The sequence below is a fragment of the Paenibacillus sp. TCA20 genome, assembly GCF_000732325.1.
GTDB classification, from domain to species: Bacteria; Bacillota; Bacilli; order Paenibacillales; family Paenibacillaceae; genus Paenibacillus; species Paenibacillus urinalis.
This window is the reverse complement of record NZ_BBIW01000010.1, coordinates 54,818-112,488: the sequence shown is the minus strand read 5'-3', so window position 1 is coordinate 112,488 and position 57,671 is coordinate 54,818. Positions and strand designations below refer to the sequence as shown.

Sequence of the window (57,671 nt, the reverse complement as noted above, 5' to 3'; positions counted from 1 at the left end):
AAACTTTTCCATGACACTTGCGCTGTTTTCGCTCTTAAAGATCTGAATCCGTGCCTGAGTCCCTTCTTGATTCACTGAAAGATTGTACTGAAGCCCATGCATCCCCATTTTGTCCGCTGCCGTTTTGTAGCTTTCCAGAATGTGATTGATAGCCGAATAGTTGTTGCTTCTCAGTCCAGATGCATGCTCTACACCATCAAGCCGTGAAAAGACGTTGATTGCACTCTCGTCCATTTTCACCCGCTGGTTTGCAATCCCTTGCTGTAGAATAAAACCCTGAACTCCATTGGTCTTCTTGATAGCAGACTGAATCATTTCTTGGTTAACAGCTGCGCTTACTTGCTGCATCTCAGCTCTACGACCTACGGATTTAATTTTGAGATTCTGCTGCATGATATCATGGTTATCCATCAGATCTTGGACCATCATATTAATGCTGTCATTAATAGCGAAGCTTCGATTAAATTCGTGGAACTTGTTGGCCACTTTTCTATTGATAACGTTACTCTCTTGAAGTGAAGTAATCAGATTTCCAAGACGTTCTTTTCTGAGATCAATACCATCTTCCGGTTTCCCGATCTGGCGATAGATTGCATTACGAGCACTTGCAACCGTTTCGAAGTTTAGGTATCTCTGCTCTTTTCTAGCTGTGCTTCGATCCGTATAATGTATGCCTCTTTGCTCAAAGGGCTGTGTTGCACGTTCGGTAGTATCTCCACCAATTCTTCCATTCACTTCTTGGTTATATAACCTCCAAGCAATATCCCGCTGTTGCCTGGTTCGCTTTACTTCTTTATCACTCATGTCTGGATTGATTGGGAATTGCTCCTCGATCGCTTCAATGGCTTTACTGTAATGAGGAAGCTCATCCACAAGCCGTGGAGCCATTCGGAAGAATAGGCGCTGCTCTGCCTCATTTAATTTACCTCCCGGCAAACTATTGAAGTCCATGCGATCCATCATCTCTTCGTGAGTAATCCGGCTATCCATCAAGCGCTGGCGAACTTCATCGGCATCATCCTCAATGCTATCTATTACATTTTGGATATGTCCGCCCTTGCCTTCTAAGCGCTCGCGGTAAACTGATGCATTACCATACATACGCTTTGCAGCTTCAAATCCTCGAGTGGTTGAGTTTCCACCGGCACCCGAAAGAGATGTTAAACTTTCGTATCTTCGTCTAGCCAAGTCCCTTTCCTTCTGGATACGAATCTCACGTTGCATGCCTTTTGTAAGGCCATTCCAGTAGTAGAATTTTTGTTGGACAAAATTTTCGATTTGCTGAATGGCATCATCACCCTCACGAATGATAAATGAGGTGGCCTTCGTATCTGGATTATATAAGTCGAGCGCTAATCGATTTGTCTTTAAAGTACCGTCTTCATTATAATCTGAGATATTCCGCAATCCCTGCACTTCATAGAAGGACTTACTGTTGACGGCCATACGATTAAAGTCGGGCTCATCTGCCACAAAGGATCCGTCTTCCAATCTTGCTTGAAAATCAAACTCGCCATTGCCGTAAGCCATTGCTCCGCCAACTGAAAATAGGCGATCCCCTCTTCTAAGCTGCCGATCACTCCAACTGAGCTGAGTGGGATGATAATTGAACCCAAAAGTGTCGATGCCCGGCAGTGTTTTTGCATTTTCTATTGTTTGATTGACGCCGTTAAACATTTTGGAGAAAACTCCGCCTAGACCTTCTTCACCAATATCATGAGCGGCATTATGGGCGGCGCCCTGATCAAACCCAAAAGTTCTACGCAGTTCTTGTAGTGTGCCTAGACCTCCCATTGCTGGTTTAGACTCGAATGATCTGCCGAAGCTTGTATGCAGCCCCTTCATATTCGGATAGGATGATTGAATGACTCTCAAGAAGTCGATATGCTTCTTCGGTCCCAATATGGGCTCTCCTATCTTTTTACTCCATTGCTCCAATGCAGGTATATCAAAATTGGTACCATTGTGAGATAAAAAGTACTTGTAACGATTGTCGTGAAGGAATTTATTATACCGGTTAATAACTCCTAGATGATCTTTCTCTCCGTTAGCCTGTAGATCGTTAAATCCTTGATTGATATGACGAAGATAAAATTCAAAATTCTGAATAAACTTCAAGTCATCAATTGTTCCGTCTGTGCGAAGAATCTGATTCACGACTTGGTTGTGACTGATATTTGTTATTCCTCGGTTTGTCTGCAGGATGGCACCCGAAACACCGCCCTCGTTTGAAGTAGAATACCGCATCAAGTCGATAACGGAGCGCTGCTCAGAAGAAGTCATTTTTCGGAAACTGTATGGATCTGTTTTAATCTTCTTTATCAGACCTTTCATTTCTGTTGCTGACTTATTATCTAGGGCAAGCAACGCATTAAAAACGCTCTTTGAGTTGGATTTATAAGTCCCGTCTGCCTGCCTACTAAAGCTTTGAGCTGCAATCTCAGTTACTCCAAATCCTGATCCATTGTTTTTAGATCGATCACCCATGGTCTCAATATCGAAAGCAATATAGGAATTATGTTTACTGCTTGGGTCCTTAGCTCTTTGTGCAAACTCCTGAAATACATCGATGGCGCTTCGAGCTTGATTATTATTGGCAGTGTAAAGCTCTGGCATTACTTTGTACCGCCCCTGACCAATGATTGATCTTGCCGATAGCTGTGATCCATTAATCTTTTCTAACAGTTCATTTACTTTCCCTTGCCGACTATCTCTTTTTGCATAGTTTGGGCTTGTAACAGGATTAAATGCGGTGACTGGAACCCAGGTGCCGCGGCTGTTTGGAGCAACCGCCTGGAACCCTTCGGCCATCAATATCTCTTCAATTCCCGACATTGGTTCACTTCCTTACATCAGAGAATCCATATTCTCTTTGAAATAGTTATTGATCTCATGACTTCGATCCTCTTCGTATCTGAAGTTCACGTTGGTTTCATTTCCTCCGCTAGGAGCTATACGAATATCTACATCGGTAAGGCCTTGCCCCTCTAATACAGCACGGATGTTATTCTGCATTTCTTGATAGCCTGAAAATTGAGGTCCATTCAGATAGACATCATTGCCTTCAGGTGAAATATCAGGCAGATAGCTGGATGAGACAACATCATCTGTCCAGAAGTTAAAGTCACTCATATCAAGGCCGGCTTCTTGAACTGCCTTCACCTTCATATCTTCAAGGTCAACCTTTGGATTCCATCCGATCCATCCGGGGTCTGGCAGGACGAACTTGGAGAATACCTCTTCTAAAGGAGCTGGTCCTTCATTTTCGATCCCCCATAATGCTTTATAGATACGCCTTTGGTTCTCCGGAATAACCTCTAGGATACGTTGACGATCCCTTTCAGGAGCTTCAACAAAATCATCGAAGAACCATTTATCCTTGTACGGGAGTGCGCTAGCCAGCTTCATTCGGTCGCTATATGGATCAGCGCCGTAAACCGTGCGTTCATACATGTCTTTGTAATGCATGGCCATAAGCACTTCTTGCGGCAGCTGTATTTCATTGAATCCTTGACCCATTAGCTCGATCTCTTTATTGATGGCCTTGCGCTGATCTTCCCATCCTTCAGGTTGATCAATGAACAGTCTGATCTTCTGGTCTTCCAGCTCGCGCTTCCGCTGCCTATTTATTTCCTGCCGGGCTTCTTCATCCCCAAGGATGGTATCGACATCATAGCCAGCTTCAGCAGCATCAATCTTCGCTTGCTCATATAGACCGCGAAACTTCATGTATTTCAGAACATCGAAGTATTCGTTGATGTCATTCTCTATCCTTCTTCGCTCAGGAATCCACGCTTCGCCTGTCTCTTTCTCGTAATGCTGTCTATACAGGTTGCCGATCCCGGCTCCTAAAGCACCGACAATACCACTGCGCAGAATATTCTTTTTACCAGCTCCGAAGATATTTAGGAACCCACCTACAAGTGCACCGGCAACGGCCCCACGCATCATCGATTCATCCAAATCATGACGAATGATGGACTGGAAACCAGGGATGAGATAATCATCAATCAAGAAGTTTTCCCATGTTGCCCAATCCTTACCGTACACCTGATCTCTCTCGTATTCCTCAAGTGCTGTACGCACTTGCAGGAACTTCGTATTTAGTGGTGACTCATAGTGAGCAATCCGCTCCCACTTTGCGCCTTTGCTAATCTCAGAGTCTGAGAATCTTGAGAATACACCTGCAGCAGAGAAATCGGCAAGATTCTCTTTCATTAACCCGCGAGCAAGGATATCTCGGTTGATATTTCCGATGTCCTTGTTATAAACAACAACGCGTGCTGTCTTATACGTATCATTCGAAATCTGTTTACTTTCATCACCATTAAGACCGATTGTGACTTGATCGCCAACATTAACATACGACCGAAGAACGCCTTCCGCCTTCCCTCTTAAATCGACACCAGCCAGCCTGAAAACTTGATCGCCAAATTCTTCTGTCACAAAACTGTAGTCATCCAAGAATTTGCGTACCGTAGCCTGTTGATATTCAAGCTCAGCGCCTTCAAACCGATAAGGAGTAAATTCATACTTCTGCTTCCTCTGAGACACCTGCCGCTTGATATCAGCCGCTTGTTTTCTAAGTTCAGTATCTGTATTCGTTTCTACGACATAATCACGCCAGAATTTATATTCGTCACTCCATGGCGCTACGTCAGCTAGTATCTTGAATTTATCGAAAGCACCATAAGCACCTGTCTCATCTGGATGAAGCTGATTAAGCTTTTCATAGGTCTCTCCCGGCAGTCGGTATTCTCCATTCTCTATTTTCTGATAGGGATCACCGCTTTGAAAATCAATGAAATAATCTGAGCCAGGTAGCCAATCTGGCATCGTGTTGCGGATCGGATTAAATTTATCCAGTTGTCCATCATCGCGCCGTATGAACCGCCGCCCAATCTCAGAGAGTTGACCACCGAGGGAACCTGCATTCAGCGATTGGAAAGCATTTGATAGATTGTAAGCTGCATCGGCTTTTTCAATAACTGTCTTACCTTCATAAGGATTATATCCGAAGAGCTCATCCTGAAGAATCCATTTGTATACCCCTAGAGGCTCTGACCAGTTTTCCCACGCTTCCTGCATAAGCCATCCAGCTTGTGTTGGATCTTGAAGGTCTTCTAGTTTACGATTCTCAAGCTCTTGTTTGTAGGCGAATCCATCATCAAACATTGCACGAGGCTTCGTCTTAATCAGGGTTTCATCGTCCGTCTTCTCAGCAATATTGAATAGCTCTTCAATGGTGTAATCTTTATTGGCCACATTTGCTGGCACGTAGATGGCTTGTCCTGTATTGATCTCTTGAGCAACATAAGCTCCTGTTTGATTTCCCTCTGCATCCTTCTGATGAATTTGGATATAGCGCGGTGCAGAAGTATCAGTGTCCCTTGTATATTGGTTAGCTCCATAGTCCTCAGAGTCTGCATACACGATATTCTCCGTTCGACCGCCTGGAGAAAACCGTGTCACGATTGGCGAGTTAGGACGATTACCGAACTCCGCTGTCTGTTCCTGCATTAAGATAGGGTCGCCCCAGTATTCGGGATGCATCTTCTCTGTCGGCTTAATAAGCTGACCAATCGTAGCATTTCCGATATCTCCGAAGAAAGGTGTATTCGGGTTGAATAGTGATCCGGTAATCAGGTAAGGTCGATCATAGAAATGTTTTCTTTCCCAATAGTACGGATCCTTCAACCCAAAGGCGTAAGCCAATCCCCCTAAAGGATTTCGGAAAGTCGGCAATATATTTGTCTCAGACCATTGTTCTTCATTAGTCAGGTTTGTATCACTATCTTCTGCGTCCGACAAAGCTAGTCGGTAGCTATTAGGACGGTGTTCAGTAACACGATCGCCTCTATAAGCCGACTTGGAGCCAAACAACCACCATCTACTCTTGCGTACTTCATCTTCGCCATACTGCAGGTATTCTTCATACTCTTCAGCAGAGTATGCTTCCCTTTCATCAATTGGAGTTCCGCCATATCCAAGAGCAGCTGCAGCAATATAGCCTGGACCTACAGGGCCAATGCCCGGAAGATAAATGCTAGGCATAGCGGCAAAGTGATCAATCCCAGGCGTGAGCATCCTTGCTCTTTTCTCTTCCTCTGTCTTTCCGCTCTGATCATCAGCCCAAGCTTCAATGAGGTTCGTTCTAGCTTTATAGTTTTCCCACCGGTCAGATACACTCTGTCCTGTGGACTGCTCCACTTCCCAATCTAAATACTGAGCGTATTGTGTGCCAAGATAGATCGGCAGGAATCTCTTAAGCATTAGAGAGGACATCATCTTCAGTGGACTTGTCATAGAATCATCTGAGAATCCAAGCCCGAGATCACCTAGTGCGTCCTGCAAACGGTAAATCGGATAATTGGCCCCGAAGATCGACAGGTTTGTGAAGTCCTCCATGTTTCTTCGACCAGTCCGAAGTCCCATCTGCTTTGCTTTATCCCCGAAGTCCGTGAAGAACTCAAGAAATCTTCCAGAGGCAGTCGTTGATTCAAATGCCTTATTCACCGCAATATATTCATCGTTTATGCGGTTGATCGGTCTTGTTCCAGAGAACTTTTGGAATAGAGGATTTGTTACATGGAGATTAGCTTTCACATTATCCTGGAATTTCAAAGCTTCTGGTGTCTTGCCAGTCATCAGATTATTAATATCCTGAATTGCCCCTGAAGGATTCGAGTTGATTCCAATCTCTGATTTCTTGTATTGTGCATGACTGAATAGGAACTGTGTATCCTGCCACTCTTGTTTTGTCAGTTTACCTGCATCAAAGAGATCGTCCGTATACTGTCTGAAATCAAAAGGGCTCATCGTGTTCATTTGCTTCCGGTGAATAAGCTGATTAATCAGATCGATACTAAGCTGCTGATGAATACGATCGAACCCTGTTTGAATATTTGTGTATTCTCCAAGCCAAGAAGAGTCTCCTACAGGTCTTTTAGAATGTAGGAAAGCATCCGGATCACGCTCATACTTTTGCCAGAGTGATTTTAACTCGCCACTTGCCATTCGCTTTCCATCGCCTTCGCCCATGAAACGGAATACTTTCATGAAGTCATCTTGCGTACTGAAGGTAATGTCATTCGCCTGAACAAACTCTCTCAAGCTGGCTGGCATATCATCAATCATATTGTTAAGGGATCGGGCGGACAGCCCTTTGCTGTACTTCTCAAAATAAGCCCTAACAGCATAAGAGCTCTCTTGATCGATGCCGCCTTGCAGGGCTTTATTAATGACATTGCGTTCCCAGTCTGGATTAAAGAATTTATTTACTCTTCCTAGCGCTCCATGAATGGCAGCATCTTTATCCTGTCTTCCTAAATCAAAGATGCCCGCAAAGAAGTTCCTCTGACCACCCTCTTCGGTCATCATGCCGGACACTTGCCGTGTTACTTTTCCGATCGTTCCGAATCTTGATGAGGTAAGAAACATATCGCGCTGCTTATTCAGTACTTCCATACCTGCATCTGTGTTGACTGCATTTTCGTCAAAGAGACGAACAAACTTACCGTTGACATAGATTAGTGGTTCATGGGCTCTCTCCTTGACGTCTAAGCCACGCTGAGCGTTAAGCCCTGGCTGAACTACATCTCGATTAAAGATACGGAAGCTGGCAATCTCACGAGCCTCTTGTATATTGATGCTATCCCGCATGTGCATGAGCCCGCCCGGCAATGTTTTGGCAGCCCATTCTTTAACACCTCTGCGCATATCATCATATGTTTTGTAATCGGTCCAATCGATGATCTTTCCGTTTCTCTCTCTAATGTATACATTCTCGTCAAATACAGATTGGCCAAACTTTTTGTTGTACTGCATGATCTCTTCCATATGAGCAACAAGCTTAGGGTCTACCTGCATGACCCCTTTCTTATTCATGGCTAGAATGTCTTCTACAGTAGCTTGCCTATGACCATTCAGTACCCCTTTGTATCGAGCTTCTTTTCGGGTTAGGCTATCCATTTGCTCGGCAGTAAACTTACGCATCTTGGTCTGAATGCCTTCGATCCATGCGCGGGCTTCCTCTGAATCAGCTCGATAATTCTTATTCCGATAGGCATCTTGGATACGAGCAAATTGATCAATCGCATCCCGATCAGTAACACCGTGTTTGCGTAGGTGGGATGCCACCTGCTCTGACGGGAGTGATCTCAGAAATCCAGGGTCTCCACTTTCCATTGCACTTTGAATGGACTTAGCATGCTTAGGCATGCGGGCTTCCACTTCTTTAAGAACGTCCCGGTACCGTAATCCTTCTTGGATATGGAACGGTACTTGCTCCGTAATCATCTGCTCCCTCTGACGGATGTAACGCTGCATATCGTATTCTTCTGCACCGCCGCGCCGACTAAACTCTCTCATCTGCTCAGTCTGACGCTTCACCAATTCACTTCTTCGTTCATTGAATCTCCGGATTGATCCGGGCAAATCCCTTGTCATAGTTCTTGAAGGGCGCTGCTCTTGCATGATTTCTCTGGCTGCCTGATAGGAACCTTTAACTTGGGTATCAAAAAAGCGTGTGATTTGTCGGGTAGCTCCGGTACGATGCATCAAAGCTCTTGCTGCAATAACGCCCCCTACTGCGATACCTGCCTTTGCGAAGAAAGATATTTCATCATCCTCTTCATTTGATTGCAAAAAGCGCGTCATCGGACGGCTATCATTATCTAAATAGGGAGCGAACTTATTCTCATCGTATTGTTCTCGTTCCAAGCTATCACCTCATTTCATATACGTATTTCTCATACCATCTTTCAAGATAGAGCCCCCAGCAGGTCTGAATCATCCACTGCCCGTCCCCATATTTCTTATTCACTCTGGGATCGTAGTAAACTTGATTCACTATTTCCCATACTTTAAACATCGAACTCACCTCTAAGGTCGTCCTGAGCTTTAAATAAAGCTAGTTCCGGAAAAGATTGATTGGCCATATTTTTACTAAGGTCAACTTTCTGGCTTGAGACTTGAGACATCATAGCTTCTAGCTCTTGCTGTGTCAGTTCCTTTCGGCTCACATCGCCTTTTTGTCTAGGCTCTGGCGGTTTCTCTGGATTCGCTAAAGGGGATGCCTCCGCTCTTTGTTGTGGAGACATAGCCATAGGCATTGGAGCAGGAGCTGCTTGTTCCTGTTGTATAGTCATTAATTCTTCTTGAGAATAGACTTGTAAAGGCACTCCTCGTAGATTTTGCAGTATCCATTCAGCTCGAGCCAAGTAATACATCGTTTTCGGCACCGGCCAGCTGGCTATTTCTTCTAACGTATATTTAGGAAACGCCTCTTGAATCACACAATCAACTTGAAAGCTGTAATCCGTCATATCTTCCCGATGATAGTTTAGCAGCTGTTCTGCTTGATCTGTATTGCCTAGCATCGAACTGTCTAAGATATATGAGCAAAGGGAAGTCGCATATCCATCTGTTGTACGGAAGTTAAAGCCTTCAGGATAGATCGTTGCAATCTCACAAAAGATTTCCTCAGCTTCGCTAGGGGATACATCTCCCATTGCCATGACAAAGTTGTACTCATTCCGTCCAAGCATTCGATACACGAATTTTTTCTCATTAATGGTGCATGCAAATATATCCCCGTACTGTTCTTTCCATAGATCAATCTCTTTTTGTGTATACATATTTATCACCTGATAAAAAATGAAGCAGAGCGAATGGCCCTGCTTACAATTGGATTGGCGCCGACTGGGCGACGAATGCACTTTTTGACATAATCATTTCGGACAATACACTTGGTCTTCCTGCGGAATCCGACCTAACTTCTTCGAGCGTCATTTTAGGATACAGAAGACAAGTGCTAGTCATATGATCTTCACGATCCATGGTGTTCAGAGCTTTATCTTCAATAATATTTCGATACTCTGGACGAGTTAAAATTCGCCAGATATATACCCCATCTGGGAAAGGAGTAAAGTAAATTGTCTTATGCTTTTTCTTCCATTCTTCAACGGTTCTCCGAGTTGGTCCTCCTTCAAAAACCGGACTATTCAACTCTTCTTCTGTATATCCTTGCTGCACTGCTTCTTTCGTTTCTTCTTCAGCTTTTACACCTGTATCTTGATCTACAGGGAGATTTTCTTTTTCCTTTGTATCCTCATCCATATCAAAAAGCGTTGGCTCTTCCATCTGCAATCCCTCTCTTGAATCATATTGTAACGCATTACATTTTTATTATACTTGCTTTTACCTTACATATAAAGGACCATTTATATCTCTGGCGATGAAATTGTAAACTTCTGTGATGGGCTGCCCTTCAAAGGCAGTGCCGATGCCGACTTTGGACAAGCCATTAAGCTGCACTCCGTTCACTGTCTCAACTGTCACATTTGCAGGAGTCCTAAAACTTCCTGCAGTTGTAAAGAACTGTGTCCCTGGATTTAGGGACTCACTGACTGCACCATAGTTAATCTTGATATCAAAGCCGTATGGATCAGCAGGGAAAAACGTCGTATAGGGATTAGTCAACATAGACTCATCCTCAGATGTGCCCCATAAAGCCGCTTCATACTCCTCAGCGATCTGTTCAAAGCTCTCCTTGCCATACATCGTTAGAATCTCATCCAGCTTATACTTCTTGAAATCCTCTTTCTTAATAACACCTTCCTGTTGTGCCTGACTGACCGCATAATTAATTGCTGTTGCATTCTTCAGCACTTCTTTCAGATATCCTACGCCTTTGAAGTTGATGCTGAACTGTCCTTGAACCATTCTCTGTCCGCGGGCAACCGTATCCATCGTATAGGAATGATATCCGTAAACAGGTAGCACCTGCTCACTCAGCGCAAACTGAATAGATGTCGCTTCGTCCACCCAAATATCTCCGAAGAATAAGTTGACGTCTGCTCCTGAAAAATAATCTTCATTAAAGATCTGATACTCTACTCGATTGTCGGGGCGTTTATAAATATTCCCTTGAGGGGATGGTTTTCTCCTTGAACTATAAATGGCCATTATTTAATCACCCTTCTCATTGGATCAATATCGAGAGCATAAAACTCATAGACGGATTCGGTTAGCAAGCTGTTAATACTTAAAGACATGCCTTCTGTATAAGTTGTAACACCATAAATCGTCAGTGCACTTTTTGCTCCAAACTCATTTGCCATTGAAATGGTGATATCGAACATAGGCATCTCATCCATAAGCATGTTGTATCCTAGCTTTTTCACTTCTTCCATTGCTTGAAGAACAATGCTTTCATCGAACATCGTAAAACTCATCACGCCAGTGATCGTGCGCATCCCCCTAGTGAATCCTTTCATACTGCTTCTTCCTAGTGCTCGAACCGGAAACTTCTCTCTGAATATAGAATATGAAATAGTGGATAGTTCACCGAATACTTGCGGCCCTTTTCCGGGCATATTAATAGTGGCTACAATATCTGAACCGGAGTAACTGGTGAACGTATGCATATAGCCGTTGTTCGCTCTTTTCATGGTGGCACCTCTTTCCTATAAGTATGTAAAAAAGGGCAGCCCTTTTGGAGCTGCCCTTTGTCCATTAGAGTACCGTTCTGAACAAATCGCCTACAGTGGAAATCATACCGTCAGAGCCTTCATTGCGAAGGTTGTCTTTCGGACGAACACCTTTCAGCTTGCGGGCCACGAACGTATACGCCTTAGCAGTAATAACATCATCTACAGAGAATCCAGAACCTTCATTCAAGACCTGAATACCGTAGATTTCCATACCCATGCGCTGTCCGTACTCATTGGCACCAGTGATTGTGATATTGAATGGCATCAATTGGTCAGCGTATTCTGGAACATAGAAGCCAGTCAGGTTAGAATCATCGAATGTGTTGGCTCCTGTCTTCGCATAACCAAGACGAGTCATTTCATCATCCCATGCACTAATGCCATAACCGCGTTCTGTGTTTTTCAGACCGAAGATCAAGTCATCATCCATGTTTGCTTTGTATTGCTGGAAGGTTTGCATTGCCGGTGCGCCGGAATACGTTTTTTCCATTTCGCTAAGCAGAGCATCACGGTCGAACTGAGTAAATACCAACGATCCGCTGATTCCGCGCTTACCACGGGAGAACGAGCGGGCATCTGGCGACCCCATCGTGTAGATCGGTGCGACCTCACGAGTAACGGAGTAAGTAATCGCCTGGAGTTCACCAATGAGTCGTCCATTGAATGTTGCGACGATTATCTGAACCAGCGAAGGAGCTAAACGAGCGTGTGTAGTTCTCCATGCTAGTGCCTGCGTTAATAGCCATTAAATTTCACTCCTTTATATTAGTCCTGGGGTAATTAAACCCCAGGAGTTTGGTTTGGTGTGTTGTACTATACCAAACCAGATGATTATGAAGCTTTCAAAACTACAGAAGCATTGAAGTTTCTCAGTTCGAACTGCGGAACAAGATCTAGCGTAATAAACGCATTGCCAAGGACTTGATCGGCAGCGCTGGAGAAGATAACGAAGTTAAAGCGTTGAAGAACTCCATTTTCTTTCAGTGCATCGAGCCCTGCTTGAATCTCAGCAGACAATGCATTTCGCTGAGCCAGACCATTTGGTAATCCGATATATGGTTCAGCCTTTCTGCGAACCAGCTGTACCGACAGGTGAGTGATTCGGATGGTAGAAAGACGACCATAGTCAGAGTTTGGACGAGCAGCTGTTACCCCGTCTTTTACTGAAACCGCGCGATTCGTACCTGTAGTCGAGAAAGCTTTCGTATCGAACGTTACATAACGTCCGCCAATCAGTTGGTTATGCTGTCCTTCGGAAAGGCGATAGCGAAGACCGTATACAGAAGGCAATTGCTTATTAGTCGTTGCAACTTCAGCATTCAGTGTAGTGATCAAGGAACCGTACACAATAGCACCCGGCGCAACATAGTTGCCAACTTGGTCGCTTGTAAGCCCTACTTCTGGACCAAACACAACACTCACATATCGACCAACATCAATGGTCTCACCCTTCTCGTTGAGCACATATTCATGCGTAGCTTCGTTAAACATGCTGTGCATGTTCACATAGTCCAAACGGATACCCGCATTTTCATATGTCTTCTTCCGCTCATCTGTGATCAGAGTCTCTACACCAGTAGAGATGTCTACATATTCCTGTACAGCCAGAAGAGTAGATTCGAGAGCAGGGGCCATACTAATAACACCGATGGTTTCATAAGTCTTCGCAGTAACAACCGCACAGTGCTGCGCCAGCTGTGTTGCAAAGTTCTTCTCAGGTGCCAGTGGATCGATAATGCTGTTTGCATAAGCATCTACCAGTACGATAACGTCAACAGCATAGTTTTCCAGTCGGTTGTAAATACCTTGGCTTGTCAGCTTGATATTTCCGAAACCGTCTGACTCATAAGTGCCGCCGAGCTTTTCATAAAGTTTAGCCATATCTGCTGGCTTCGTAGGATCAAAGAGCCCGTTTTGTCCGAGCCATGGGAAACGATCTGGAGAATCAATGGCTTGAGTTGGGTCTTCTTTAATTACGCCTGGGCTTTCTTCACCGAGGTACGTTGGAGCTGTTTCAAGCAATCCTTGAACTCTTACGCTACCAAACTCATTCGGGCAGAAGAGTCGAACAACGTTATTGTTTGGATCAGTGTTGACATATTGAACCAGTTGGCGAAGCGTGCGTACTGCTGTCAGCGCCTTTGTTTTATATCTCAACGCGTTATCCTGAGAGGTAAGCTTTTTCTCAGTCGGCTTGTGGAAGATAATGACCTTCTCTACGCCAGCTGGATCTTCTGGGTCAACTTGAACTTCAACTCGAACACCTCGAAGAGTCGTTGGATCGTATGGATCCGTCAGGCTTCCGTAAACTTCTCCATCGTATTTGCCGTAAACGAACAACTTAGGATCGCTTGCTGTATTGCTGGATGTCTTGTATCCTGCATACAATTGAACGCCTACTGGAACAGCGCCTGCAAAGATGGTCACTTGCTTATCGGAGATATCCAAACCGTATCCTGCTGGATCAACAACAACCTTGTTTTGACCTTCCATATAGAAGATAGAGAACTGATCACTCATTGGAGTGTAGTTCAGGTTGTAAGGAGTATCCTGTCCAGGAACAGTTGCAGTCACTTCTGTTTTATTCGCAAAGGAAGAGTACCAAGCATACTCAACAGTAACAGTTACGTTGCCTGTGATATCTGGATATACTCCTTTCGCTACTTCAGCATCATAAGCTGCTGTGAAGAAGATACCGCCATCTTTGTAATCACTAGCGGATACCGGATCGGTAAGTGGATTTGCCGTGTTAAATCCTTTACCTACACGGTAGATCAATTCTCCTGTAGGAGTCGTGGAAGAAATCGTTGCAACCACGCCAGTAGTATTGTCTTTTACAACAACAACTGGAACGTGTCCACTTTCAAGCTTGTCTGACCAGTTTCTGCGGGAAGAGTAGAAATAGTGGTTTTCCTGTACATCACGATTCAATGTGTAATCTGGATCAGTGTAATCAGGCACTCCACCTTCGTCCGCTTTAGGAACCATAGTGTATACATAATTCTCGTAATCAAATGACATCTTAACTGTATTACCAGGACGCATTTTATCAGCATAGAAGTATGCTATTTCTTGGCCAGCGATAGAAGTATCGACATTGCGAATTGCATTTGCAATTACTTTAGACACGCCAGTATCTTTATCAATCTCAGACACTGTGACCTCACCAACAAAACGTCCATTTTCAGGGATCTTCAGATTAGCAGAGAATGCAGTATTTCCTTTTGCATAATCAAGGAACTGCTCTGTAGCGCGGGCAAGGTCTTTCGCATTCAAAACTGTTTGAGCGGATTTACCGTCTACACGAATCAAGCGAATGTCATCGTTACCAGCTAGAATAGATTCGTACATGCCTCGAACCAGAGAGGAACCATTCGGTTCTTTTGTAGTGCGATCAAGCATGCCACCAAATAGCTTGTCCACTTCTTTGATGCCGAGTTCACGGACAGATACTGGCTCGCCAGTTGGACCATCCACTGCACTGCCGATAATCAGTTTGGACTGAGTAGTTGCAGTTTGCTGAGAGCTGCCGGTAAACAATTGACCGTCTTCATAGGTTACTTTAACACCAGGCAGATTTTCGTACTTTTCAGTAGTTGCCATTTTTATTCATCCTCCTTAAAGGGTTGCTGACTTGTTTTCTGAGCGTCAAGGTCATTTGTTCTGACCGCGATCTGCTCGATGCGATTAAGGAATTTTGGAGTTATCTTCTCGAATCGCATAATATATTGAATCGGACGTATGGGCACATTGACCCTTGTGTCCGAACTCACCTGATCTTCAAGCTGCTGTAAGAACGTTAGTTCATGAACACCGTTCTGTTTGAAATATCCTTTGTACATAAAGATGAAATCTTCTAACTCTCCTGCTAATTCATCTGCTTCCTCAGCAGTCAGAGCATGCACATCGAACTGAATAGTGAATAGAAACACTTGACCCCATAGCTCCACTATTTCACCCGGAACATATGGATGATGAATTTGCGCTCGTAGACGAGGCTTGCGATCTTTGTAGTCAGGATCGATTACTCGGCTGATCAGCCGAAATGTAATGAGAGGAACTTCAGCCTCGTCTTTCACTGGAAAGTGTCTTTTAATTGACCCTTTCTTCTCCGCCCTTTTCCAGAGCTTATTCATTTCATCAATGAATCCTAGAAAGGTAATGGGTTTATCTGCGCGGAGACGATTATCCAAGTACGGATCTTTCTTTGGATCATAGCCAGTTGGGTAATTCAGATTCATGTTCTCACCCTTACCTGAGAAGTCTGTGTCATTGTATAGACTGAGAAAATAGGAACGATCTCGATTTCAATGTTGATGACTCCCCTCAGCCTATCCGGTTCCAGCGTGTAATCGTATCGCTTGATTCGCTGAGCATCCATATAGCTTTCTGCAATCGATTGTATGATTGCTTCGGCTTCGGTAATGATATACTCAATGCCGATCCTGCCTACGTATTCTTGAAGACGATCAGCAATTTCTTGAATAAGAAACTGTGCAATTCGAAGATTGGAAATATGCTTGCTTGCACTACTGGATGTAGCGACCGCACAACTTGAGGAGGAACAGACGACTCCTTTTTTTAAGCTATCTTTAAAACAGACGATTCCAGCAGCACTTAGCTCCTGCATATCTTCCTTTGATAGCTCCTGCTTTAATTCCACATTTAGTGTCTTATTAACAGGGCTCTTTTCTGGATTCAATGAAGCTACAAGCCCGGCGTATACCGCTGCCGCATGATGATCTTTCATTTGATCAAACACGACTGAAAAGTATTTACCAAGCTCCTCATCACCGTTCTCAGTTGTCTGCGTAAGAGACTTAATATCTGAATAGATGGTTCGGATGCTTTCCATTGAATCCAGGTCTTTAACGTCGAAGAATCCATGTATTAGCTGACCTTGATACTCTTTATCCTGGGCAAATTGAATAAATTTTTGGATGGCCTCCGGATGAGTATCAAAGTATACTCCGTCAATGTATATGAGATCGAAGGGGAATTTAAGGAGTGTACTAAGCGATGTTTGTAACGCATTACGTTCAACTCTCATTAAATAGGCTCCCACTTGACCACCTAGATATAAATCTTTGAAGCGCTCTATTAATGGTCCTTCGCCAAAGACTTTCTTTGCTAAAGTTACACTGGTAACTGCAATGGGATCATAAAGTGATCCTTTGGTAGATTCCCCAAGAACGATGATTCGTTTACCTATCGCCAGGTTTACACTGGAATAGATATGAGGAAGTTGAAAATAATCAATATTTGGTGAGGGCTGCATTGTCTCCCGCCTCCCCCATTGAATGCTTCAGATAAGTCACCCAGAACTCCACTCGACCGCCTTTGCCGTAAAGTGGCTCAGCTACACTTATACTGTGCTTTTGCATAATGCGAACCGGCATGCCCTTGTCCCATTGGACTTCTAGAATAAGATCATTCTCTTTCGGATTGATATCGTGTTCTAAGTAGTAGACATACTGCTTAGGCACCATGCTACCAAATGCAGCGGATCTATTCGTATTTGGCAGTGACTCCGGAACAGAACTAAGTGTTCTTCTGGTTCTCACTTTCTCCATTGATACGACATAGGAAGTCCCGAAGCATTTAGGACAATTGCTGGTTGGCTCACCGCTTCGTTCAGAATAGCAAGCGCATCGGAATCGTGGATCACGACGAACATAAACGACATTGTGAGCATATTTATCGAAAAATTTCGCTAGATCTTCTCTAAGGTCTCTCATTATTCAAGACCTCTGTCGTCTGGTGTCGCGCCGTTATTTACTTTCATCGAAGCGCTAACTGGCGTTGCGTATCCGCGCTTATTGCGTCCCATCATAGCGTCCATCCAGAACTTATGATCTCCAGACAAGGTTTCAAGTGTCTGCTTGATCAGGTTGATCGGAACAGTTGCACTTGAGTTACCGCTTGAAGTGGTAGAAGAAGATCCTCCCGGAACAATTCGGAAATCGCCCAGCTGAACCTCGTCTCCCCCATTAACACTAATGGTCTCATTTGGGTTCCCGATGTTTTGCTGATCCATGACAGTAACAAGCAAAGAGGATAATAGATTAATCGCTGCTTCATACACGACAAACTTCTGAGTAGGGTAATAAGAAGTATCACGCTCTTCTAGTAAGTCATATCTATTGTTGTTCGCATCGATAATCATATCTTGAAGCTGATGAGCTTTTTGGCCGGCATCTCGCAGGGCAACGTATAATTCGTATACGGTGAAATAACTCATCAACTGACGAAGCAATGGTCTTAGCTCTACCGGCTTAGCATACAATGGGCTGAACTCTGTACTGATTACGGAGACACTAGGCTCTTCTAAAGCGTCACCATCTGCATTCTTAACCCCGTCCACCACAACAGTGTAGTTGTGATTCAGGAGTATAGAATCTACTGGTTTAACTACAAGCTTTCGAATCCCTCGACCCGCCGATTTCGCATCTTCAAGCGTAATCTCCGTTCCGTCATCCAGAATGACAAAGAAATTTACATTCATTCCGAACATACTAGGAGGAATATAGTCTTTGTATCCAATGTCCATCATTTCACCACCTTTTCTAAAGTTCGCAGCAGCGTCCCGTTCGGATGTATAAATTCGAACTGATAGGACCCCGGATACAATGATGTATGCCAGTGACCTTGCGCATCTGTCGATATCGTATCGATCAGCGTCTTTTTATCCTGACTCCATATGCGAACGACTGCGAGCTTCACAGGCCCGCCCGCCATCACGACCGTTGTCGGAAGTCCTGAAGGAGTAAGAATAGTAAGATCAGATACTGCTACTTTTTGGGTAGGTGTAGACGATGAATCATTACTGGAGCCAATGACTCTAAATCGCTCTAAGACTGTATATAATTCTCCATCAATTGTTGCTTCGTAAGTGATTACATAATGCCCGGTAGTAAAGCTTTCAGGCACAGTAAAACTCTTCATATATAAGCCATTTTTTGCTTCTTCAAGTGTAACATGGGCCACTTGAGTAAGACCATTTGAGCTATAATACTCAACGATTGCAGTGGGAAAGAAATCGGCAGGAATGGGCATGCTTTCTTCATCATAGGTCAATAATTCTAAGATAATCTCTTGGTTCTTCGCATATTCTCCAATGTGCTTCATGGCGATGCCTTCCTTCACTCATTTTTATGTATATCCCCTCATAATCGAGGGGAAATTGTGCTACTCTACGTTGTTGACTTGATACTTGATTGTTACCAAGTCGCCTGTAATAAGAGTCGTTCCGTCGCCAACATCGAAGTTGATCGACAAGCCGCCAGCAACTTCTGCATAGTTGAGCCCTTCATGCTGCAAGCCACCGTTGATATAAACGTCAAGCGTCATGTCTCCGACTTGATAAGGAGGCAGATCCTCTACGTTGAAGTCAGCAAGCTGTACAACAGATTCTCCGCCGTTTGCGACATAAACTGCTTTAGGGTGACGGTGAATATCTTTACCTGCCTTAAGCGTTCCATCTTCATTCAGAGCGCGATCCAGGCGAGCATCGATGGTTTCTGCGGTACCGCGTGCTGCTGTGACTTCTGTTTCCAGATCAGTCGCACGCCCAGCGAGTGCTTCTTCGGCCGCCTCAGCTCTTTCCTTCTCATCTGCTACTTGCTTAGCAAGAGCAGCAGCGTCAGCTTCAAGACGATCATTCAGTGCCTCATGTTCGCCAGTAAGCGTGGATACCCGAGCAGCATCTACTTCAACTTGAGTTGTAGTTCCGCCGTTTGAGATTCCAGTAAGAGCCTCAAAGATTTCAGCTAGTACTGCTTCAACCGTAGCGCCTGCGAAGTGTCCAGCTTCATCCTGTACGCCAATGGTGCTTGCACCTTTGCCAGCTTCATTACTTGCGAAGTCAGTACGGATTGCCTGATCAGCAGCAATACGAGCTTGAATCTCATCTGCGATTTGCTGAACAATTGCTTTAGGCAAGTTGCCGTTACCATCGCGATCCAGAGAGAACCCTGCGCCGTAAAGGTCTTGTGCCAGCTGGTTGATGTTCAGGTGAGCTGTTGCATCAGCCGTACCTTCAGCAAACTTCTCGTTCGCTGCGAACATCTCCGAAACCGTCTGAAGGTTGAAGCGTTTCAGGTATTGCCAGTCGATCTTCTGTCCTTCAGGCATTGTGAATGGAACTTCACCTGCGCCGTCAGGAGAGTAGAATTTCAGAACGAAGACGCCGCCTTCGAAAGTCATTCGACCGAATACTTCTTGGTCTTTATCATCCAGAACCGGTTCGCCGGTTACAACGTCACGGAGGATTACTTTATTCTTTGGCGCATCAACGATAACGCCTTCACCGGAAAGTGGGTCAGACAACACGTTTGGCACGGTTGCCGGAATGATTTCAGAGACATCCAGATTGGCTACGCCGGATACATCTGTCGCAATGACTTGAATGTAGTCGGCAACTTTCTTGCCTTCTAGTGCCGTCTGATAATGCTCTTCCCAGTTAACCGCCAGTTTCGACTCAGCAATGGCTGCATCATCGGCAATATGGCTGTTTTTCAATACGGCATCTCTAATTTGTTCACCACGAAAACGAGTAATTGCCATGTGTGTTTCACTCCTTAAAGGATTAATATATAGTCACAAATCACAGCATCCTCTGATTCCAATGGAAAGTTAAACCTGAACTTCTGACTACTCAGCTCTATATAATCGTTGTCTTCGCCCTCATGCATTCTCATGCCGTTTAGACTGACGAATAGTGTCCCTGAGACAAAAGCATTCTTTGTGAGAAAGGTCTGGCTGTCCACGGAATCCGGAATAGGTGATTCATTTCTAACTGATGTCATTTGGTTCGTCACCCGAACCGGCATTGCATTTCCGCCCTTCTTTCTGATCTCAGCCATCTCACTCAACCTCTCTTAGTTTTTTTCAGAAACGACATAGACCGTTTCTTCATCAATACTCTTCGGATCAACCTCTTGGCTAAACTCAATGATGATACTAGATAAGTCTGTGACCATCAAGGAGCCGTTCTTTGGCTTAACTGAGCTTACGGCCAATACTGGCGCTAACTCTTCAAGCTGAGCTGCGAAGTAATCTCTTAGGGTATCGATCTCAGATGCTGGCGTGGTTTCCCTGCCCACGAGTACATCCTGTTTTACAGCGTTGGCAATTCTGAACTCTATTGCATCCTCAGCTTGCAACGGCTCTACAAACATCATGAAATATTGATCTACTTCACGGTAGTCTCCATCCGTCACTGTTGGTCCTGAGCAAGGCTGCAATTTCATGCCATTCAGGTAGACACTTAGCTGCCCGATGCCTGGTGTGTATGGCTTATCCATGCGGAACAGCACTTCTCCACCCTCGGCCTGCAGCGTTTTAACATGGTCAATGTTAATCGTCTCTTTTTCAGGAGGTGGCTCGGTCTCATCAATCCCATCATAGTGATAGCGAATCGGATTCGAATAAGCGCTTTTCACCCCTTGAATATTGACCGCTCTAATTCGGGCATAGTAGGTAATCCCTTTTTGATAATCAATATCAGGCACTACCTGTGTATCAAAGATCAAGCCCGTATTCTGGTGTGGCCAAACCAATACATCGAATGTATTGCTCTTGGATATCTCCAGCTCGTAGTGGTCTGCTCTGTCTACCGGCAGCCAGGTGAATTTAGCATCACCTGTGATTTCGGATAGATCTGTAGGCGATGTGATTAGAGGACGTGCCATTCGAGTCTCATTGCCGGTTACAAATTCAAACTTGTAACTTTGTAGAAGCGGACGCTCGGTAATATCCCGAATACCGCCTTCTACCCCGCCAACCAGCTCCACTTGATAATGTGTTAGTGGTTCGAGTCTTCTGGCTGGCAGGATTTTAAGCAGTTTGTCTTTATATACAACGCTGATCTCTTCGCCCTTCTGTGTCTTCAGGTTCAAGAGCATGACGTTATTTGTATTAATGGATTCCTTAAAGATATCGAATAGAAAAGTGACCTCAATATCGCTATCGAGATCAACCTTCTGACTTAGATGCACCGGAAACGTTCGAAGGACCAGACTCATGATGTCGCCACCTGCAATTTATAATCTACAAGGATTGTGGAGTTTTTAGGCGGCGGCTCAGTGAAAGTAATCTCCTTGCCGTTAACAACATAGTCGTAATCCGCTCCGCGTCTAAGCCTCATCCCATCCCGAAAGACCTTGTAAGAGTTCTTAATAGGGTTATTCGCTAAAACGAATATCTTATTAACTCCATCTACTACGCCAAAGGGCTGCTCGCCATCTACGTCGTTTTCGCCGCTGAAATCCGGCATTGTTCCGACTTTCATGCGATACTTAGGGTGAGTAGGGTGCTTGGTTACATGAGCCATGTTCTTTCCTCCTTTACTTCCACATTAGACAGTAATCATATACAGCTGGTCTTACTGTTCCGGTGTATTTGCAGTCAATTCGAATTTGTACAAACTTCGTGGGTGTACTTAGGTAAACAGCAACATCTGTTGTCATCTTCTGCCACGGTGAACTTGTATTCACACGATAGTAGTAATCGACAGATGCACCATTCGCTACGTCCACCTCTTGATTCGCAAGCAAATATAACTCATCTGTTGTTGCTGGTAGCTCATGGAGCACAGAGATCCATGAGTCTGCTTTAATGGAGTTCGTTAGAGTATCCAGAATTGCAGTACTCGATGGATCTTTGTACACCTCATCCACAAACGGCTCTGCAAAGTAGAGCTTATATGGAGAGCACAGCAACAGCATGTCATATCGCTCGTACATGGTTTTCAGCTTAATCGCTTCCGAAATGTTTTTCTGCATCGTATTCAAGTGAAAGTCGTGCAGTACTTGTCCATCCAGAAAGGCGATCCGCTTCATGTAGTTAGGTGTAGCCATGCTGTCACCGTCCTATCTTAGATTGTCATTGACCAGGTTACTCTCATGCCTGTGCTTGCGTCTTTAGTAACAGGACCAATACCGGAGATGTTAGACATCTTTCCTTCTTCCTGCTCTGCAAACATACCTACTTGATAGATTACGTGTGTAGTTTCGCTGTACTGATACACCACATTCACGCTATCTGTATCTTGAAGAGAGACTTTGAATGTGATTTGCTTCCCGTCAGCGGACACATCATAACCAGTGCCTTCAACCTGAGCTACGCCGTTCAACGTTACAGCAAGGATGAATTTGCCCTCAGCATCTTTAGTAGCAGCCTTATTGAGAGTGTAAGTCGTTACAGCAGAAGATACGTTCAGTGTTTCTGTTTTCTCCACGTTCATTGGACCTGGAACTCCTTTAGGGAAGTCGGCTACAAATTGAACGGTCGTACCACTGTTCACTCGATATTCGAATGTCAACAGCCCTGGAGTTTCTACGACTGGAGGTTTCTTCGCAGGATCAAGAGCATCTACTCCTTGCGGTGCGAGGCTGAATTGAATAATGCCTTTGCCAGAGTTAACGATCCACACATCACCTTTGCCGATGCTAAGGCCTTTGTCTACAATCTTGTACTCTTTAACGGTGTTATCCAACGCTTGATGCTTAACGGATACAAGCTCCATGATTGGTGCATCTGCCATTTCAAAAGTCAGATGACTATTGTCCAGCTGATCTTGGAAACGAACGACTACCTTCACTCCCTCCGCTGGCGCTTCAGCAAACACGACATTCGATCCTTCCAATGTAACCGTTACGTCTGTTGCATCAGTTTCCAGTTTAGCGCTTAGAATTTTAAGCACTTTATTTTCTGGATTCAGCGGGAACGATGTTGCTGCTCCATCACCCGTCACCGTAATGACTTTCTCTGAGAAAGTAATCGGCTTAGTCGGGAAGACTTCCACTTCCGGATCGCCCATACTTATTAGCGAAGGATACTGAATCAATTGACGAGCTCCATCGTATTCCCCATCCATTTTGATGCGAAGCTTATCAGATTCAGCGAACTCAACCGGTTTATTTTCTGGATGCCCTTCTGGCTTTCCGCCGAGCCCCATAAAGCCCAAGGAGTAGAACAGCTTGAATTGATAATCTGCTTTGACGTTCGTCTTAGCTGCAGCAAAGTAAACCTTACCAAGCTTGTAATCAATAGCGTACTGTTTGTTCTCTTCCGATGGAACATCTGCAAGCACATATGCTTCTCCGCCCACAGTAATCGCCTCTGAACCCGCTACGACCTCAGCATACTCGGACGCTACTTTCCGGAACTTCACTGTAACTGTATTTTTTGGTGCAGCCGTAAATTTTAATGTTGCAGAGTCTGGGTCTTTAATGGATACGTCTTTATTTAACACAAGGGCTTGGCCATCAGCCTCTACAGAAATGACGCTCAAGAGCCGTGTGATATCCGGAATAACAAGATCTGTGCTTGTATTAGCGGAACCTACATCAGTCGTGTAGGTTCCTTCGGATTCACAGGCAATTGAGAGATCAAATTCGTAAACGCCTTTTGCATTTGGTGCAAGCGCCGTTTCACCCTTGTCTGTTTGCTTCGCACGAGTCTTGCCAGCCGGATCAGCCATCATTTGTGCAATGATATTATTCAGACTATGAACGGCAATGTTTTTCTTCTCTTTTGTGAAGAAAACACCCTCATGATCGTTATACATTTCAAGTTTAACGCGGCCCTTAGCGTTTAGGTTAGTTTCATCTCTAAACATTGTCTGTTATCCCCCTATTCTTAGAATCCGCCTTTAAAAGCGTCCCCGTTTTTATTCAGTAGCTTAATTGTCCAAGTGACACGGATTCCTGTGGTAACATCTTTCACGGTATCGCCAACACGTACTAAGGAGTAAGCATCGACTGGGAATCCAGTAAATCCCTCAATTGCATCATCCTTACGTGGCCCGTTAAACAATCCCATTTCACGAATCGTCACGTTGTATGCCGGTACTTGCTCAGGGAACTCAGCGATGAAGCTTACTGTTCCTTTATCAAGCTGATACCAAGGATAAGCTGTTCCCGCTTTTGGCTTCTCGATGACAGCTCGTGCATAACCTGTCTCGAATCCTGGAATCTCCTCAGAAGTATAGTAAATATCGTAGTTCACGATAGCGGTGCCTTCTGCATCCAAAGTGCTAATGACGATCGATTTCTTATCTTCCGAAAGTTTGAACTTTCCAGTGTTAAATTCATCGTCTGTTGCTACCAGTGCTAGCTCTTTGCCTGTATTAGCATCAAATACAGTTGCTTCTTTCAAGACAACTGGTGCATTGTACACCTTACCAACAGTAGTATAGCGGTAGTCAGCTGTAATGACTGTGTCTACTGCAGGAGCGTTTGAGAAGGTAATCACGCCTTTGCTGTGACCGAATCCAGTTGTAACGACCTCGCCGTTAACTTTAAGAACAAGCGATGAGCTTACTACATTCGTATTAGCAAGGTTAAACACCGACACCGTGCCGTCGCCTGTACCTACAGCTTCACCGGTTACATTGGAAGTTACGGTTTGATTCGTCAACGCTGCGGCTGCTTTCAAATCGTATCTTTCGCCGGTGATATCATAAGTGACGTGCAATCCGCTCAGCGTTTTATTAAATTCAAGCGTTCCTTTTTTCTCATCAAGGAAGTACTTGCCATCTGCAAGATCAGCTCGATCTTCAACTCGCTCGAAAGTTTCATCTTCATAAGAAACCTCAAGACTCTCAGGAACAACAGGGAAATGCTCCAGCTGCGCTACATAAGGAGGGTTTGTTGAAGTGCTGTATGACGTAATGGTTTGGAACGATTTTGTGAAGTTCTCAAACTCATGCGCCAAGCCGTTCATTGCTTCAGTAAGACCATCTGAACGAAGTCCAGTAATCACTACATTTGCTCCCTCAGTAATCGAAGGATCTTTTCCTGTAAAGCGAAGTTCAACTTCATGAGAAGTTTCGCGGTCAAGATCTGCAAATACTTTTTCAGCAGAAACCGGTTCTGCAAGGGAAGAATCGTAAGTCTCAATGGTCTCTTTCAAAGTGCCATCAACATAAACCCCGATTTGTCCACCCGTATTGGATTTTTCGTATTTCACAACAAGGCGTCCTAGCTTCTCAGTGAGCTTCAATGAAGCATTCTCTGTAGTCGCTACTGCCTTGCCTTCAGCCACCTCAAATCCGCCAGTAATTTCGATACGCGCATCTTCGAAATCAATTGCACGATCTTTCCCGTCACCCAATCCAATGAACATATTGGTTTGAGCACTATAAATCTCAGATGTAATAGGAATCGCACCAGAAGAAGATTTTGTAGAAATGCTGAATGCTTTCTTGCCTACCTGCTCAGATACTTCTTCTTTCAGATATACCGTTTTTGGACGGTAACTGTAAGTGATATTAAACTGACTGTCGTCTACTGCTTTCCAGAAAACATTCGGAGCAAAATTGAGTTGATCTACCCCATCCACTGCACTGGAAATGTTATCAGTCAAGCCAATATGGAATTTCTGTGTGACACCATTCGTTGCTTTTGGTGTGCGGTTTTTGTAAAGAGTACGATCCGGATCGCCAGAGAACGCACGGAGCATAATTTCTTCGGCACCATCGACAACCAAGTTTGGTTGATCCGCAAGCACGCCTAAGCTGTTGCCAGCCTCGTCGATTCTTTCGATCATGATATGACCCTTCGTTTCAAATTCGAAAGTGTCATTCAATCCTCCATTGGCTTTTGGAGAAGTTGCGGACTGAAATCTTTTCATGAAAGATTCTTTCTTAGGTCCATCTGGAAGCTTGCTCAGCAATGCATTGATTGCTTTTAAATTCATTATGAGTCCACTCCTTTTAGGGTATTGACGCCAAGTATAAATTCCCCGATTGGCCATCCTTCATCAAATCCGTTGCCTAGTGCGTACTGCACTTTCTCCTTGCCGCTAATCTTAAAGAAGTCAGCTGGCTGTGGATGAATGAACGGCATTACATTATCAGAAGCAAGACGTTTTCGTTGGTCGCTTATATTTGGCATATAGACCGGATAGACGCTGTCGTTAGAATCAAAGCTAATTGCCTCATTCGTTGATCCAGCGAGGTCTTTCCGGATTTGTATATCATCTTGAATCAAAACATCGTAGTATTCACTTAACCGCTTTTGATAATCTGCGATGATTTGATAAGTGGAGCTTATGCTTAATTGTGCTTGATCGATTAGATTGGCAGAATGCCCACGAGTCACATTTAGCCTTTCATCCAAAGCAATGTTCGTGGTTTCATTAGCTTTATGGCGTGCAGTCTCGATCCATTTGAAGGATTCATGCAGATTCATATCTACATTATCTTTAAAGGAAATCTGAGGCTCATAATGAGCTTCTAAGCCTTCCAGCATTTCGACCACCCAATCCTCTGAGTAGGTCGCTTTAATTGCCATATAGCCCTGCTGCAGACGTTCCCCGATGCCTGCAAAATTGTCGAATGCCTCAACAATTTCATAGTCCACTAGAACGTGAGCTTTTTCTTGTATGCGGCCTATGAGCTTATCTACCAGATGAACAAAATAGTCATCGATATGAGGCAGGAGGTCTCCGCTTATCAGTTCCTTAACAAGATCCTTAACAATCATGTATTGCATTACATCATCGTCATGATAGATGTCATATCTGACTATGCCATGAGACTTCTTCTTAGACAGATCCGCTTCATCCTCGACTTCCAGATAGAGACTAGCCGCTAACTGATCAAGCGCTAGATAAGGGAACAAGGCATCAGTAATAAAGAGCTTCATAAGCATTAGCAGCTCTTCTTCAGGTTCCGCTATCAGAGCCTCAAGGATCTCATTCTTAAAGTAGTTGAGCTCTGTTTTTGTAGATTCCAAATGAACATAGTCCATCTGTTCTTGCAGCGCAGGCTCTAGTATTAATTGTACTGTACCATTAGCTTTTAGAACAAAGTCGTCAGAAGGCATCAGATCATGTGCTGACTTCAATACTTCACGCTTTATATCGAAATCAGTGCTATCACCTAAATAAATCGCTTGATTTTCGCCGTTTTCTAAGAAGACTTCAATCCTGGACTTTTTAATGATTTTATCAATCGCATCTTCAAGGAAAACTTCAAGAACAAACGTCACGATATCATCTGTCCGATTCTTGATCTGGTCGGACACGCGGTGCAGTCTCATAAGCTCTGAGAACTCTTTATGTGAGGACATGAAACTTTCTTTGAACTCATGTCCTAGCTCCTTGCCGATCAGCTGAAATACTTCCTGAAGCGCAGCTTCCATCTGCTCATGTACACTTTCCATACTGCTAGCTCGAACAATAAATTGTTCGGATGTGCCTGTCGTCATTTCATCCTCATGATTCATAAGGAAGTCATGTCTGGTTCGATCCTTGCGGAGCGTAGATTGAAGCGCGTCGTCCACTATGAGACTAACAAGACTCTCGACTTCTCCCTCTCGAACCATTGTTAGGATATCAAGAAGATCGTAAAGCATTTCATAAACTAAAAGCTCATTTTGATCGTCCTTGAGTTCTGAATAGATCCAATCACTTCTGTACCCGACATCCGAAACACCACGGATTCGATACTGATTGAGCCTTTTCACTTCACCCGGCTGCGGATTTAACCCAAGTGTTAGCCAATAGGATTCCGAAACACTATCGATCGGTGAATCCAGAACGGCTTTAACACGGAATATAGCGCCTTCTACGCTGTCTGCTTCAAGGCCGGTATCAACGCGCTTTTGTGTCACTATTGATGCGCTATCGCCTTCGGCTTGAACTACACGAAGACGATAGACACCTTCACTACCCGGAAAAGAAACTTGCCTGAATAGCCGCTCTTTCATCGGATTTCCTGCATCAATAGTGAAAGGCATGACGCTCATTTCTTCATTCATGATGGTCCCTGCCTTTCACGCTATATTATTCTTGAGTTTTTGCTGCAGCTCTAGCGGTGCGTTTAGCTGTTGTTTTTGGCGCTTCTTCCTTGACCTCTTCCTTGACTTCTTCAGGAGCTTCAGCAGTTGCTGCCGCAGCTGCCATTGCGTTCACTTGAACGATCTCAGGCTCTCCTGCTTCTTTAGCATTAGGAAGATCAGCGTTGCCAGCCAAGAGCTGATCTGCGCGATCAACAGCCATTGAAGGATCTGGATGAACAAGTTTTCCATCCAAAGTCTTACGAACTTCTTTTGTATTTGTTTTAAATACATCAGTAAACTTTGCTTTCCAGTTCTCGATTACAGAGGCCGGAAGCTCCCCCTCATATAACACCAAAGCTGGCATCTTACACAACACAGCGTGGACAATGTTTTTCATCGTCTCAGGCTTGGTCTCGTCATATGTCAATGACCGTGTAGGATTAGCCAGCGTAAGATAAGTGTTAGTGAGGGGATCAAAGTAGCTAGTTTTGCGCGGCGCTAAACCGAACGTCACTTGTACAGCCATATTTGATCCCTCCATTTAAGTTTAGTTTAGTTTAGTTTGCTATACCTTACCAAACAAGCAGATTAAGAGACAACTCGTACTGTTTGAGGATTTGGATAGCTGCGTTCGAAAGCAAGGTTACGAGCTGTCGCTACTGCTTTACCTTCGTTCAATACGCCGATACCATAGCGTTCTTTAACTTTGATCGTTTGGATATCACGCATTGGATCATCGAATTGCTCTGTAGACAGTGGGTCTTTAACGAGCACGATACCGATATTGGATTTGTCCACAACATACATATCGAATTTCTTCTGTTCGTAGTTGAATGGAGCAAACGGCGTAAAGTTGATGTTGATGCTGAATGGAATACGTCCTTGCACGCTGTCTGGGTTAATTTGAAGGTTCGTAATTTGAGAACCGCCCAGTGCTGCATGAGACAGGGATTGCATCAGATCATTTTTGAAGAATACACTCCAAGTCAGTGGATGCATGATGATATCTGTAGGATTGAATCCGTTGGCCATAACCGCTACGAACATATCAATCATATCTTCTGTGCTCAGTGTATTATTAAAGTTGCCATCGATATCACGGCCAGTTGTACCTGCTTCCGTATATTTTTGACGAATGTCGTTATCATATACGATGTGACCATGCTTAGAGAACTGGTTGAAGATTTTTTCTTCTTTAAGACGAGCCATTGCTTCGCCCGCTTTACGAACCAAGATCCCGATTACGTCCCATTGGGAGTCGTTGATCATTTCGTCCGTCACGCGGACCACCATACCGGATTTACCAACTTTGACTTCTTGAGTGCGGTGCATTTGGAAGTCAACAGTTTCTTCCAGGTACGATTGGCTTTCCCCGATATCATGTGCACGCATTGCGCCAATGGACGGGAACTCGATAGAACGTCCTTCTGTTAGACGCACTGTCTGCATCAGAGTGGAACCGAGATACATAGGCTCAGCCGCTTCACGCATCATACCAGTAATAACGCGAGGGATAAGAATGGAAGCATCTTGAGTAGTTAGTGCTTCTTTTACGCCGACAAGTTCACCTTTCGGAATTTGCGTCCAATCCTCTTCAAGGTTGAGCTGACGCTGCATTCTCTCGTAGACTTTCACAGCCTCCGGAGACAATTGCATTTCATTTAAGTTCATCATAAGTGGCTAGGCCCCTTTCTGTGATTACGAATTATTTATGAAGCAGGATACGAACCGCACCGATCGAACCTTTGAAGTCCCAACCTGTTGGGATACCAGGGATTTGACCTGTTGCTTTGTACGTTGCCGTTACATTTTTAGGAGTAGTGCCAGCAGTGTTATCAACCGTTACAACAACCAAGCCTAGATCAGCATTAACATAATCAGGTTGGATGACTTGTCCATCGAATTTAACTTCGATTGTTCCGGCTACAGCTGGAAGGTGTTCCAGACGGAAATCATGACGTCCTGATTGTCCTGGCTGAATTGTGCCGATAACTTCATCTTCGTATGGCACTTCGATGTTAGAACCGTTCGTGAGACCAGGAATACCTTGCGGCTTGTACTGTCCTTTATCCCAGTTCGCATAAGTTTTTTCGTAAGGGTAGCCAGGGAAACCATCTTGTGCGCCGATATCTTCAGGGCGGAATCCGGAGTTATTGATGTGTCTGTCATCAGAGCGTTGATCTTCTTCGCTCCATCCAACCCATTTCAACCAGCCTTGTGGAGGCATGTTAGTTTCAACAGACCAGATCTGACCGATTGCTTGATCACGCATGATACTTTCTTTTTCCATCAAGGCTTTCAACTCATCAATGGTAGTCGCTGCTTTGATTTGTTCACGAATCTGATCGAAGTCGGCTACAATCAAGCGTCCGTTTTCATCAGACATTACATAGTCGCCGTTTTTCGCAGGACGCGCTGGATTCACATCGTAGAAAGAACCCCAATGAATTTCCTCAGCATCTGCTTTTACTGGAATGTATGGAAGCTCAATGTAGATCGTATTTTCAATTGTCGGCTGCATGCCGTTGAAACCATCTACAAACTCTTCATACAAGTTACCGTAAGCTACGCCAATCGCTTTATTAGCTGCACGAGTGTAAGTGGAACCGTCTGTTTTATGAACGTCCGTTACATCTTTACCGCCGTTTGCCAATGTAAGAACTGGAAGTAATGTGCCACTGTCGAAGTCTTTAATTACGCCATCTTGTCTTTCGCCAAAGTTATCAGCTGCTGGCGCAACTGCACGACCTTTTGGAATTACAACCCAGCCATCGCCACCGAAATGATAGCGGAAAAGACGTTTCAGACGAGGGTCAATCGCAAACTTCTCACCGGGACTATCATGAGTACCTGCTTGAAGCTTGGTATTTGTACGATTGTACTGATCTGGTGTGTCTCTAAGAGGACCTGTATTGCCAGAGAATAATGCCATTGAATAGTCAACTCCTTAAATTGGTATACATGTTTTAGTGTTTTTTGCTTTTAAACATGCCACTAAATAGATTTACAGCATCTTGTCCAGTCATCGTTTTCGGCTTATCGGACTCATCTGTATGAACACCAGGGTTTGTTACGCTACCTGGAACCGGCTTAAGAGTTTTAGATTCTGCAAGAAGATCAGTTCTTGTATTTTCCAAGGACTCTTTACTACGTGCTGCATGTGCATCTACTGCTTCTTGGTGATCGACACCTACAACATCAGGTTTGTTTAGCTGACGTTTTAACTGAACAACGCTTTCTGCAAGAGATCGATGAGCTGCCTCATTCAATGTTGCATTTTCTTGTGTCAGTCGAGAAACTTCTGCTTGTGCTTCAGACAGCTTCGCTCCAATGCGTTGGTTCTCCATTACGAGATTTGTAATGGTCTGCTGCATTTCCGTCACATTAACTGTCGGAGTTGGAGGAGTTGCAGGAGCAGGCGGGTTGCTTTCCGTTGTTTGTGCAACTGGGTCAGCATTAGCCGGTGCAGGAGGTGTTTGCTCTCCTTCTTTAGTGCCAGCCACTGGGGTTGTTTCTGGCTCAGTTGGAGGCGTCTGCTCTCCTTCTTTTGTTCCTGTAACTGTAGTTTCTGGATTTTCCTCATTTGGATTAGGCATTGTTGTACTCCCTTCTTCAAATCTAAGCAAGTTTTCGAAGGCTTTCTTTTGTCCTTCATTTAACTGCTCATATAGGTTAGTACCTGGGCTATCTACATGCTGCAGTAACCCTTCGGCTAGTTGAAAGATATTCATTTGAACGGATTCTTGAGAAGACCCGTTTGAATTGCTTCCATCGTCCTCATAAACTGCAGTAACACCTGTGTTTCCGGCATATTCGTCAGCAGGGACATTTACATATGAAACTTCACGTCCATATGTTGTTCCAATAATGAAATGAGCTGTCTGATCCTCGTACTCTTGGCCGGGATAGTGCTCACACCACTCTTGAGTGCGGTCTGATCCGCAAATGTTACAAGTAACCTTGTCTGTACTCGCCCCGATAGATACTGTTTGGTATCGACCATCAAGCACCTTCTCAATTGCGACCGGATCGGTGCTCTCTACGGTAAACATAAGCCCTGGCTTACCCGACATCGTCACATCATGGTACTCTGCCTTGATGATCCGTCCGATTGGCTCACCGTCAACATCATTGTGGTGAGTCAGTACCGGCTTCGGCCGTGGTGACGTCCAGCTTTCAAGACCTGCAGACAATCCTTCTTTGGTGTAATACGTATAGTTACGAGTACGACCAACGTGGATTGCTTCAATGGTAACAATCAGCTTTTTGGGTTTTCCTTTGGCTGATTCATTCAACACTTGGACTGATTCTCGTTTGATCTTTCCGATGGTCCCTAAATTCTCGTTAAAGGCTTTAGGCACCAGTGTTTTTTGTTCATGTTCTGTAAGCGTGTATACATTCCTCACTTAGCTTCACCCCCTTCGTCATGGATTGTTAGATCACATTCGCAGTTCGTGTGAAACGGGGGAATGCGATAGAATATAGCCATCTCATCGTAGGACGATAACTCTACTAGTGAGATAATCTCCTGCGATTTCTCATAGCAGGTTGAACAGCTTCCAGGCTCATGAAGAGCTTTTACGCTAGAGACTCCACTTCTGCCCAGCGCCAGAACATATCCGTAATGGTATGTCTTAATCACTGTCGTTTTGGCAATAGCCTTAATGCGATGCCTTACAGATTCAAACACGCTACGCGTGATTAGAATTGCTTTGTTTTCATCATCTACACCTTTGAGCTTTTCATTTAATACGTGATGTATTGTTTCTTCCATCAAATCAAAAGAATCTTGTGTAAATTCAGATACCAGTCGAAGCGATTGTGATAAGTTAATACCAGGCGCTTTAGATAGCTTTAATTGAGTAGCAGCTTTCTTTGCTCCTTCAAGGAGTACGCTTCTTGCTTCTTTCTGAATAACTTGATCCATTTTGTCTTTGCTGAAATGAATCGCAGAAAGGGCTTCAGATGGCGAAGTCATTGGGAATCTGTTACGGGTATTCGTCCGCTGAATCTCACCAATCACATCCTCCTCCATTGCAGAGAAGACTTTACTCATCTCTTTATGAAGGGATTGCACAGTCTCAATAGGAAGTTCAAATTCCGATTGAATCTGGTCGTATTGGTCTTTTTCTTTCAGCGAAATTCCAATCACTTTGTCGTACATTTCCTTCAAGGATTCTGTACTGCTTTTTGGTCCGGATCGTGTTCCATTTTGATTGGTTGGCTGTTGCTTATTGTTTGTCTCCGCACTGCCGGATGCCGCGGCTGCTGCTTGATCAAGAGTCGCTTGATGCTCTGCTTGCTGCATCCCAATCATTTGGAAGTGTAATCGACCTTCATCGGTTACAGGGTCCATTCCAATATTCTTGCGGGTTTCATCCCACGTCTGAACGTTATGCTCAAATTTAAAGATCTCATGTGTTTCGACCTTGATACGCATTTCTTGCTCAATTTCATTAAAGACGAAGTTAACTTTAAAATCAGGGTTGGCCATAGGATCGTAGCCGCCCTCAACCAAAAGCTCTTCGATAATGAATTGATCAATGTACATTTGGATCGTTTTCTGCCAACCTTTCACTCGGTCAGCTTTATTTCCACCCATAGCGTCCGCTGTATTTCGATTGGCTGTATCTCCCCGACCGAAATCGACTTGAGACATACCAAGCCCCGAGAACACTCGGTTTTCGAAATAATCCAGGTAAGGACGACCATCAATGGCTGTTATACTAACAGCTTCTACTTTATGGCGTTCTGGAAGGACGATCGCACCATCTGTCGGTAAATCTTCGATAACAGATCGAATAGCTTCAAGCTCTTCATCCGTTGCCTCATATCCCGGCTGTGCAACACCTACCGTATAAGCCAGAAGCGGAAAGATGTGTCGATACAGCAGGAGTGCTGCATTCTCTTCTACCTTTCTCAAAAGCCTTACATCATCTATAACAGGAGCGAGAAACGGAATACCAAATGCTTCGCCTGCTGGACGATTCACAGGAATGTGAATCATATCCTGCACCTGAAAATCTACTGTGTCTCCGCCTGATCCAGAATCCTGCGTATAGCTGGTTACATTACCTTGATCATCCCGCGTAATCGAGATCGTCGCGGGTGGAAGTCTAAAATATCCGGCTACGGGGTCTTTGGCTGGAAGGACTGCTGTTGCGGGAAGACCCGGAGGTAGACCCACGCCATTTTTAGCCCTGGCTTTGACAACGAAAGAGTTGTGAAATCTTACAATATCATCTGCGATTCCATGAAATAGCTCGTCTGTAGGCACTTGTGTAGCAATCGCCATCATATCCAACCTTGTCTTGAGATACTGCAAAGCTTCATCACTGCGACTCTTAAATGCATAGCCGCCTTTCATAATCAGCTCACTATATTTCAGGACTGTCTGTGTTAGATAGCTATCACGCTCTATGGCGGTTGCAATAGCTGCAAAGTCCGATTTCGGAGTTTCAGCGTCACTACCACCTGAGCTGTTTTTGACTGCATATCCTACTCGCTTGACTTGAGTCGCTTTTGGATCACGATTGACAGTGATGCCGCTACTGGAGCTGCCGCCCGTTGGAGTCGTTGCGTTCTTTAGGCCAATACGTGATAAGACATTCATAAAAAGCTTAGCCAAGAAACACATCTCCTTTCCGAGCAAGTCACTTTATCTTAAATAATTATATATTAAAAATGTAAGGCGTTACACTTGTGCTAGACTACGTATCCATTAGTCTCCAAATAACTAATTGCCCATTCTTCATCGATATTGCTTGCCTCTTGCAAATCCTCTAATATCCTCAAGAATCTTCTGATTTCCTCTTTTTTCTGAATAAGCTGGTATTGTTGACTATAGAAAATTGCCTCTTGCTGATAGAAACGAGTCATATCTGTAATGGATGAGTCGTACTGGTTTTTACTCTGCGATAAGGAGCCGACAATGATTTCAGCCAGTGCATTCATGGATTCATTTGTATCCGATTGATTATAGAGCCAGCTCTTAACTCCGACACCGGATTTGGATTCCAGTTGCTGATAGAACCACTGTTGCTTTGAAACAAAGGATTCTTTCTGATCGTCAATCAGCGCATACTGCCCTTTCAATGCAGTCAGCTTGTCTTTTATGTTGCGGAAGGACAGCAGGACATAAGCAGCAACAGAAGACTTATCAGCAAGGGGTGCCACCTGTAGAATCATCCCTTTAAGATCATCCTTCATGACAACTGCTGGATTCGTTATAAGAAACTGCATCTGATCAAGTAATTGAGAATACATCACATATCGGTTTCGGTGTACATATGAAGTATCCGATAGAGATACATGCAATGCTTCCATCTGTTGACGAGTTAAGTCTTGGTCATAAATCTGCCGTTCCAGTGAAGAGATTGTCGAGTTCGCTATATCTTCCTCATGGCTCTCTTCATCCGAATACGCAGACTGAATCTCATCTGTGAGCTGATTGAAGACTTGCTCTGCTTCAATCCATTGATTAATCATATTGACTTCTGATTCTTCGACAGCACTAACCTCTGCGTTATCTGTAATCTGAGTACGGTAGTGTCCGTCCACAAATTCGAACTGCATCGAGCAGGATGCCTTCATTCGGTATAGGATCGTGTAAATTTCAGCATCACCAGAAGCCCGCGGACCGCACAATATATCTTCTTGCTCAATAATGCTGCTCTGATCTCCTGATTCGAGGATTGTCTTATACGTAGAGAAGCTAGGGGTTTGATTTCGATCTTCGATCATCTTCATTAAGACATTCATTCGCTCAACTAATTCTGAATAGCCCTTTAGAACGCTAGTAATCGTAAAATCCTCTGAACGAATAATCTTTTGCACAGTTGCCGGATTAATTCGATAGAACCTATCTTTCTTCGGCATCTTCAGATCCGGCCGATAGTTAACCTGATTCCGCTCATAGGATGTATCTATACCACGCTGCCCAAAGATATCTTCTGACATATTAATGACCTCCATAAAATATGTAAGGCGCAGAGATTAGTCTGCGCCCCAGGGAAAGAGAGTTTGATGAGCCTAGCCAGAAAGGATACAGGGGATTTTTGCCTTCCACCAGGCGGCCCAATGGCCGCAAGGGACAACGCATTACTTCAGGCATTCCAGAGGATTCAAAACTTAGCTCTTGTCGGACGATTCTTCGCATTTCCGCGACCCCATATATTCGATCCGCCTCTACTTCTTTTTCCACCATATCCAAGTTGAACTTTCTCCCAGTGCCAGTTCGGGTTGTCCCTCGCTTCACGCTCTGGTTTTTTGTTTTGGATATTGAATATATCACGTTGACCGCCAAATACTTGCTCTGCGATCTTCTCTTCTGATGTGTTATGCGATACGAAAGCACGAGTGGCTACATTGAACTTTTCCAAGACCTTTGCGATCTCAGGAAACTCTAATGTAAATCCAAGGATCGTCAGCATGAATGCATCCAGTGCATGCTCATTTTCTGACGTATAGATCGGCTTTCCGTTTTGAGAGATACGGATAACTTGGTAATCCATCATTTGCTTCCACACCATATCATCGAATGGTGAAAGAACGAGTCGATCCCGCTCCAATAGGATAGCTGTTTGGTTAACCATGAAGTTTTTCGCATCTTTCTTATCGACTTCACGAGTCGCTGGATCACGCACCTCGATGGTTTGTGCGAACTGAATCCGTTTTACCTTTTTATCTAGCTGTGTATATGGATTCTCCCGACCGTGAAGACGAAGCGCTTCGATTTGATATTCCCCGCTCCCTGCGTCTACATAGACAAAGGCAGGGTTATATATATCATTCAGCTCAATAATTCGTTTTACCGCATTATCGAACGTAAAATCGCTCCGAGGTATTTCTGATCTCAGGCAGACTCTGAATTTCTTCAGTTGCTCATCGAACTCCGTAACGATAATCTGAGTCGCTGCTCCGTATTTATCCCAGTCCACTCCGATGACCCGGAGAGCCTTCGGCGCTGGGTTATTTATAGTATAAGGCCCGTAATAAACAATGTCATCTAGGTTGATGCCTTGCTTCTGATACTGCTCACGCTCATACGTATTCAGAGAACGATAACTATAATGATATTGGCTTTTTGCTCGCTCTACCGCGTCTTTATTAAATACTCCGACGGTTTCTTCTCCGAACTCTGCCTCAACCTCATGAATATAACCTTGCTGAGTCATGGTAGCACGCATTTCGCCTTCCATTCGTTCATCAAAGTCAGGGTTGACGTGAGACGGGAAATGATACGAAATATATCCCGTATCCGGATTTGTACAGATATCATAGAAGAAGTCCCGCTTACCTGTAGGTGTGGAACTTACCCAAATACCGATACGCTTTGGGTCTTCAAGCGCAATGGCTGTTACCGCATCGATACCGTCACGAGACATGTAATCGACCTCATCAAGGAACAACCAGTCTGCCCGCTGACCACGGACGGACGCACCGGCTTGACTGCCGGCATTCGCACCAGCTGTAAATCCCATAATCTTGGAACCATTTCCGAAGGAAGCGATAAACGGATTCTTGGTTATGGTGACTGAAGCACTTAGCTCTTCACAGTCACGGACTAACTCCTGCAGACGCATGAAAATCAATCGCACCTGATGTTCATATGGCGTTGCAATAAGTAGACGGCTATTCTTATGATGAAACGCGTACCAAAGACAGAATACAACCATCGTCTCCGTCTTACCAACCCGGCGTCCCATTCGAGCAGCAACACGCCGGTCGCCTTTCATAATCCCCCGGATCATTTCTCGTTGATACCAGCGGGCTTTCCATGCATTACCTTTCGGATCTTTTAGCTTCCAGTACGCCCACTTGATCGGATCAGAGCGAATCTCACGCTCCATTTCAAATAATTGTCTTTCGTCAACAGTATCCATAATATCACCCTAATTCGCTCGATAGAGGTTGCTTAGGGTGTGGTATCCCTTTTGCGAGAGATTGACTTCATACCCTCTCTCTTTTTTCCTCATATGAAGCAATCCTGCATCAGCTGCTTTAGGCCAATCCATCTGGTCGTGAAGCCCATGAGTTTGCAAATGTTTCAGAGGAACCCATTGATCATTCTTTCGGCCATGAAGCAAGATCCTATTTAATGATTGGTTAGATTTTAAAAACATCCTAATTCAGCACCCCTTCACTATTCATGAAGTTTGCATGAGTGCACCTCCTAGGCAGGATGTCTTTAGTTCATTCCGTCAGCAATACCGCCAATCGCAGCTCCACCAAGTGCGCCAACGCCATAAGATAGGAGTTTGTTTCTTCCTCCTCCAAATGCCATTTTCCGCGCTCCTCGGATTCCATTACCTAAATGCTTTGCTCCAGAGGCAGCTACACCTTGAGCGGTTGCCATTTTAGGAATGCCTCCATCAATCGCTCTTGCAGCTGCGTTTCTGCTTAGCACTGGGTTTGCCATGTTTCGCAATCCTCGCGCAGCCTGAGTTCCCCCGAACTGCAAGCCAGCCATCGATGCACCGCCTACAACTGCTCCGGCTACGAGTCCAGAACCGATTCCTTCATCTACCCGATTATATGGGTTGTTTGATTGCATCATCGTTATTCACCTCAATCAGTCATATAGTCAATTCCTGCTCCAATTCCTCCACCGAGCAGAGCAGCACCAGCATAATATCCTGCCTTCTTCCAGCCACCACCAAACACCTTGCCGTAACCTCGTTCTACTTTTCCGCCGACTCCGACTGCTTTAGCAGTCCGTTTGGTGGATCCATACTCCGGCAATAGAGGGGTGGAATCTTTTCTTGCTGACCTAGCTGCACTTATAAGTGAGGCCCCTTTTGCTCCTGCATGAGCCACACCCATGCTTGCCGCACCGGCCAAAGCCCCATAAGCTGCGCCGTTATAAACGGGGTCATGATTTCTGACTCTTTGATAGGGCTCATTGCTTCTCATCATCTTTACTCACCTCCCTCTCAGTAGGCTTTAGATGCCCCGCGCGCGTGCCGTGACATAATAGCGGAAGCTGTGTTTCTCGCATTCGAGGCATTCTGCATACCCGTCTGCTGCATGTACATCTGCCCCTCATTCTGCGTGAATCCGCCTCCAAACATAGAAGACTTCTGTCGTATGCCAGCCTTGGCTGCATCGGTCATCCGGATGATCTCAGGCGTCATAGATACCCCTGCCATAACCCCCATTGTAAGGAAGCCACCAGGCATAAGGTTCCACGCGGCATTCGTCAGGGCAGCCTTACCGATAGCAACAGCCGCATTCTCCCCGTCTTTAATTCGAGAAAAGGCATCGACCGCAACCATTCCTGCCCCAAAAGTCCGAGCGATCTTTCCTTCTTTTCTAAACTGCTTGACGCCTCCATCTCCAGATGCTGGCGGCAACGCTTGTGTTGTCATATTGGCCACTTATCTAACCCCCATGCCTTAAATTGTGTAGGGCAAATACAAGGTCACCTCTGGCAGCCAAATCCTGATTACCGGCAGGATCGCCTAGATATCCCATACCATCCGATCTTGTCCCAGGAAGCGACATAATCCCTCGATCATCCATAGCATCCATCGCATTTCGATTTCCGGCTTCGGATTGCCCAGTTACAACCTGATATCCGCCGTAAGCTCCCATTCCTGTAAGAGCTACTGCCTTTCCTTTTCTGGATAGACCTAATCCTGTGTACAGATTGTTAATGCTCCGTTGAGTATTCCTCTCAAACATCGAAGGGACTTGTTTCCCTATATATTTGCCCACGTTCACAGCGCCTCTGACATACATGTTCTCACCTCCTATTCAATCGGCTCGACTTCAATTGGCGTAATGTCGATTGGCTCGCTTGCGCCCCTCATCTTCTCGTAGTATCTGCGCTGTGCTTCATCCTCGTGTTCCATATGAGCATCCATATCGTCATTCACCTTAACCATTTGTGAAGCTCTCGAAGCCGGATCAAGTTCAACTGTAACCTTCGTCCCTTGCTTATCACGGCGCGTACTGTTCAAGAGCTGCAGTGTCTTGTTCTTGCTGTTTCTCAGCTTCTCTTTATACTCGACTACGGGATGCAATTCTTTCTTCACTAGCGCATCTCCGTCTTCTGTCATACCCACCACGTTCTCTATGATGAAGTCCGCATCGATCGCCATCTTGTTATCACATCTGAGAAGTGACACATCAATATCAACGAGTTCTTTAACCATGATGAGATCGACCGTATTTTTCGGATCCTCTCGATCAATCTTGAGGTCTGTGCAGTATCGGTCAAAGAGATCTTCAATCGCAGCAATCTCAATAGGACACTTCTCGCCAAAGGGTGCCATTTGCATTTGCATGAGAGGGCAAGACTCACGATAAGGGCAGGATTCTGCTTTACAGATGATTGGCACGGATGCATATAGCCCATGCTTTGTACTGCGAAGCCTGCGGGCGACATCTATCGCCTGTATAGCGGCAGGATTCTGTGTCCAAGCCGTAGGATTCAGGTTTTGAGAGACGACCATCTTCCCGGCTTCGGTTCGAGGTCCAGTATTAGACATAGGTCACTCTCCTTCTGGAATGACGCCACAAGTCTTCATGACATTCTTCCATTTTTCTTCTGTGCTATGCCCATCCCAATTAGGTTTAATCTCTGGCAGGGTGCCAACATCAAAGCTGTCTGGAATATGGAATGTAATCGCTCCACTGTTGATGGAAATGACGCGAAGCCATCCTTCCCAGTTATTATCCGTATCGTAATACCAACCGCATGTCGTGTTGGCCATTAGCCCCCACATTTCCTGATTGGATGTATTTATATAGTTAGCCAGCAATAGCGCCAGCATATTCCTTTCCCAATAGGCTCCGTCTTTTGTTTCCTCCAGACTCATACCTTCTTTCCAGACATATGGCTTCATAAATTCTCCTCCTTGTAAGTACGAAAAAAGGGGTAGATCTAATGACCCCTTGACCCCGATCGGTACTGTTTGGGCAGTCTATCCCCTTAGCTTAATTGTACAGGCTCTGGTATTTTCAGGACATTTGCACCTATGAATGCACAAAAAAATAGAGCCCCATGTAGGGACTCTATCTTAAGTGATTCTATTTCATTTCATTTAATTCCGCTGGAAAGCGTTATTTTCCTGCGTTTTACTCCGACTCAATAGCTTTCGACAATAGTCGTCTGGCCTCTGTTGCCCAATCACCTGGCTTAATCTTTTCGAAATGTTCTTTAATATCTGTATCGACATCCCGAATGATGACTTGGATTTTAGGCACCTTCTGTGGTTTTGTCTCTCTTTCTTCAGCCATTACGCTGCCTCGCTTTCGAATATATCTTTGATGAATCTTTCGTATACCTGCTCGAAGTTCAGAGATCCATCTTCCATCTCTTTGACTTGGTTCATGGCTGCTCGGATGTAGAATCCATATACGTTAGCCATTTGAGGATCTTCCACTACAGAGAAGGCTTGTACCTTACGCTTCGCAAACTCTTCTCTCAGGAAGTCTTGGAAGATATGAGCACCGCCGCCTGTAAGCAAGATGATCTTCACGCGGTTCGCATGTTGACCCCAAGACGTAATGACCTCGTTCGCAATGACTGCCGAGATTTCCTTCGCGGCTTCTTCTACAAGATGATACAACTTATGAGAAGCACCATTGAACTCGATATCTTCTCCACGAACAACTGAATCCAGTTCATCATCCGTTGGACTGTAAGCAACTCCAAACTCATTATCAAAGTGAATAGCCATGCTCACTTTGAGTCGCTTGTACAGCTCAGCAGTCGCAAGTGTCGATCCGTAAGTTCCTTCTTCCTCTACATATACGCCTTCGGAGAATAATGCATAGTCTGTAGTCAGGTGGCCAATATCAACAACAGCAGTCAAAGCTCTGTAGAGAGTAGTCGTCAGAAGGCCTTCTCTTGTAAAGGCAAATTGTGTAGATGTCACACTTCCCTCTGGCTGTCTCAGAACTTCATATCCAATAATGTTAATTTTCTTAGTGATTTTCTTTCCATAACCAAGGTAGATTACAACTTCAAAACTTTGGTTTATGTACTCCTCCAACCGTGTGCGAATACCTTTATCGAAATCCTCATTCGGCAAGCCGGTTGTTAAGTAGACATCATATTCTCCATCTTCATGAGGAACACATAGTGCAAGATTGGTTTCAAACATAACTCTGAATGAAGGATCGGACGCACGGTCATGATTGGTTGTCCGACTTGTGACCAGAAGCTTATTACTCTTCATTGCTTGTTCACCTACGTGGTAGAAACCGTCAGCAGTCTTCACCATCAAGCGCGACTCATCAACTTCTGTGTGTTTGAAGGAATTTGCGAATTTTTCATTTGTAGGCATAACAGTACTTGGTATAACACCGAACATACCTAAGCTTGACATACGCTTGCTTCCATTAAAACCAATATCAATTGCTGCAAGATCAAAATCAAATAAGTCCTCTAGCTTCAACTTCAAATCTTTCACTTTTTTCACCGCCATGATTGTTTTCCTCCTAATTCGACATGTTATATCATATTATAACATGTTCTGATGTATTCTCTCGTAAACGATCATAACATATTTAGGAGATGGCAAGCAACCCTTATTTTGGGCAACAAAAAAAGCAGCAGGTGTGCCGCCCGCCGCTTTTCGAACAAGTGAAGCTGTATGAGGTTGGAGATCTCACGTATCCTTCGCTGAGTTATATTTTAAGCCATTTGGCAAAAAATATCAAGAACATATGTTCTTATTTTGTGATTTCTTTTCACAGAAAAGGCTTCAAGAGCGATGCCAACGCTATATTCAACACTGGAGGTGTAATTTAACAGGTAGGGTGGCAGTCCTTGATCTGTGGCTATTTACTTGAAGCCCTTTTCTCTAAAAAGAGTATAGGCATACTCCGGACTATTTTTTTGTAGGAGGTGCCGTGAGCCCATGCTAAGCTACACGATTCATCCGGAGTAAACCATACTGTGTCCAGTCAGCTATTCTGAGGAGAGCTGCTGCAGTCATCTGCCAAGTCGGGTCTGTGTTCTCGACTTGAGTTTATTCTATACGATAATGTAACGCATTACAATATGATAATGGCTTATTTCACGCGTTTTCTCTCTTTTTTTCTTTGACGCTTTTGATTTTGTTCTATGATATACGTTTCCTCTTGATGTGTTGCCTTTTTATCCGTTATCACTTGCGGTGCCGTTGCCGATGTCACTAGCAGTAACATTATCGCTAGGGAGCACTTGTCTTGTCTCTTCAGTCGTTTGAAAACTCGCATTTAATCTCCGTCCTCTTCCGTGTCTTATTCCATTGAATTTCCGTGCCCTTGCTAGGTCACATTCGATCTGTAAGGCAATTTGCTCTGCATCCATAAATAACTCTCCATAACTAGATGGAGCTCTTGGAGAAGGCATGATAAAGGCCAGGACTTCATGATCTCCGATCCGTGGCTTTATTCGATTACTAAGAAACTTCTTAAACGTGTTATCCAACAATGCTGTATATGTGGACACCATAATAACATCAGCATAGATCATGACTTGCTCCAACCAACTTGAATGGATCATCATAGAGTCTGCTTCATCAAATATGACCAAGCAATCATTTAGTTCTTGTGGTGCATACTCTCCGATCTTCATCTCTAAAGATATGGTCCTGCCATTTCCCAAGGAGAACCCATTAGACGTATAATCATACTGAATACCATCCTGAATAAGGCGTGATCTTATCATATCCCTATGAGCCTGTGATGAAGCAACATACCGATCAAATATAACAACGTTCTTGTTTGACTTGATTGCCTTTTCACTTATGGCCGTGGTCTTCCCTGCTCTCCTGTGAGCAACGACCGCAATATGGCCATTATCGCACTCTTGGAACAGTCTCCAGCGCTCATAGTAGTCAGACTCTCGGACGACGATAGGTTCTCCCTTTGCCTTTGATACCCTTTGCAAATAGTCCATCAATAGCTCCAAGTGTTGATCCTCCCTTCTCAAGCTCTCTGAAACGAGGAACAACCTCACCTTCATGCTCAATAGGATTGTGCCATTCTAAAATCGGTCGGTAGTATTTCTGATCAGGCTCATCCTCACGGTAGTACCAGATTGCTTTCCCATCCTCATGACGACTTGCATCAATACCTATGTCAGATATGACATATAGTCCACCTTTGTAGTGCTGCCACCTCGATCCGATCTTCGGGGTTCTCATTAGCTTTCACCTACTAGATCAGACACGTCCACCTTAACGTCAATGGCTATATACTCCATGGGCTGCGCCTTTATAATATCTAGCTGCCAAGCTCCTGATTCACAATACATGATAACCCTGTCGCCTTCTGCAACAATAGACTCTAAGCCAGGGAAGCTTTCGTCTAAAGCCTTTAGGACTTGATTTGCTATATTCATAACTGTAGATCCTCCCTGACCAACTGCCAATCTCTAGCAAGCAAGTCTGCGTCTGTAAGGGTGTAATTTTTCCACCTCTGACCCTCTTCCTTCCGCTTCAACCTATCACTCCATATATACTTTACTCCAAGCTCGCTGCTTCTTTTAAGCCTATATCCGTTCGTAAGCATCCTTATGGCAATACTCGTATCGAATGATTCCATGTACTGAATGTCCACTTCTTCTGGAATAACCATAAGCGGTCTACCTTGACCGAATCTATTTTTCCATTTATCCGCCATTTCTTTTGCTTGTTTAAACGGCATCGAGCTTGGTATTTGCATAATATAGATGCCATTAAGAGAGTAAACATTATCAATGTATTTCTGCATAAGCTCCAATATCTCGCACCCCCCTTATCTTGTATGAGGCACTATAGAAGTCTGGATTAGGCAGCATCATCTTTTGGAATGCCGTCATAATGCTTCCCTTGCTAAATTCCAGTCTCTTTCCATGTCTTCGCCCCTTGTCCATGAAGTAATAGGATAAGTGCCCATTGATAGAATCTGTACAACTCACGCTGAATTGGCGATCTTCTGATTCGGCAACCTCCCCAGGCTGGATATAGTAGACAACGTCTGCAAGATTAAGCCAATTGCTCCTTGACTTTTCCTCTTTCAATTTTTCTGAATAGACCTTCATCAATTCCACTAGGCTCCCGCCTTCCTCTTAGCCCTCATCTTCTGTTTCAAGCGGCAGGAATCACATGCCCTCTTTGTGCTATTGTTCTCTTTCCCACATACCGTACACCGTCCGTCCGCCAAGCGGTTTATTCGCCTTGCTCTGGAGTAGTGCACAACGCAAAGTCCTTTTGCAATAGGCTTCTTATCGCACCCTTCTTCGATGCACTCTGTATGCTCGTACATAGGCTTCCCTGTTCCTGCTAACACAATGGTGGGATCATTATGCCGCTTGATTCTTCTGTAATGCTTCCAGCAGTGCCCTTTTGCGATAACTTCTTTTCCACAACGAGGAAATTCGCATATGGCTTTCATTTCATTACGTCTTCCTGCTGATAGACTATAGATTGTTGCGCTTCTCCCACCGTCTGCAAGCTATCTCCTTGAACATAGACCGCATACGTATTTCGATCTATTGAATCCATCTCAATCCCAATGATTGAGATTCCCTCCTTAAGATGAAGCGCTTGCTCGAGCACTTCTTTCGTCACAACAATCTTTCCTTGCTTTTTCATTATTTGCTTGCCTCCAATTTATGTTCGTCTTCTTCTGCGCGCTTTTTAAGATAATGCCTCCTGCATAGCTTTCTTGCTAGAGCTGGTTTGCTGCACCCCTCTTCAATACATTCGCAATCGTTATTGGACTTGCCACCGATCATGTATTGATTACATCCCATTTCTTTTCTTCGATTCTTTGCATAGCAATTAGGGCAGAGGCCGAGCGCTTTCACTTTGTTAATACCACATGCTGAGCAAGACTTTGGTCTATCATAATCTTGCTTCTCGTATGTTGGGTCTCCGTATAGCCATTTCCTCCGATAGTGTTTTGCACAAAGCCCTGTTGATCTAACATGCTCGTTGCATCCTTCAATCGCGCATTCTTTTGACATTACATAGCTCTCCTCAGTACATGCGTGTTTGTATTATTTTTTGTTTACGAATCCCGTTGCTACGTTTAAACCTATTAGCATATCAGGGTTCACGCCTTCATCAAATACAACAGGAGTATCTTGGTCAAACCCTTTCACACTTGCATCGAAAACCGACATAATGCGATCATATTTTGATTGTTCTTTTAATGCCTCTGCAATACTTCTGTGTCTTACAACAACGATACCTTCGATATCTTTAGCAAACTCAATCAAAGCAGTTGTTTTTCCGACTTGTCTGAGATATTCATCGACATAAATATAATTATGATTTTCGGCAGCGTGAAGTAATTTATTCTTGATCGTCATGAGCATCATGGGCCTCAAAGCTTCTCGCAGATCGTCCGACTTCTTCTCTTCTTTTTTAATTAAATCAAATGACTTTTCAATCGTGCCGCTATCTCCTTCGTGTTTTTCAATAGCTAACATAATCTGCCCATTTGTAGGATACTGTTCGAATGGTCCTTCTGTTTTGATATAACCGCCGTCTTTTGATATGTGTATTAAGAATGTTTCTTTTAACATGGATAATCATTCCTTTTTTATTTTTTTATTTTCTATACTCAAATTGTAATGCGTTACATTTTATTTGACAACAATTAAATTTTCTATAGGGGGCAATTTTCTATAAAAAAATTTTTGCGTGGGGTACCTAGTTGTTTATTGTTGGTTGATGGTGACGTTCGACGCCCCACCCCCTCCAACAATAAGCAAACACATTAGGGTTGGCAGTGAACCCGTAAAACTGCAACAACGAAAGGAGTCTATCATGACTAACACAATTCAAGGTTCTATCAACACTTACATGCAATTCAAGAAAGATCTCGAAGCAAAGCGTAAGCCTATCATCATTGATGTTCCTGCTGATGCTAGTGAAGCTAAGACATCTAAGATTGCTAAGTATGCTGGTATTGTATGGGATGCAACTAAGAAGGTAGTAGGCTTCATCTACAATGGACTTAAGAAAGACATAGCCTTTGTAGGCAATGCTATTCGTAAGCATAAGTGGGAGACTGCCACTGTAGTAGGCTCTGCTGTAGTAGGTGGCGTGGCTACCACATCCCTAGTAGGTGCAGGGTGGATAGCTGCTGCTGTAGCCATGGTAGCCATACTCACTATCCACTTCCTTATTGCTAAGCGTAAGAAGCAGGCTATGGACTGGCGCAGAGCTATCCTATCCGCTATGGTATCCAGCCTTATAGCTGGCTTCCTGCCTGTGATCGCCCTATATGCTACATACTGGGCATGCATTGGTCTTGACTATGTATGGGTAGCATCTGCATATGCATACCTCAATACAGCTGCTTTGTTCGTGATCTAATAGGTCATGGACATGGCATGGTGTAGATGCATAGGGAGTACACGATAACGGTGGATGATCCCCTATGTAGGCTATACCCTCTACCCTACCTTATATGGTGGCATGGGTAGCAGTACTATGGTTAGCCATATTGTGCCTATGTATATGGGCATATGGGTGTGTAGGTGCACTCTATCATATACAGCCCCTGTGTAGTACGCATGGTTCGGGTCAGCCGCCCCCATGTGTAGTATGCAGGGGTCTTTTTATTTATTTACACATAGCTCCCTGTATAGGTGGCCTATATAGACCCCCCTCTATATGAACCCCCCCCTATATAGGGAGCTGTATGTAAGTACAGCACATATAACCCCAAGGAGGAATCACTCTATGTCAACTGATTCAAAGAAAGCTATGTCGTCCGTCCCTATGTCCAACAAACAAACTAAAACAAACAAAAAGGAGCAATCTACAATGACTAACAACAAACAAGCACAAATCAACAAACAACTGGCTGAGGTAAACCGTCTTTTCAACAAAGCTATCAAAGGTAACAAACTAGAGGCGCAAATGTCTGATTACAAGTCTACTTCTGTAGTATTGGATGCTATTGCTGAGTTCCCAGGATTGGGCGTTAAAACAAAGAATTATGAGGCTATCACAGCTGCTATCGCTAGTGGTAAGGATATCCGTACTGTTATGGAGAACCCGGAGCTTACTGGTGTTCCTAAGAATCAATATCGCTTCTTCCGTGCATTCATGGAAGAGAAAGGTGCAGAGATTCCTGCTATGGTGATTGCACCTACTCGTAAGCGTGTACGTACTGTATCTGTCGATCTATTGAAGCATTCCCGCAACGAAGCTGGTGAAGTGGTGCTCAACGCGGAGGTCAGCTATCAATCTCAATCTCAGCTTGCTGATGCATTCGGTAAATTGATGCCAGCTACAGATAGCAACGATCTACACTTGGATGCGACTCACATTGTTTATATCGACTTGAATATCGCTGATCAAGAGAATCAAGAAATGAAAGACTTGCAAATCGAGATCGTCCGCAATGGATTCCATTACTCAGTGGATGGCGTTACACACAAAGCAAACTTCTTTATTCAAACAGGTTCTCAAGCTCGTCAATTGCAAGGTATCTATATTGCAGAAGACTTCATGACGATTCCACAAGCATTCCGTAAGCTTGGTCATAGCTTCCTGTCTTATTGCAAACTGGATAAGGCTACGGGTATCTATACACTGGATATCACGAAGTATCTGAAACGTCCAGGCCTGTCTGGTACAAGCTCTGTGCCATCTAAGGTTGTAACCTTCCCTAATGCTCATATCGACCAGCTGCCTAACATGAGAGCAGGAGAATACTTGGTTAACTCTGATCGTCACTCTATGGCAGTAATCGATGATCGCTTTGCTAAGATCAAGAATGGTAAGTTCAAAGCATTCTATAACAACCGTGTAGTCACTGTATCTGCGGTTGATGGTACATTCACAGCTACATGGAAAGAAGGACGCATGACTAAAGAAGAAGTCCTGCCTATGAACTATCTGAAGCTTGGCGTAGGCGATGGCTTGGTTCTAGCTTCCGAGTCGATCTACTGGGCATTGAAGGCTGAGTTTGGCAATGATTCCGATGCATGGCAAGTACGTATCACCCCATTCGTTAAAGGCTTGATGGTATTCGTGCCAGGCTTGCGTCAATACTATGATGCAGATATCGTTGCATTCAAGTCTGCTGTGAAAGGTGACTTCCGTTTGCTTGCTGATAGCGAAGGTAAGATTGACTTTGGTATTGAGCTGCGTATTGCACGCTTTGCTAAGCGTCCTGCTATGAAGTCTGAGTATGTAGAGCTTCCATATCAGTTTGCACATGTATCCAGCATTACAGCAGAGCAAATGATTGATGTTGCTCAACCACGCCTGGATGAAGCTAAGAGTGTACTTACTAATCCTGCACTGATTCAAAAGTATGCAGGGGTTGCTCACTTGGAGAAGCTGAACAAGCTGACTCTTGCACAAGCTGAGTTTCTACGTGATCGCTCCCTTGTTTCTGTATTTGCTAACTTCATGCACTATGCTCCATTCACATTCCAAGATGCTTACATGCAAACAAGAGCACTGAGACTGATGGGGCAGCAAGTAGACAAATGGGTTGCTGGTACGATTCCTGTAGAAGGCGAGTATCGCTTCATGGTTCAAGATCCATATGCATTGCTTCAAGCTGTGGAAGATGAGAATGGAGATATGATTGTCCCTGATCACGTTGGTCTTAAGCCACACCAAACATTCATGACAGCACGCGATAACCAACACTTTGTAGAGGGCCCTGTTGCATCCTTCCGTAACCCTGCTATTGCTAAAGGTGAAGGACGTATCTTGAATGGTGTAGCTCCACAAAACTATGTGACTGCTTCTGCTAAAGGCGCATTCAACTCTGTATGTGTAATGAGCTGCCATGACTTGGATACATTCGCTGAAGGCGGAGCTGATAACGATGGTGATGAAACATTCATTACACAAGTACGTGCTATCGTTAATGGCATCATGGGTAAAGATGGTCAATCTAAGTTCTTGGCTATGCTTGACCTGCATGTAGATAAAGATGGTGAGTGGTCTTCTGGATGCCCGTTCCCTATGGAATCTGATGAGAAGCTTGCATTTGATGCTCCTTGCGTATCACACGATGGACAATTCAAAGTGAAGTTCACTGCCGATCAATATAATGATGCATTCATTCAAGCTGTACATGAGCTAAGCAAAGAGTATGTCATTCGTACACTGACTCCTAACAAGATCGGTCAACTGACTAACATTGCTACTCGTCTTGCTGATGCTGTACGTAAAGTAGGATATATGTATGCAGAGAATACCAATGAGTTTGGTCAAAAGACTGAACGTTCAGATGCTGAGAAACAAGAGCTGATTAGAGAGATCGCTCGTATGGAAGATATGATCGACTTGATTCGTCTGGCTCAAGGATGGGAGATTGACCGTGCTAAGCATGGTGGTGCATATGAGGAAGCATTGGCTGCTGAATTGGAGTTCATCAACAATCCTCCAAGATATGCAGGATTCCAAGAGTCACCTAAATCCAAGCGTCAATGGATCAAGCAAGCATGGCTCGCACATCACAAAGGTGCTGAGGGTGGAGTAGACACAGGTTCTGTAATGTCCCGTGTGCATAACCACATGAAAGCATTCGTACAAGAGAATGTAATCGACAAGTCCGAAGAGATCATGAACGATGTAGAGAACAACAACCTGATTCATATCCTGAGAGCTGAGTATGTTATTGATCCAGTTATCTATGACAGAATCGCTAACTCTATTCGTTCCATTCGTTCTATCTATACAAGCGACATCAAGAATGCTCGTCAGAAACATGAAGAGTTCATCAAGCTTGCTGAGCTGAAGTATGGTGAGGCTGATCCTGCACTGGCGATGGCTAAAGAGAAGATTGAGCGTATCTATAGAGACGATTGCGATGCGATTATGTATAAGAGTCAAATGGCACTTGCTGCATTGGAGTTCTCTTACTCTTCTATGGATATCGGCTATGTTGCATATATGGTGACATACACAGAGAGAGGTCAAGATAACAATCGTTCGATCAGCTTCCCTTGGGTCGTGGCTAAGAAGCAATTCTTGGAGCTGTGCGCTGCTATCTCTAATCGTGAGATTGTGAAGAACCCTTATGTTGTCCCTGCATCTGATATCAAAGCAAACTTCCGTATTGGAGCTGATTCAACCGGTCGTGTATTTGATGGAGAGAGAATGGCACCTGTCATTGCGAATGCAGGTATGGTAACAGTGGAGTATATGTATAACGAGGTTACTGAAAGCTATACGTATGTTGCTTATGTTCCAGTAGGCAGCAGAAATGTATATGTAGGTGACTTCTACCAAGACCAAGTTGGATTCTTGACTGGCGCAACATGCTTTAATCTTAGTGTGTCCAATGCTGAAGCTAAAGGCAGAACTATGAGTCTGACTATCTCCAGCATCGAACGCATGTAATAGGCCACCACAGCCATACACGTAGTCGGCATGTTCCTAGGCATGTCGGCTACTGCTTTATTATAGCACACCCTTCGGGTAGGTGCTAACGCCATCGACAGCTCCACGCTTCCTCTCTAAGACGCCCTACCCTTTGCAGATGACGAATCATACTACTTGTAGGATGCTCTCGTTAGACGCGAAGGCAAGATACTTATAGTGGACATGTATGGGCGGCAACTTACGGCAATACAGCTAGACAGCTGAATCATATGAATATAGCTCCCGGTGGGGGAGGAAGCTGCTTCGCCGCCAGTAAGCTGATCTATATGAGCATGCTGATCATGCCGTTATCGATGGCTGTTATCACCTATCCGAATCGTGTGCAATCTCAATTGTGACGCTACTTTATGTACGATGACTTATATCACAGAGAGCTACATCCTGCCATATATCATACTTCGAATGCTATATTACCTATTTCGTATATCATATGCGACTGAAAGTGGTGAACCCTCATCCGAAAATTTTCTTCATCCTGCGTATGATTATCTTAAGTCTTCTATAGTGTATGACGATGTAATAGATAGTGTAGACGATGGTCGCTAACGCTCCTGTGGCATTGTGAATGTTTAACTTGAACAAGGGGGCTATCTATATGAGCAACAAATTGCTAACTGAAGGACGTAGCTTATTCGATCATAGTTTATCTAAAGAGGAAGTACGTAATCGCAACTTAGATGTATTTGCTTTTCTCATGGATATGCTTAGACTACATACTGGAAGAACTATCTCTGGTAGCAATCTCTGCATGCTACATGCTAGTTACCATAGTGTGAATATGAAGTATACTATGGGCAAGAAGGAGTTCCAGTATAGACTGGTTGTATTGATTGATGCCGGCTTTATATATAGAGAGACTATAGATATGAATGATATACTCTCTCCTACTGAGCTTGGTATGAAGAGATATGATGCTGTATCTGCTGTATCTTAAGGAGGATTTATATATGCGTACTAAATGGGATGTTGTTGTTTACTTTGCGCTGGGTGTTACCACTGGTTTATTGATCGCCCAGCTTATATTCTAATTATCTATAGGAGGATTAATGATATGAACAATGCTGTTAATGAATTTGATATGAATTACACTAATGAACAATTAGGTTATCGCAACTTTGAGGCTCTGCATGCTATAACTAAAACGTTAGATATCTCAGGTAATGAGGAGGTTCCTTTCTATACTGTAGTTCAAATGTATCCTAACTATTATGATATGAAGCATGGTCTTACTGAGAAGGAACTGGAGTATCGTATGCGTAAGCTTATAGATGTTGGTGCTGTATCTTTGCGTATGGGCTCTTTCGGTACTGAGATGATATCTGTTCCTAATAGGAATGTTCCTCTACTTGATCTATAGTCTTATCTTCTATGTATGCTTATGCTGTATACTGTTTATATAGTGAGCTATAGTATTAATGGTATGCGGCTTGGATTTTTTCTTTTTGCCGATCCTTACGGAACGGCGCTAAAACCTTTTAAAACCCTATGCATTGGAGTTGATGCTTATGAGCCCTATACTCTGGGTCTCGACTGTTATATCTGTAATATCTATTGCCATTGCGGCCATTGCCGTAATCAATATTCTATCTATACGCCGATCAACTAAGCGCATACATGATGCTCAGACCAGAGAAAGCCAAGCTCTCGATAATATCAGTAGAGAGCTTGATAATCTTATTAAGAAAGGAAGATAATATGAGTCAAGAGATTACTCATGAGTATGTATCAGCTGAGATAAATAAGCTGATTGGTGAATATGATTTCCCGCTGATTGCCCTGCAAGATATAAAGAATAGGCTTAGTGATAGTGATGATCCATACTATGCAGCGCAGCAGCTACGCTATCTTAATAAACTTATTGAAGCTGGTCATGCTACAAGAAGGCACCTATAGGAGGTATTGCTATGGGTGCTAAGCCTATAAAGAGACATTTTTTCACTAAAGATAGCGTTAAGCATTACTCTCAGATTCAAAGGACTGGGGATATTCTCCCTAAACCGGCTCGAATCATTGTTTCAAAAGACTATTGGAGTGATGTTGGTGGCTGGCGAGGATGGGAAACCATCTCTATATATGATAAGAAATTCGAAGACTGGGAATATGCATACGCTGTCTATGATGAGATCCTGCGCAGAGCGGATCCTGGTAGTGTAAAAGAGCGCTAATGAGGTGTATATAATGGAGCTTATGTCTCCTTACTTTGAACGAACTATTGTTGCTGCGCATCAGCTTATCCCTGGCAATACCTATTCTTTTTATTATGAAGGTCAGTATCATATTGCTGTTTTCCATAAGCATAGACATGATTCTCAAGTTTTGATCTTTCACACGTATACTATCAATAATCAGTACTGCAGAATAGGGATGATGTTTGCACCAGACGAGATAGATCAATTAAGTATTTATATGGAGAGTGATTGATCGTGGAGCTCATTTCATCGTATATTAAATCGTTGCTTCATATAGGATGTGACTATAAGTTACTAAACAACGGTGATCAGTTGCTCGGAACTGTAGTTTCCCTAGACCGCAACTTTTTAAAGCTTGGCATGGTAGACATATCTTTATGTGATGATCCTCGTAATATTAAGTCAACATCAGAAATGTCATTACATGTTGACTCTATAAAGGAGTATGAAATCTATGGAACTGATTGCTCCTTACCTTAGAACCATGCTTGAGTATGCTATAGGTGATGAATATGTATTTGTTACCTATAGCAATGATTATTATCTGGGCATGATCGCGGCTGCCACCGAAGATGGAATCACTCTTACATTTGCACTTGTCTCTTTTGATGGCCGAGATAACATGCTTCATGAAGTTAATTCTTGTTCCATACCACTATCTAACATAAAGGAGTGTTGGGAGTGGAATTAATGACTAGTTATCGCCTACGCAAACATATAGAACCAGAAGATATGGTTCCAGGCTTAGTCTATGAGTTCGAATACTACTATGACCGGCCTGGAATAAAGTATATTGCTCAGTATATGCACAGGGATGACGATTCACAGCATGAACGTATGATGTTTCGAATTATATATCGAGATCCGGATGATGGTCCTCGATCCAACCATGGACATATATCTCTATACGAAGGAAATATCTATAATGTCAAACTTCATGGAGGCGCCTGATGGAATTAATGAATGTCTATTTAGAGAATACTGGTTTTACCTTTTCTCCCCCTATAATGAATCGCATTACATTTCAAGATGCCGACTTCTATATAGGTGATTTTGTACGTGTGATACATTATCATGACGTAGATTTAGATAATAAGACGATATCCAGATCCTATGCAACTGGCGTTATTCAGGAGGTTAACGAAGATTTAATTTCTAAATACATTGTGATTCACGATGAGAGTACTTCTAATCAACACTATATTCGAGAGTTTGACATAGTAGGTATTATGTATCCACCATTTTGGAGTGGGCCATGATGGAGCTGATGTCTGCTTATAAGGAGAATACTAAGGAGTATTATAATGGTGTAGTTGATGCTTATCATTATTGCTATGGCTATGTCTCCCTCTACCCTAGCGTATATACTGAGGATCCTCAGTATAAGCTTGGCTATGAGTATGGTAAGAAGCTATACCATAGCGATAAAGAGCTAGGTATCTTATATAGTGATAATCGCCTATTTGATCTTTAATTTTCTTTTGCCGATCCTTCGGAACGGCGCCAAATGATATTGAGCTTTCGCATTCTTTATAGCAATCAATTAACTATCGCTCTCGGAAGCCTAACGGCTTCGGGGGCTTTTTGAATTTATACATATGGAGGCTATTTATAATGCGTATACATAACGAAAACTTTGAACATGTGATTTCTATGATGTTTTATGGCTACAAAGCATCTTCACACAATCCTGAGTGCTTCAGCTCTTCTGATCTTCGTATTGAGATGTGGGCAGAAGCATGCTGTAATGACATCATCAACAAGATGCGTGATCAAGGCTATGATCCTGCTCTTATCGTACCGGTTATCAGCAAGCCTGAAATTGATTTGAAATACTATCCAGATGCTAATCCTGCTTTAAAACAAGAGCTTGATGATGAGTTTGGCGGCTTTGTGGTTAATAACGATTTATACATGCTTGGTCTTCGCGCTTGGTATGCTGATGGTCATGAATATATCTCTCAGTTTGGCACACCATGCGATGATGAGAATGACGGTCCATTTGGTGGCGCCTTTGCTTCTGAAGGCGATTACTACAACTATGTCGGTGCCTTGTAGGAGCCTAACGGCTCCGAGGTCTTTATGATATTATTATGTTATCCGATATATAATTTAACGCATTACATTTTAACTAGATTGGAGACTATACATATGAATACTATGCAAGTTGTAGAACTTTTAGATTCTATTTTACCTCTCTACCCTGCCGCTCAGAATATCTCCCGCAGTCTTTTGATGGACATACTTGAATCAGAAGGCATCTTTATTTATGAGCCTGACTATTCAGTTACTAAAGCTAAATCTTTACTGTTTGAATACTTAGATAATACATACCGTTACAACTTTGATGTTTATGGTAATCTCGTCTCCCCTGAAAAGATTATGCACTCAGCCGCAGGATATTATATTGGCTATGACTCTTATGATTTTGAACTTGATGTCTGCCTTCACCACGATCGCATATCTGGATACTATAAGGATATAGATAAAGCTAAGATGGCTTTACGTGTAGGCGTCCATTATATGATGCCGCCTAGATTATCTTTTTCTATGTAATGTGTTTCATTGCCGCTCGTTATTGGGCGGCTTTTATTATGTTCATTATTTATTTCATTACATTAATAATTTAATTAGTGAAATAAATCATTAAGCATATTTATTATGCTAATATGATCAAAGAACCGCATTTTCCGCTTATGAAAGGAGTTCTTTTAGCAAAATGATTCTACATAGAAATGGTGAAGAATATCCCGTATCCTTCCTTCCTTTAACCAAAGCAGATGTCAAATTTATGAATAAAACTGGATGGGAGCCTTCTTTTGACTGGAATATTTATTTTAACGCTCCTAAAGTAGAAGTGTATAAAATGGTTGTTACAGGTGATCCTAGTGGTACAATACAAGGCGCCATTGCACTGGAAAAGAAAGAAGATCATGTTTTTATGCTTTTAATCGAAAGCTCACCCCGTAATAGGGATCCGATTAATAAACAGTTTTCTCATATTGGAGCTCATTTATTTGCATTTTGCTGTAAACGAAGCATGGAACTAGGTCACGAAGGTTTTATTGGCCTGAAAGCTAAGACTAAACTGGTCAATTATTTCTCATCTTTAGGTGCGGTTCCTATAAGTGGCCAAGATATGATTGTATCTGAGACTACCGCTCAGCATTTGGTTAATGTATACTTATAAGAGAGGTGATTAACATGGACAAAGAAATACTTGATCGACGCTTCAAAGAATTAGAAAAAGCCGCTGATCGACACACTAACGGTCATTATGTTGAACAAACATTGCCTGGAGTTGACACTTCTAATGTCAGTGCCTTTATCAGAAATAGAAAAGAAATTAATAAACGAATACAAGCAACGATTAAAGCTCGCCAATAGGTGAGCTTTTTTATTTCATACAAGGACGTGGTCGAATGGATTTAATGTTTGGTTATGATCGCCGCTATGATAGTCTTCTCTCCCCTGGCAAGATCAACACGGTTACTGTTATCAATGGAACTCAATATACTGGTGAATGTTTTATCGACCCTAACCTCCCTTATGTTGTCCGCATGAATAATGCTGAAAAGCGTACTGCTGAAGGTGAGATTACTTTCGATGTGAATTGCCAGTTTTCTTATGAATCAATCATTCGTGTGGACTCTGCGCTTATCAGCGCTGCCGTATAGTAAAGGAGCATATGATATTGGAAATACGAAATGGGAATCCAATTATAGGACAGCGTGTTGACGTTTATGTGAATCTGAATAAGAAAGGTGTATTCAGTATTCTTGATCGTCAGCCTAAGAGTCCTACATATAATAAAGTATTGGCTTATGCAGAGCGAGTCACCAT

The 57,671-nt window shown here is 43.7% G+C and carries 61 protein-coding genes (2 of these 61 running past the window's edge); 16 read left to right on the top strand and 45 right to left on the bottom strand.

Annotated elements, in window-relative coordinates:
* The 45 genes from TCA2_RS18550 to TCA2_RS18330 form a co-directional block, all read right to left on the bottom strand.
* On the bottom strand, positions 1 to 2,835 hold the 5' portion of the coding sequence (locus TCA2_RS18550) for a hypothetical protein (RefSeq protein ID WP_047913101.1). 3,948 nt of this gene lie to the left of the window's left edge; 2,835 of the gene's 6,783 nt are visible here — the first part of the coding sequence; its start codon is at positions 2,833 to 2,835; the stop codon falls past the left edge of the window.
* 12 nt (positions 2,836 to 2,847) lie between these two features.
* Complete coding sequence (locus tag TCA2_RS18545) at positions 2,848 to 8,721, bottom strand: hypothetical protein (protein ID WP_047913100.1); 5,874 nt, start codon at positions 8,719 to 8,721, stop codon at positions 2,848 to 2,850.
* A 4-nt stretch (positions 8,722 to 8,725) separates the two neighbouring features.
* Positions 8,726 to 8,872, bottom strand: coding sequence for a hypothetical protein (locus TCA2_RS27280; RefSeq protein WP_193746084.1), 147 nt, complete (start codon positions 8,870 to 8,872; stop codon positions 8,726 to 8,728).
* Positions 8,865 to 9,638 carry a hypothetical protein gene (locus TCA2_RS18540; RefSeq protein ID WP_052512188.1) on the bottom strand — a complete coding sequence of 258 codons (774 nt, stop codon included), beginning with the start codon at positions 9,636 to 9,638 and terminating at the stop codon, positions 8,865 to 8,867. The genes TCA2_RS27280 and TCA2_RS18540 overlap by 8 nt, the downstream gene beginning before the upstream one ends.
* A 43-nt stretch (positions 9,639 to 9,681) precedes the next feature.
* Positions 9,682 to 10,143, bottom strand: a complete 462-nt coding sequence (locus tag TCA2_RS18535; protein ID WP_047913099.1) for a hypothetical protein — start codon at positions 10,141 to 10,143, stop codon at positions 9,682 to 9,684.
* Between the two features lie 57 nt (positions 10,144 to 10,200).
* The gene (locus tag TCA2_RS18530) at positions 10,201 to 10,968 is read right to left on the bottom strand and encodes a hypothetical protein (RefSeq protein WP_052512186.1); all 768 of its coding nucleotides are present in this window, start codon (positions 10,966 to 10,968) and stop codon (positions 10,201 to 10,203) included.
* Positions 10,968 to 11,453: a hypothetical protein gene (locus tag TCA2_RS18525; protein ID WP_047913098.1), complete on the bottom strand. Its 486-nt coding sequence runs from the start codon at positions 11,451 to 11,453 to the stop codon at positions 10,968 to 10,970. The genes TCA2_RS18530 and TCA2_RS18525 overlap by 1 nt, the downstream gene beginning before the upstream one ends.
* A gap of 64 nt (positions 11,454 to 11,517) precedes the next feature.
* Positions 11,518 to 12,084 carry a hypothetical protein gene (locus TCA2_RS18520; protein ID WP_047913097.1) on the bottom strand — a complete coding sequence of 189 codons (567 nt, stop codon included), beginning with the start codon at positions 12,082 to 12,084 and terminating at the stop codon, positions 11,518 to 11,520.
* Positions 12,085 to 12,326: 242 nt separating this feature from the next.
* Positions 12,327 to 15,098, bottom strand: coding sequence for a hypothetical protein (locus TCA2_RS18515; protein ID WP_047913096.1), 2,772 nt, complete (start codon positions 15,096 to 15,098; stop codon positions 12,327 to 12,329).
* A 2-nt stretch (positions 15,099 to 15,100) separates the two neighbouring features.
* On the bottom strand, positions 15,101 to 15,736 hold the full coding sequence (locus TCA2_RS18510; RefSeq protein WP_052512184.1) for a hypothetical protein: 636 nt from the start codon (positions 15,734 to 15,736) through the stop codon (positions 15,101 to 15,103).
* On the bottom strand, positions 15,733 to 16,773 hold the full coding sequence (locus tag TCA2_RS18505) for a hypothetical protein (RefSeq protein WP_047913095.1): 1,041 nt from the start codon (positions 16,771 to 16,773) through the stop codon (positions 15,733 to 15,735). The genes TCA2_RS18510 and TCA2_RS18505 overlap by 4 nt, the downstream gene beginning before the upstream one ends.
* The gene (locus TCA2_RS18500; RefSeq protein WP_047913094.1) at positions 16,751 to 17,233 is read right to left on the bottom strand and encodes a hypothetical protein; all 483 of its coding nucleotides are present in this window, start codon (positions 17,231 to 17,233) and stop codon (positions 16,751 to 16,753) included. Before TCA2_RS18500 ends, TCA2_RS18505 begins: the two co-directional genes overlap by 23 nt.
* The gene (locus tag TCA2_RS18495; protein ID WP_152557796.1) at positions 17,233 to 18,048 is read right to left on the bottom strand and encodes a hypothetical protein; all 816 of its coding nucleotides are present in this window, start codon (positions 18,046 to 18,048) and stop codon (positions 17,233 to 17,235) included. Before TCA2_RS18495 ends, TCA2_RS18500 begins: the two co-directional genes overlap by 1 nt.
* Entirely contained in the window at positions 18,045 to 18,623 is a 579-nt protein-coding gene (locus tag TCA2_RS18490) for a hypothetical protein (RefSeq protein ID WP_047913092.1), read from the bottom strand. Before TCA2_RS18490 ends, TCA2_RS18495 begins: the two co-directional genes overlap by 4 nt.
* Positions 18,624 to 18,683: 60 nt before the next feature.
* Entirely contained in the window at positions 18,684 to 20,060 is a 1,377-nt protein-coding gene (locus tag TCA2_RS18485) for a hypothetical protein (protein WP_047913091.1), read from the bottom strand.
* Positions 20,061 to 20,074: 14 nt separating this feature from the next.
* Positions 20,075 to 20,359: a hypothetical protein gene (locus TCA2_RS18480; RefSeq protein ID WP_047913090.1), complete on the bottom strand. Its 285-nt coding sequence runs from the start codon at positions 20,357 to 20,359 to the stop codon at positions 20,075 to 20,077.
* 15 nt (positions 20,360 to 20,374) lie between these two features.
* Positions 20,375 to 21,520 (bottom strand): Ig-like domain-containing protein, encoded by a 1,146-nt coding sequence (locus tag TCA2_RS26300; RefSeq protein ID WP_052512182.1) that lies wholly within the window; start codon positions 21,518 to 21,520, stop codon positions 20,375 to 20,377.
* Positions 21,517 to 21,828, bottom strand: a complete 312-nt coding sequence (locus tag TCA2_RS18470; RefSeq protein WP_047913089.1) for a hypothetical protein — start codon at positions 21,826 to 21,828, stop codon at positions 21,517 to 21,519. Before TCA2_RS18470 ends, TCA2_RS26300 begins: the two co-directional genes overlap by 4 nt.
* A gap of 13 nt (positions 21,829 to 21,841) precedes the next feature.
* A complete protein-coding gene (locus tag TCA2_RS18465; RefSeq protein WP_047913088.1) occupies positions 21,842 to 22,354 on the bottom strand; it encodes a hypothetical protein in 513 nt (170 codons plus the stop codon).
* Between the two features lie 17 nt (positions 22,355 to 22,371).
* Positions 22,372 to 24,117 (bottom strand): hypothetical protein, encoded by a 1,746-nt coding sequence (locus tag TCA2_RS18460; RefSeq protein WP_047913087.1) that lies wholly within the window; start codon positions 24,115 to 24,117, stop codon positions 22,372 to 22,374.
* A gap of 20 nt (positions 24,118 to 24,137) precedes the next feature.
* Positions 24,138 to 26,198 (bottom strand): hypothetical protein, encoded by a 2,061-nt coding sequence (locus TCA2_RS18455; protein WP_047913086.1) that lies wholly within the window; start codon positions 26,196 to 26,198, stop codon positions 24,138 to 24,140.
* On the bottom strand, positions 26,198 to 28,264 hold the full coding sequence (locus TCA2_RS18450) for a hypothetical protein (RefSeq protein ID WP_047913085.1): 2,067 nt from the start codon (positions 28,262 to 28,264) through the stop codon (positions 26,198 to 26,200). The genes TCA2_RS18455 and TCA2_RS18450 overlap by 1 nt, the downstream gene beginning before the upstream one ends.
* A gap of 25 nt (positions 28,265 to 28,289) precedes the next feature.
* Positions 28,290 to 28,811 carry a hypothetical protein gene (locus tag TCA2_RS18445; RefSeq protein ID WP_047913084.1) on the bottom strand — a complete coding sequence of 174 codons (522 nt, stop codon included), beginning with the start codon at positions 28,809 to 28,811 and terminating at the stop codon, positions 28,290 to 28,292.
* Positions 28,812 to 28,873: 62 nt separating this feature from the next.
* Entirely contained in the window at positions 28,874 to 29,959 is a 1,086-nt protein-coding gene (locus tag TCA2_RS18440; protein WP_052512180.1) for a phage major capsid protein, read from the bottom strand.
* A gap of 31 nt (positions 29,960 to 29,990) precedes the next feature.
* Complete coding sequence (locus TCA2_RS18435) at positions 29,991 to 31,217, bottom strand: hypothetical protein (RefSeq protein ID WP_047913083.1); 1,227 nt, start codon at positions 31,215 to 31,217, stop codon at positions 29,991 to 29,993.
* Positions 31,218 to 31,251: 34 nt separating this feature from the next.
* Positions 31,252 to 32,691, bottom strand: coding sequence for a hypothetical protein (locus TCA2_RS18430; protein WP_047913082.1), 1,440 nt, complete (start codon positions 32,689 to 32,691; stop codon positions 31,252 to 31,254).
* Entirely contained in the window at positions 32,688 to 34,913 is a 2,226-nt protein-coding gene (locus TCA2_RS26295) for a hypothetical protein (protein ID WP_052512178.1), read from the bottom strand. The genes TCA2_RS18430 and TCA2_RS26295 overlap by 4 nt, the downstream gene beginning before the upstream one ends.
* Positions 34,914 to 34,990: 77 nt before the next feature.
* Entirely contained in the window at positions 34,991 to 36,244 is a 1,254-nt protein-coding gene (locus tag TCA2_RS18420) for a hypothetical protein (protein WP_047913081.1), read from the bottom strand.
* A 164-nt stretch (positions 36,245 to 36,408) separates the two neighbouring features.
* Positions 36,409 to 38,169 carry a terminase large subunit domain-containing protein gene (locus TCA2_RS18415; RefSeq protein ID WP_052512176.1) on the bottom strand — a complete coding sequence of 587 codons (1,761 nt, stop codon included), beginning with the start codon at positions 38,167 to 38,169 and terminating at the stop codon, positions 36,409 to 36,411.
* Between the two features lie 305 nt (positions 38,170 to 38,474).
* Positions 38,475 to 38,843 (bottom strand): hypothetical protein, encoded by a 369-nt coding sequence (locus tag TCA2_RS18405; RefSeq protein ID WP_047913079.1) that lies wholly within the window; start codon positions 38,841 to 38,843, stop codon positions 38,475 to 38,477.
* A gap of 11 nt (positions 38,844 to 38,854) precedes the next feature.
* Positions 38,855 to 39,202, bottom strand: a complete 348-nt coding sequence (locus tag TCA2_RS18400) for a hypothetical protein (protein ID WP_047913078.1) — start codon at positions 39,200 to 39,202, stop codon at positions 38,855 to 38,857.
* 17 nt (positions 39,203 to 39,219) lie between these two features.
* Positions 39,220 to 39,663 (bottom strand): hypothetical protein, encoded by a 444-nt coding sequence (locus TCA2_RS18395; protein WP_047913077.1) that lies wholly within the window; start codon positions 39,661 to 39,663, stop codon positions 39,220 to 39,222.
* Positions 39,664 to 39,667: 4 nt separating this feature from the next.
* Positions 39,668 to 40,027 carry a hypothetical protein gene (locus tag TCA2_RS18390; RefSeq protein ID WP_047913076.1) on the bottom strand — a complete coding sequence of 120 codons (360 nt, stop codon included), beginning with the start codon at positions 40,025 to 40,027 and terminating at the stop codon, positions 39,668 to 39,670.
* An 11-nt stretch (positions 40,028 to 40,038) separates the two neighbouring features.
* On the bottom strand, positions 40,039 to 40,779 hold the full coding sequence (locus TCA2_RS18385; protein WP_052512174.1) for a hypothetical protein: 741 nt from the start codon (positions 40,777 to 40,779) through the stop codon (positions 40,039 to 40,041).
* A 3-nt stretch (positions 40,780 to 40,782) separates the two neighbouring features.
* Complete coding sequence (locus TCA2_RS18380; RefSeq protein ID WP_047913075.1) at positions 40,783 to 41,136, bottom strand: hypothetical protein; 354 nt, start codon at positions 41,134 to 41,136, stop codon at positions 40,783 to 40,785.
* 232 nt (positions 41,137 to 41,368) lie between these two features.
* On the bottom strand, positions 41,369 to 41,530 hold the full coding sequence (locus TCA2_RS27275; RefSeq protein ID WP_193746083.1) for a hypothetical protein: 162 nt from the start codon (positions 41,528 to 41,530) through the stop codon (positions 41,369 to 41,371).
* On the bottom strand, positions 41,530 to 42,723 hold the full coding sequence (locus TCA2_RS18375) for a ParM/StbA family protein (RefSeq protein WP_052512172.1): 1,194 nt from the start codon (positions 42,721 to 42,723) through the stop codon (positions 41,530 to 41,532). Before TCA2_RS18375 ends, TCA2_RS27275 begins: the two co-directional genes overlap by 1 nt.
* 674 nt (positions 42,724 to 43,397) lie before the next feature.
* On the bottom strand, positions 43,398 to 44,195 hold the full coding sequence (locus tag TCA2_RS18370; RefSeq protein WP_152557794.1) for a hypothetical protein: 798 nt from the start codon (positions 44,193 to 44,195) through the stop codon (positions 43,398 to 43,400).
* Complete coding sequence (locus tag TCA2_RS18365) at positions 44,122 to 44,430, bottom strand: DUF1653 domain-containing protein (RefSeq protein ID WP_047913073.1); 309 nt, start codon at positions 44,428 to 44,430, stop codon at positions 44,122 to 44,124. Before TCA2_RS18365 ends, TCA2_RS18370 begins: the two co-directional genes overlap by 74 nt.
* Positions 44,430 to 44,627, bottom strand: a complete 198-nt coding sequence (locus TCA2_RS18360) for a hypothetical protein (protein WP_047913072.1) — start codon at positions 44,625 to 44,627, stop codon at positions 44,430 to 44,432. The genes TCA2_RS18365 and TCA2_RS18360 overlap by 1 nt, the downstream gene beginning before the upstream one ends.
* Entirely contained in the window at positions 44,624 to 45,007 is a 384-nt protein-coding gene (locus TCA2_RS18355) for a hypothetical protein (protein ID WP_047913071.1), read from the bottom strand. Before TCA2_RS18355 ends, TCA2_RS18360 begins: the two co-directional genes overlap by 4 nt.
* Positions 44,982 to 45,317 (bottom strand): hypothetical protein, encoded by a 336-nt coding sequence (locus TCA2_RS18350; RefSeq protein WP_047913070.1) that lies wholly within the window; start codon positions 45,315 to 45,317, stop codon positions 44,982 to 44,984. The genes TCA2_RS18355 and TCA2_RS18350 overlap by 26 nt, the downstream gene beginning before the upstream one ends.
* 340 nt (positions 45,318 to 45,657) lie before the next feature.
* Complete coding sequence (locus TCA2_RS18340; protein ID WP_047913068.1) at positions 45,658 to 45,861, bottom strand: hypothetical protein; 204 nt, start codon at positions 45,859 to 45,861, stop codon at positions 45,658 to 45,660.
* Positions 45,861 to 46,235: a hypothetical protein gene (locus tag TCA2_RS18335; protein ID WP_047913067.1), complete on the bottom strand. Its 375-nt coding sequence runs from the start codon at positions 46,233 to 46,235 to the stop codon at positions 45,861 to 45,863. Before TCA2_RS18335 ends, TCA2_RS18340 begins: the two co-directional genes overlap by 1 nt.
* Before the next feature lie 33 nt (positions 46,236 to 46,268).
* Positions 46,269 to 46,799, bottom strand: a complete 531-nt coding sequence (locus TCA2_RS18330; RefSeq protein ID WP_047913066.1) for a hypothetical protein — start codon at positions 46,797 to 46,799, stop codon at positions 46,269 to 46,271.
* A gap of 244 nt (positions 46,800 to 47,043) precedes the next feature.
* Between TCA2_RS18330 and TCA2_RS18325 the strand changes: the two genes are divergently transcribed.
* From TCA2_RS18325 to TCA2_RS18240, 16 genes are all read left to right on the top strand, one after another.
* Positions 47,044 to 47,595 (top strand): hypothetical protein, encoded by a 552-nt coding sequence (locus TCA2_RS18325; RefSeq protein ID WP_047913065.1) that lies wholly within the window; start codon positions 47,044 to 47,046, stop codon positions 47,593 to 47,595.
* Between the two features lie 453 nt (positions 47,596 to 48,048).
* Positions 48,049 to 51,597, top strand: a complete 3,549-nt coding sequence (locus TCA2_RS18320; RefSeq protein WP_152557793.1) for a hypothetical protein — start codon at positions 48,049 to 48,051, stop codon at positions 51,595 to 51,597.
* Positions 51,598 to 52,234: 637 nt separating this feature from the next.
* Positions 52,235 to 52,573: a hypothetical protein gene (locus TCA2_RS18315; RefSeq protein WP_047913063.1), complete on the top strand. Its 339-nt coding sequence runs from the start codon at positions 52,235 to 52,237 to the stop codon at positions 52,571 to 52,573.
* A 117-nt stretch (positions 52,574 to 52,690) separates the two neighbouring features.
* On the top strand, positions 52,691 to 52,996 hold the full coding sequence (locus tag TCA2_RS18310) for a hypothetical protein (protein ID WP_047913062.1): 306 nt from the start codon (positions 52,691 to 52,693) through the stop codon (positions 52,994 to 52,996).
* Between the two features lie 338 nt (positions 52,997 to 53,334).
* The gene (locus TCA2_RS18300) at positions 53,335 to 53,532 is read left to right on the top strand and encodes a DUF6877 family protein (protein WP_047913060.1); all 198 of its coding nucleotides are present in this window, start codon (positions 53,335 to 53,337) and stop codon (positions 53,530 to 53,532) included.
* Positions 53,533 to 53,543: 11 nt separating this feature from the next.
* Positions 53,544 to 53,804 carry a hypothetical protein gene (locus TCA2_RS18295; RefSeq protein ID WP_047913059.1) on the top strand — a complete coding sequence of 87 codons (261 nt, stop codon included), beginning with the start codon at positions 53,544 to 53,546 and terminating at the stop codon, positions 53,802 to 53,804.
* Between the two features lie 478 nt (positions 53,805 to 54,282).
* On the top strand, positions 54,283 to 54,519 hold the full coding sequence (locus tag TCA2_RS18285) for a hypothetical protein (RefSeq protein ID WP_047913057.1): 237 nt from the start codon (positions 54,283 to 54,285) through the stop codon (positions 54,517 to 54,519).
* Complete coding sequence (locus tag TCA2_RS18280) at positions 54,519 to 54,779, top strand: hypothetical protein (protein ID WP_047913056.1); 261 nt, start codon at positions 54,519 to 54,521, stop codon at positions 54,777 to 54,779. The genes TCA2_RS18285 and TCA2_RS18280 overlap by 1 nt, the downstream gene beginning before the upstream one ends.
* Complete coding sequence (locus TCA2_RS18275) at positions 54,779 to 55,087, top strand: hypothetical protein (protein ID WP_047913055.1); 309 nt, start codon at positions 54,779 to 54,781, stop codon at positions 55,085 to 55,087. The genes TCA2_RS18280 and TCA2_RS18275 overlap by 1 nt, the downstream gene beginning before the upstream one ends.
* A complete protein-coding gene (locus TCA2_RS18270) occupies positions 55,084 to 55,302 on the top strand; it encodes a hypothetical protein (protein WP_152557792.1) in 219 nt (72 codons plus the stop codon). The genes TCA2_RS18275 and TCA2_RS18270 overlap by 4 nt, the downstream gene beginning before the upstream one ends.
* Positions 55,303 to 55,442: 140 nt before the next feature.
* Positions 55,443 to 55,886, top strand: a complete 444-nt coding sequence (locus TCA2_RS18265; RefSeq protein WP_047913053.1) for a hypothetical protein — start codon at positions 55,443 to 55,445, stop codon at positions 55,884 to 55,886.
* Positions 55,887 to 55,979: 93 nt separating this feature from the next.
* Entirely contained in the window at positions 55,980 to 56,384 is a 405-nt protein-coding gene (locus tag TCA2_RS18260; protein ID WP_047913052.1) for a hypothetical protein, read from the top strand.
* 163 nt (positions 56,385 to 56,547) lie between these two features.
* Positions 56,548 to 57,018 (top strand): hypothetical protein, encoded by a 471-nt coding sequence (locus tag TCA2_RS18255; protein ID WP_047913051.1) that lies wholly within the window; start codon positions 56,548 to 56,550, stop codon positions 57,016 to 57,018.
* A gap of 14 nt (positions 57,019 to 57,032) precedes the next feature.
* A complete protein-coding gene (locus tag TCA2_RS18250) occupies positions 57,033 to 57,215 on the top strand; it encodes a hypothetical protein (RefSeq protein WP_047913050.1) in 183 nt (60 codons plus the stop codon).
* Between the two features lie 35 nt (positions 57,216 to 57,250).
* Entirely contained in the window at positions 57,251 to 57,505 is a 255-nt protein-coding gene (locus TCA2_RS18245) for a hypothetical protein (RefSeq protein WP_047913049.1), read from the top strand.
* Between the two features lie 17 nt (positions 57,506 to 57,522).
* Positions 57,523 to 57,671 carry the beginning of a hypothetical protein gene (locus TCA2_RS18240; RefSeq protein WP_047913048.1) on the top strand. 277 nt of this gene lie beyond the right edge of the window, so 149 of the gene's 426 nt are visible here — the first part of the coding sequence; its start codon is at positions 57,523 to 57,525; the stop codon falls past the right edge of the window.

Bases quoted from the DNA above. Each gene is read 5' to 3' on its own strand.
- TCA2_RS27280 (WP_193746084.1), bottom strand. From the start codon at position 8,872: ATGTTTAAAGTATGGGAAATAGTGAATCAAGTTTACTACGATCCCAGA.
- TCA2_RS18540 (WP_052512188.1), bottom strand. From the start codon at position 9,638: ATGTATACACAAAAAGAGATTGATCTATGGAAAGAACAGTACGGGGAT.
- TCA2_RS18535 (WP_047913099.1), bottom strand. From the start codon at position 10,143: ATGGAAGAGCCAACGCTTTTTGATATGGATGAGGATACAAAGGAAAAA.
- TCA2_RS18530 (WP_052512186.1), bottom strand. From the start codon at position 10,968: ATGGCCATTTATAGTTCAAGGAGAAAACCATCCCCTCAAGGGAATATT.
- TCA2_RS18525 (WP_047913098.1), bottom strand. From the start codon at position 11,453: ATGAAAAGAGCGAACAACGGCTATATGCATACGTTCACCAGTTACTCC.
- TCA2_RS18520 (WP_047913097.1), bottom strand. From the start codon at position 12,084: ATGGGGTCGCCAGATGCCCGCTCGTTCTCCCGTGGTAAGCGCGGAATC.
- TCA2_RS18515 (WP_047913096.1), bottom strand. From the start codon at position 15,098: ATGGCAACTACTGAAAAGTACGAAAATCTGCCTGGTGTTAAAGTAACC.
- TCA2_RS18510 (WP_052512184.1), bottom strand. From the start codon at position 15,736: ATGAATCTGAATTACCCAACTGGCTATGATCCAAAGAAAGATCCGTAC.
- TCA2_RS18505 (WP_047913095.1), bottom strand. From the start codon at position 16,773: ATGCAGCCCTCACCAAATATTGATTATTTTCAACTTCCTCATATCTAT.
- TCA2_RS18500 (WP_047913094.1), bottom strand. From the start codon at position 17,233: ATGAGAGACCTTAGAGAAGATCTAGCGAAATTTTTCGATAAATATGCT.
- TCA2_RS18495 (WP_152557796.1), bottom strand. From the start codon at position 18,048: ATGATGGACATTGGATACAAAGACTATATTCCTCCTAGTATGTTCGGA.
- TCA2_RS18490 (WP_047913092.1), bottom strand. From the start codon at position 18,623: ATGAAGCACATTGGAGAATATGCGAAGAACCAAGAGATTATCTTAGAA.
- TCA2_RS18485 (WP_047913091.1), bottom strand. From the start codon at position 20,060: ATGGCAATTACTCGTTTTCGTGGTGAACAAATTAGAGATGCCGTATTG.
- TCA2_RS18480 (WP_047913090.1), bottom strand. From the start codon at position 20,359: ATGGCTGAGATCAGAAAGAAGGGCGGAAATGCAATGCCGGTTCGGGTG.
- TCA2_RS26300 (WP_052512182.1), bottom strand. From the start codon at position 21,520: ATGAGTCTGGTCCTTCGAACGTTTCCGGTGCATCTAAGTCAGAAGGTT.
- TCA2_RS18470 (WP_047913089.1), bottom strand. From the start codon at position 21,828: ATGGCTCATGTAACCAAGCACCCTACTCACCCTAAGTATCGCATGAAA.
- TCA2_RS18465 (WP_047913088.1), bottom strand. From the start codon at position 22,354: ATGGCTACACCTAACTACATGAAGCGGATCGCCTTTCTGGATGGACAA.
- TCA2_RS18460 (WP_047913087.1), bottom strand. From the start codon at position 24,117: ATGTTTAGAGATGAAACTAACCTAAACGCTAAGGGCCGCGTTAAACTT.
- TCA2_RS18455 (WP_047913086.1), bottom strand. From the start codon at position 26,198: ATGAATTTAAAAGCAATCAATGCATTGCTGAGCAAGCTTCCAGATGGA.
- TCA2_RS18450 (WP_047913085.1), bottom strand. From the start codon at position 28,264: ATGAATGAAGAAATGAGCGTCATGCCTTTCACTATTGATGCAGGAAAT.
- TCA2_RS18445 (WP_047913084.1), bottom strand. From the start codon at position 28,811: ATGGCTGTACAAGTGACGTTCGGTTTAGCGCCGCGCAAAACTAGCTAC.
- TCA2_RS18440 (WP_052512180.1), bottom strand. From the start codon at position 29,959: ATGATGAACTTAAATGAAATGCAATTGTCTCCGGAGGCTGTGAAAGTC.
- TCA2_RS18435 (WP_047913083.1), bottom strand. From the start codon at position 31,217: ATGGCATTATTCTCTGGCAATACAGGTCCTCTTAGAGACACACCAGAT.
- TCA2_RS18420 (WP_047913081.1), bottom strand. From the start codon at position 36,244: ATGTCAGAAGATATCTTTGGGCAGCGTGGTATAGATACATCCTATGAG.
- TCA2_RS18415 (WP_052512176.1), bottom strand. From the start codon at position 38,169: ATGGATACTGTTGACGAAAGACAATTATTTGAAATGGAGCGTGAGATT.
- TCA2_RS18405 (WP_047913079.1), bottom strand. From the start codon at position 38,843: ATGATGCAATCAAACAACCCATATAATCGGGTAGATGAAGGAATCGGT.
- TCA2_RS18400 (WP_047913078.1), bottom strand. From the start codon at position 39,202: ATGATGAGAAGCAATGAGCCCTATCAAAGAGTCAGAAATCATGACCCC.
- TCA2_RS18390 (WP_047913076.1), bottom strand. From the start codon at position 40,027: ATGTATGTCAGAGGCGCTGTGAACGTGGGCAAATATATAGGGAAACAA.
- TCA2_RS18385 (WP_052512174.1), bottom strand. From the start codon at position 40,779: ATGTCTAATACTGGACCTCGAACCGAAGCCGGGAAGATGGTCGTCTCT.
- TCA2_RS18380 (WP_047913075.1), bottom strand. From the start codon at position 41,136: ATGAAGCCATATGTCTGGAAAGAAGGTATGAGTCTGGAGGAAACAAAA.
- TCA2_RS27275 (WP_193746083.1), bottom strand. From the start codon at position 41,530: ATGGCTGAAGAAAGAGAGACAAAACCACAGAAGGTGCCTAAAATCCAA.
- TCA2_RS18375 (WP_052512172.1), bottom strand. From the start codon at position 42,723: ATGGCGGTGAAAAAAGTGAAAGATTTGAAGTTGAAGCTAGAGGACTTA.
- TCA2_RS18365 (WP_047913073.1), bottom strand. From the start codon at position 44,430: ATGAGAACCCCGAAGATCGGATCGAGGTGGCAGCACTACAAAGGTGGA.
- TCA2_RS18360 (WP_047913072.1), bottom strand. From the start codon at position 44,627: ATGAATATAGCAAATCAAGTCCTAAAGGCTTTAGACGAAAGCTTCCCT.
- TCA2_RS18340 (WP_047913068.1), bottom strand. From the start codon at position 45,861: ATGAAAAAGCAAGGAAAGATTGTTGTGACGAAAGAAGTGCTCGAGCAA.
- TCA2_RS18335 (WP_047913067.1), bottom strand. From the start codon at position 46,235: ATGTCAAAAGAATGCGCGATTGAAGGATGCAACGAGCATGTTAGATCA.
- TCA2_RS18330 (WP_047913066.1), bottom strand. From the start codon at position 46,799: ATGTTAAAAGAAACATTCTTAATACACATATCAAAAGACGGCGGTTAT.
- TCA2_RS18325 (WP_047913065.1), top strand. From the start codon at position 47,044: ATGACTAACACAATTCAAGGTTCTATCAACACTTACATGCAATTCAAG.
- TCA2_RS18320 (WP_152557793.1), top strand. From the start codon at position 48,049: ATGACTAACAACAAACAAGCACAAATCAACAAACAACTGGCTGAGGTA.
- TCA2_RS18315 (WP_047913063.1), top strand. From the start codon at position 52,235: ATGAGCAACAAATTGCTAACTGAAGGACGTAGCTTATTCGATCATAGT.
- TCA2_RS18310 (WP_047913062.1), top strand. From the start codon at position 52,691: ATGAACAATGCTGTTAATGAATTTGATATGAATTACACTAATGAACAA.
- TCA2_RS18300 (WP_047913060.1), top strand. From the start codon at position 53,335: ATGAGTCAAGAGATTACTCATGAGTATGTATCAGCTGAGATAAATAAG.
- TCA2_RS18295 (WP_047913059.1), top strand. From the start codon at position 53,544: ATGGGTGCTAAGCCTATAAAGAGACATTTTTTCACTAAAGATAGCGTT.
- TCA2_RS18285 (WP_047913057.1), top strand. From the start codon at position 54,283: ATGGAACTGATTGCTCCTTACCTTAGAACCATGCTTGAGTATGCTATA.
- TCA2_RS18280 (WP_047913056.1), top strand. From the start codon at position 54,519: ATGACTAGTTATCGCCTACGCAAACATATAGAACCAGAAGATATGGTT.
- TCA2_RS18275 (WP_047913055.1), top strand. From the start codon at position 54,779: ATGGAATTAATGAATGTCTATTTAGAGAATACTGGTTTTACCTTTTCT.
- TCA2_RS18270 (WP_152557792.1), top strand. From the start codon at position 55,084: ATGATGGAGCTGATGTCTGCTTATAAGGAGAATACTAAGGAGTATTAT.
- TCA2_RS18265 (WP_047913053.1), top strand. From the start codon at position 55,443: ATGCGTATACATAACGAAAACTTTGAACATGTGATTTCTATGATGTTT.
- TCA2_RS18260 (WP_047913052.1), top strand. From the start codon at position 55,980: ATGAATACTATGCAAGTTGTAGAACTTTTAGATTCTATTTTACCTCTC.
- TCA2_RS18255 (WP_047913051.1), top strand. From the start codon at position 56,548: ATGATTCTACATAGAAATGGTGAAGAATATCCCGTATCCTTCCTTCCT.
- TCA2_RS18250 (WP_047913050.1), top strand. From the start codon at position 57,033: ATGGACAAAGAAATACTTGATCGACGCTTCAAAGAATTAGAAAAAGCC.
- TCA2_RS18245 (WP_047913049.1), top strand. From the start codon at position 57,251: ATGGATTTAATGTTTGGTTATGATCGCCGCTATGATAGTCTTCTCTCC.